The sequence below is a fragment of the Streptomyces sp. NPDC008139 genome, assembly GCF_042957025.1.
Classification (GTDB): domain Bacteria; phylum Actinomycetota; class Actinomycetes; order Streptomycetales; family Streptomycetaceae; genus Actinacidiphila.
Genome location: NZ_JBIBHM010000006.1, coordinates 1 through 57,427, shown reverse-complemented (window position 1 = coordinate 57,427; position 57,427 = coordinate 1). Strand labels below are relative to the sequence as shown.

Here is a 57,427-nt window from a genome sequence, read left to right as displayed (position 1 = left end):
AGGACGACGAAGTCCTCCTCGCCGCCGATCGGCGCGTCGGGGTGGACGAGGTTGCCGAGCTGGAGCAGGAGCCGCTGGGCCTCTTCCGCCGCCTCGTGCTGCTCGGCGTCGGCGGCCTTGACGGCGGCCGACAGCTCGCCGGTCCGCTTGAGCAGCTCGGCCTTCTCCTCGCCCTGCGCCTTCGGGATCAGCTTGCCGAGCTGCTTCTGCTCGGCGCGCAGCTCGTCGAAGCGGGTACTGGACGACCTGCGCCGCTCGTCGGCGGAGAGGAGGGAGTCGACGAGCGCGACGTCCTCTCCACGGGCGCGCTGCGAGGCGCGCACACGGTCGGGGTCCTCACGAAGCAGACGAAGGTCAATCACGCGACCAGGTTACCGGGGAGCGGGCATCGGCCGCGACAACTTACGGACTTTATGGTGTGCTTTGTCCGCTTCGGGGGTAAAGCGAGGAAATTCCGTAAAGGGGAGAAAGGGGTGTCGGTCAACCAAATTCGCCGCGTCCCTCCCCCGGGTCATCGCGCCTGTGGAGAAACGGAGTTGATCATCGCCGCCGGGGCTCCGGCGGGGCCTTCGCGGGCCTGTCGGGGTCGTCCGGCCGAAAGTTATCCACAGGCTGCTGGGGATTTCCATTCTTTGTCCACAGGGTGTGGGGAAGTTCTGTGGAGAAGGAGGGAGATCTTTCGACCGGGCTCAATGCTCGGCCATGGATTCCCCCATCAAACCCGTTCCACACTCACTTTCGAGTGAGAAGTGTTCCCTCGGGAGAGTTGGTCGGGGGAATTGGGGTGACGAGGGGTGACCTGCCCCGCTGTGGACAGCGATGGTGTCTGTGTACAGATTTGTCGACTAGGTCGGGTTGCCGTGTCGACATGTCCCCAGTTACCCACAGGCCGCGCTCGAAGCCTGTGGATAACTTTTCCCCACAGTGGAAGAACACGCCCTGGCCGCCTCAGGCCCGCCCTTCCAACGCCCGCCTCAGGCCCGCCCGTCCAGCGCCCGGTTCAGCCAGTCCGCCGCGTCCGTGAACTCCGCGTCCGTCGTTCCCCGCGCCACCCGCGCCTCGACCTCGTCGGCCCGGGGGTACGAACCGAGGAAGCGGACGTTCAGGCAGCGGCGGCGCAGCCCCATCAGCGTCTCGCCGACCCGGCGGTCCGTGAGGTGACCCTCGGCGTCCACCGAGAAGCAGTACTGACCGAGGCCGCGACCGGTCGGCCGGGACTCGATCCGCATCAGGTTCACCCCGCGGATCGCGAACTCCTGGAGGAGTTCGAGCAGCGCGCCGGGGTGGTCGTCGCGCAGCCAGAACACCGCCGACGTCTTGTCCGCGCCGGTCGGCGCCGCCAGCCGCGCAGGACGCCCGACGAGCACGAAGCGCGTCGTCGCGTTCTGCGCGTCGCGGATGTCGGTGGCCAGCGGTTCGAGACCGTACGTCGGCGCCGCGAACTCGCCCGCGAAGGCGCCGTCGAAGCGGCCCTCCTGCACCAGCCGCGCGCCGTCCGCGTTCGACGCGGCCGACTCCCACACCGCGTCGGGCAGATTGCCCGACAGCCAGTTCCGCACCTGAGACTGCGCGGCCGGGTGCCCGGTCACCGTCTTCACGTCGGACAGCGCGGTGCCCGGCCTGACCAGCAGCGCGAAGGCGATCGGCAGCAGCACCTCGCGGTAGATCATCAGCGGGTCGCCGAATGCCAGCTCGTCGAGCGTGGCGGTGATGCCGCCCTCCACGGAGTTCTCGATCGGGACCAGCGCACCGCCCGCCTCGCCGTTGCGCACCGCGTCGAGCGCCGCGGGCACCGACACCATCGGTACCAGCTCGCGCGTGGCGGCCTCGGGCAGCAGCCGCAGCGCGGCCTCGGTGAACGTGCCTTCGGGACCCAGATAGGTATAACGGCTCGCTGGCGACATACGTTCAGCCTAATGGCCCGCACCGACCCGGAATGCCGGTCTGTTCATCAGCCCGGAACACCGCCATCAGATCGTGCGATCACCCTTCGAGCAGCCGCTGACCCACGTATTCTCCGGGCCCGCAGCCGCCCGGCACCGCGAAGAGGCCGCTCGCCTCGTGCCGCAGGAAGCGCGACAGGCCGTCGCCGCCGTCCAGCTTGCGCTGCACCGGCACGAATCCCTTGAGCGGATCGGCCTGCCAGGCCACGAAGAGCAGCCCGGCGTCCGGAGTCCCGTCCGTCCCGATGCCGTCGTGGTACGAGAACGCCCGCCGCAGCATGGCGGCGCCGCCGTTGGAGGCCGGGGCCGCGACCCGGACGTGCGCGTCGCCCGCGACGGCCAGGGCGCCGTCCGCCCCGACCTTCGCCAGATCGACCGGTGTGGTCTCGGTGCCGCCCGACAGCGGCGCCCCGTCCGACTTGCGGCGGCCGATCACCTTCTCCTGCCGGGCCACCGACAGATGGTCCCAGGAGTCCAGCAGCATCCGGATCCGGCGGACGACGGCGTACGAACCGCCCGCCATCCAGGCCGGGGAGCCGGAGTCGGCTGAGCCGCCCGCCGGTACGAAGATCCGCTGATCGAAATCGGCGTCGGTCGGCTTCGGATTGTTGGTCCCGTCGATCTGGCCCATCAGATTGCGCCCGGTCATCGGGTGCGCGGTCGCGCCCGGCGTCCGGTTGAACCCGTTCATCTGCCAGCGCACCCCGGCGGTGTCCCGCGCCGCCTTCTGGAGCACGCGCAGCGCGTGGAAGGCGACCAGCGCGTCGTCCGCGCCGATCTGCACCCACAGGTCGCCGTTGCTCCGCTTCGGGTCGAGGGCGTCGCCCGCGAAGTCCGGCAGCGGTGCCAGCGCCCCGGGCAACCGCCCGGTCAGCCCCGTACGGCCGAAGAAGCTCCGGCCGAAGCCGAAGGTGACCGTCAGCGAGGACGGCCCGGCGTCGTACGCGATCTGATCGTCGTACGACGAGGGCAGCGCGTCCCGGCCCCCCGGCGAGGTGCCGGTCCGCGTCCCCGGCTGTGTTCCCGGCTGTGTTCCTGGTCGCGTCATCGTCCGTACCGCGTCCGACCAGCGGCGCAGCAGCGCGGCGGCGGCCTTGCGGTCCGCGCCCGGTACCAGGTCGAAGGCGACGAGGTGGCCGACGGCCTGCGCGGGCCCGACGATTCCCGCCTGCCGCGCGCCCTCGAAGGGGACGTACGCGGAACCGACCGTGCTCAGCGCGACCGGCTCGTCCCGCACGGCCCGCGCGACGCCCGCACCGGCACCGCCGCCGACGACCAGTCCCGCCGCGCCCGCGGCCCCGGCCGTACCGAGCAGCCGCCGCCTGCTGAGCCCTGCGGGGGCCGCGTCCTCGCCCCTTACGGACTCCGCGGACTCCACGTGATCCGCCGATTCGGTTGACTTCACGGGTTGACCTGCATGTTCCTCGTCTCCGTCACTTCGTCGATGTCCGAGGTGCGGACGGTGACGGCCACCTGCCAGGCACCCGGCAGCGGCAGTTGGACGCCCGCCGCGGTCCAGTGGCCCACGGTCAGGTGCTGCAAGGGGGCGTCGATGGGGCCGATCTTCTTGGCCGGCAGCGTGAACTGGAGGCGCACCTCCGGCACGTCCACCGAGCTTCCGGCGGGCGTGCTGAGGAAGAGGTGGACCTCGTTGGCGCCCGACCGGGCGGGGGAGACCGTCAGGCCCGCCGTGCCCTTGCCGTGGGGACCGCCGGTGTCGTACGGGATGGACAGGACGACCTCGGTCGGGGCCGTCGCGTTTCCGCCGCCGGTCGCCGCGGGCGGCGCCTTGAGGTCCTTCTGCTCCTCCGCGGCCCGGCCCGGCTGCGAGCCGGTCAGCATCGTGGTGACGGTCAGCAGGACGACGGCGATGCCGACCTCTATCAGGACCGAACGCCGGAGCCGGTTGCGCGCGGGATCCGCGTCGCGCACCTTCTTCGCCTTCGCCGAGTCCCGCGCGTCCTGCTGCCGCCGCAACTGCGCGGCCCGCGCCGGGTCGTCGGAGCCGGACCCCGTACCCGCCGCAGCGGAGTCCGAACCCGAGCCCGAGCCCGAGCCCGAATCCGTATCGGAGCCCTTGCCTCTGGCGGCACCCGTACCGGACGCCGTACCCGACGTCGTACCGGCGGACGCGGCGGCCGGAGCCCCCACCGGGGACGCCACCGCCTCCGTCCGCGCCACCGGCGTCACCGCCAGCTCCCGCGTCCAGCGCCGCGAGAACCAGGCCACGCCGACCAGCGCGCACACCAGCCAGATCTTGATGAAGAGGAGCTGCCCGTAGTGGGTGTCGAAGAAGGCCGCCCAACTGCCCATCTGCCGCCACGCCTGGTACGTGCCGGTGCCGATCAGGGTCGTCACGGCGGTGAGCGCGATGAGGGAGAAGCGGCGCACGGCGTACGGCTCGACCGTACCGGCGGTGGAACGGGTGAACAGCGCGGTCAGCAGGGTGATGAGACCGCCCAGCCAGACCGCCATGGACAGCAGGTGGACGATGTCGACCGGCATCGCGACCTGCCGTTGGATGCCGACGGAGGCGTGCTCGGCCATCGCCCAGGTGGCGGCGATGCCGATCGCGACGACCGTGCCGCCGATGCCCAGACCCCACGCCAGGTCGGCGCGCTCCTCCGGGTCCTCGCGCTTGGCGTAGCTGCCGAAGAGCACGGCGAGGAAGACGGCCGCCGCCGCGAGCAGCAGCAGCCGGGAGACGAGCGCCGCGCCCGGCCGGGTCTCCAGCACCGCGCGCATCACATCGGGGTCGACCGCGTCGCCGAGTCCGGTGCCGTTGGCGTACGGGCCGCGCAGCATCAGCAGCGCGATGGTGGCCGCGACCAGCGTCGCCCAGCCGCCCGCCGCGATCCGCCGCATGGGACGCAGCAGGGCGCCGCGCGGCCAGCACACGGACAGGAACACCGCGCTGCCGACCAGCAGCGCGAAACCGGCGTAGGCGAAGTAGCGGGCGATCCCGTAGAGCGTGGACGCCGCGCCGCCGCCCGCCGCCGCCGCGCCCGACAGGTCGACGCTGGTCTTGGAGGCCGCGCCGACCGAGAAGGTGAACGCCCCGGCCACCGGGTGGCTGTCCTGCGACACCGCCTTCCACGCCACGGTGTACGTGCCGTTGCCGATGCCCGGCCGCAGCCCGACGGTGGCCGTGGACCCGGAGTCCTTGCCGCTGTCGTGCTGCGGCTTGCCGACCGCCACGTCCTTGCCCTGCGGGTCGAGCACCCGCAGCGAGTCCGCCGACAGCAGCACGCCCTCCGAGAAGGTGAGCACCACGCGCTGCGGCGCGCTCTGCACGACCGAGCCGTCGGCCGGGTCGGTACGGATCAGCGCCGCGTGCGCGGACGCGGGCGCCGCGACGCCGAGCAGCAGCGCGAGCAGCCCGCCGAGGCAGGCCGCGAGCGCCGCCAGCCGCCGCACGCCGGTCTGGCGACGTGGTGGCCTCAAACGTGGCAACCGGGCGTTCTTCTTCGCTGCGGGCGCTGTGCGCGCTGGCGTCGCTGGGTTCACTGCGGTCAGCCCTTCGGGTCCGGGCGGTACGTCGTCGCCTCGACGGGCACGGTGACCGTGACCGTGGCGGGCGTGGCGTGGGCGAAGTGGAGTCGCAGGGTGACTGTTTCACCGACCCGCGGCTTGTGAGTGAGGTTCTCCAGCATCATGTGGTCGCCCCCGGTGCCGAGGGTGAGGGTGCCGCCCGCCGGTACGGTCAGGGCCGTCACCTGGCGCATGGTGGTGCCGGTCGTGCTGTGCAGGGTGACGTGCGCGGCCAGCGGTGTGCTGACCGAGGTGAGTTCGGCGTCCCCGCCCCCGGCGTTGGCGACGGTGACGTACGCGGCGGCCTCGTCGGTCAGCAGCGGCTGCGGTATGTACCCGCCGCTCACCGACACCTTGCCGGACCCGCTGCCCGACCCTTTGCCGGATGCCTTGCCGGACGCCTTGCCGGACCCGGCGCCGGACCCGGACGATCCGTCGCTCAGCGCGACGCCCGCGCCGGTCGCCAGCGCCACCGCCGCGACACCGGCGACGGCGCCCAGCAGCGCGCGCCGCCTCACGGCGCCTCGCTCCTGACGATCTTCGGCAGGTCGGCCGCGAACTGCTCGGCCGTCGTCCCCGACATGTAGAGGACGTGCGCCTTGTCGTCCTTGGGCCAGAAGGCCAGCACCTCGGCGCCGTGTGTGACGGTGACGCTGCCGTCCTTCTCCTTGACCGGCGGGTCGATGCCGACGCCGACCGAGCGGGCCGCGGCCTGGATGGTGTCGAATTCACCGGTCAGTCCGATGAAGGACTTGTCCATCGCGCCGAGCCACGCCGTCAGCCGCGCCGGGGTGTCGCGCTCCGGGTCGGTGCTGACGAAGACGACCCGCAGCGCGTCCTGGTCGGCCTTCGGCAGCTTCGCCTTGGCCAGCGCCAGGTCGCTCATGGTCGTCGGGCAGACGTCGGGGCAGTGCGTGTAGCCGAAGAAGAGCAGCGTCGGGTGGCCCGCGGTCTCCTTCACCAGGTCGTACGGTTTGCCCTGGTTGTCGGTCAGCACGAGCGCGGGCTTCGTGAACGGCGTGTCGAGCAGCGTGCCCGCCTTCTGCGGCGCGTCGGCGGACACCGCCGCCACATTGGCGTTCGCCGACGAGTCGCCGGAGCCGCCGCAGCCGGACAGCAGCAGCGCCCCCGCGACGGCGAGCGCGGCGGCGCCGGTCACGGCGGTGGTACGGGTGCGGGTACGGGTCGTGCCGGACGTGCCGGACGTGCGCGGGGAAGCGGTCGTGCGGGTGGAGCGGGTGGTGCGCATGAAGGTGATGCCCCTTCAGTGGACGGGTGGTGCCGGGCGGCCACGGCTCGCGTGGCCGCCCAGTGGGTTGTTCGGGTCGAACGGGACCGCGAGCGGTCCGGTGGATCCGGTGCTTCAGGTGCTTCAGGTGCTTCAGGTGCTTCAGGTGAATCCGGCGATCCGGCCGACACCGGTCGAGCGAGGACCGGGCGTCGGCCGTCAGCCGGACCAGCCGTCAGCCGGACCGGCCGTCAGCCGGACCGGCCGTCAGGCGTCCGGCGTCAAGCCGACGGGTTGCGGCGGCGACCGGCGAAGACGCCGTAGCCGATCCCGATCACGCCGACCACGATTCCGGCCACGCCCAGCGCCCGGGCGGTCCCGTCGCTCGTGTCGGACGAGGCCGCCTGCGTACCGGAGGACGAGCCGCCGGACTTGGCGTCGGCGGCCGGGGTCGCCGTCACGCTCGGCGTGGCCGAGGCGCCGTCGGAGGCCGCCGCCGCCGTCAGCTTCAGGGTCGGCGCCGGGTGCTGCGGCTCGGCCTGGCCCTCCTTCGGCACGTCGATCCAGCGCACGATGTCACCGTTGTCGTACGTCTGGAGCGTCTTGAAGACCAGCGCGTCGGTGGTGGCGGGCAGCGGCCCGAACGACACCGGGAACTGCTGGAACTGGCCCGGCGCGATCTTCCCGCCGCTCCAGGTGATCTTCGTGACCGCCTCGTCGATGGTGCCGTCGTCCGACTTCAGCGGGGTCGCCAGCTTCGACTTCGTCACCTGCGCCGTCCAGCCGGGCACCGGCTGGATCGAGACCGAGGCGACCGGGTGGTCGGTGGGCAGATTGACCTCGATCTTCGTCGTGGACGCGCTGTCCTCCTCGTTCGGCACCTTGAAGGCGACCGTGCTGTAACTGCCCTGGGCCGCGCTGTTCGGCGTCACCGTGACATGCGCGAAGGCGGGCACGGCGGCCAGCAGGACGGTGGCACCGGCGAGGGCGGCGATGGTCGCGGCACGGCCGCGCATACGTGAGCTGCTCATTACGAGGGTGCTCCAGTTCTCCACAGGTCTGTGGGAAGTGGGCTGACGGTGGCATGGGACCGCGGACCACGGCGCGTCAGGCGCCCGCGGTCGGCGGAGGCGTGGGCGGACCCGCGCGCCACCGTCGCCGTACTCCCTGGAAGGCGGCGTAAGTCCTATGGACCTATGCCGTATAAGTCCTATGGACCTACGTAGGACCGATGGACTCATCAGCCCAGTGAGGGCCTCTCAGGCCCGCAAGGACCTGCAAGTCCCCGGGGGCCTACGCCAAGGGGGAGTCGGCGGGGGTGCGTCGCGTCAGACCGCCGCGAGGCCGAACGGCGGCCCGCGCCTGGCCAGCGAGTGCCGCAGCAGCCACACCGTGCGGTGCCTGGCCGCCGTCGCGTCCGCCGTGCAGCGCCGCCGGGGCCGTACGCCCGCGGTCCCGGCCGCCTGCGCCGCGAGCGCGGACAGCAGCGCGTGGGCGCGGCACAGTACGGCGGGCGAGAGCGCGGCCAACTCGGCGGCGCCGCGCACCGACAGCCGTATCAGCCGCCAGAGCGCCGCCTCGCCGCGCCGCAGCACCCAGCCCGCCACCACGGCGGCGAGCAGGTGGCCGAGGAACATCGGCAGAGAGCAGAAGGGCAGCGACATCACGGCGTGCGCGACGCTTCCCGTACCGCCCGCGGCCGTACCGCCGCTCATGTCCATGCCCGGGGTGTGCACGGGCGCGCCCATCGCGGACGGGTCGAGCCCGGCCTGCTGGACGACCCACCGCGCCTTCTGCGGGGTGAGCGGCGTCGCGGCCGTGCTCCCGCAGACCAGCCGGGCCGCGACGGCCAGCAGACCGCCGGAGCCGGACCCCGCGCCGCCGCCGTGCCCGGCGGCCGTCGTACTCGCGCACATCTGCCCGGCGTTGAAGACGCTGTGCAGCGCGAGCTGTCCGACGGCGAGGGCGGCGGCGATGCCGGGCAGGGTGCGTTCGCGCCCCGCGAGCGGCGCCACGACCGCGAAGACCGAGAGCCAGCCGACGACCAGCGCCCACACCGGCACCGTGCGGCCGGACGCCATCGCGTGCCCGACCGCGGCCAGCACGACGCAGACCGCGGTGAACACCGCGGCCCGCAGCAGTCGCATTCCGGCGCCGGCGCGCACGGAGGGGACGGAGCCCCGCGTGGCAGTCATGACGGCGGTCATCTTCTCACCGCGCGCTCCGGGCGGATACGGCGGGTGTCCGGCTCGCGGGGGTGTGCGCGTGAAGTCCCCTTACACCCGTACGCCGGGCATGGGCATCCGCCGAATGAGCGATATCACGTCAACATCGCGCTTACGGGACGCTCTTCGCGGCAATACGTAACCTTATGTCGAGCCGCAGCCAGGAGGCTGGAGCATGAGCATCTGGTGGTCACTCCATTTGCGGCGCGAGGCTGCGAGCGTTCCGCTGGCGAGAAGGCTGCTGATCGGGACCATGGAGACGGCCGGAGTCGATCCGGACATCTCCTTCGACCTGGCGGTGGCCCTCTCGGAAGCGTGTGCCAACGCCGTCGAACACGCCGGATCCGGCACGGAGTACAGCGTCACCGCGCGGATCGACGGCGACCAGTGCCGTATCGAGGTCGCCGACTCCGGTCCCGGATTCCCCCGCGACCGCTTCCGCCACCCGGCCCGGCCGCTGAGCCCCAGGGGTCAGCAGGCCGAGCACGGACGCGGACTCTTCCTCATCGAGGCGCTGGTGGACCACGTCCACTTCCAGAACCGGCCGGGTCACGGCACGGTCGTCTCCTTCGACAAGGTGCTCAAGTGGCGTGACGACGCCCTGCTCAAGGCGTCGTAGCGCCGCTCGACCCCGGTGGGACCGGCTGGGACCGGCGGGACCTGGTGGGGACCGGCCGGGACCGGTGTTCAGCCGCGCAGCCCCGCCATCCACGCCTCGACCTCGTCCGAGCGCCGCGGCAGCGCGTCCGACAGATTGCGGTTGCCGTCGTCCGTCACCAGGATGTCGTCCTCGATCCGGACGCCGATGCCGCGGTATTCCTCGGGCACCGACAGGTCGTCCGCCTGGAAGTACAGGCCGGGCTCGACCGTCAGCACCATGCCTGGCTCCAAGGTGGAGTCCACGTACGCCTCGGTCCGCGCGTGCGCGCAGTCGTGGACGTCCATGCCGAGCATGTGGCCGGTGCCGTGCAGCGTCCAGCGGCGCTGGAGGGCCAGTTCGAGCACCCGGTCGACCGGGCCTTCGAGCAGCCCCCACTCGACCAGCTTCTCGGCCAGCACGCGCTGCGACGCCTCGTGGAAGTCACGGAAGGCCGCGCCCGGCTTCACCGCGTCGATACCGGCCTGCTGGGACTCGTAGACCGCGTCGTAGACCTTGCGCTGGACCGGCGAGAAGCTGCCGCTGATCGGGAGGGTGCGGGTGACGTCCGCGGTGTACAGGTGGTGGGTCTCCACGCCCGCGTCGAGCAGCAGCAGGTCGCCGGAGCGGACCGGGCCGTCGTTGCGCACCCAGTGCAGGGTGGTGGCGTGCGGGCCCGCGGCGCAGATCGAGCCGTAGCCGACGTCGTTGCCCTCGACGCGGGCGCGCAGGAAGAACGTTCCCTCGATGTACCGCTCCGAGGTGGCCTCCGCCTTGTCCAGGACCTTGACGACGTCCTCGAAGCCGCGCGCCGTCGAGTCGCACGCCCGCTGCAACTCGGCGATCTCGAACTCGTCCTTCACCGCACGCAGCGCGGACAGGAATTCGGTCAGCTCGGCGTCGCGCTCGGCCGTCACCTTGTCGGTGAGCGCCGCCTCGATGCCCGCGTCGTGCCCGCGCACCACGCGGACCGGACCGGCCGCCTCGCGCAGCGTCTCCGCGGCCTTGCGGACGTCCCGGCACGGCATCCCGAGCAACTGCTCGGCCTCGGTGAGGCTGTGCCGCCGCCCGACCCACAGCTCGCCCTGGCCGTCCAGCCAGAATTCGCCGTTCTCCCGGTTGGAACGCGGCAGCAGATACGCGGTCGCCGCGTGCCCGCCGCCCTTGCGCGGCTCCAGCACCAGGACGGCGTCCTGCGTCTGGTCACCGGTCAGATAGGCGTACTCGGTGGCCGCCCGGAAGGGGTACTCGGTGTCGTTGGAGCGGGTACGGAGATTGCCCGCCGGTACGACGATCCGCTCGCCGGGAAAGCGCTCGGACAGCGCGGCGCGGCGCGTGGCGGCGTACGCGGCCTGCGGCAGCGGGGCCAGGCCGTGCAGCTCCGTGTCGGCCCAGTCGGCCTTCATCACGGCCGCCAGCTCGTCGGAGACAGCCGGGTAGAGGCGGTTCTTGCGCTGCTTGATCGGCTTGTCGTCGCCGTCCGCCGCGTCCGTGGCCGCCGCATCGCCGTCCGCTGTGGCCGCCGCGTCGGTGGCCGCTTCGACTGCCGCGTCCGTGGCCGCCTCGGCCGCCGTCACGGCCGTCCCCGTCGTCTCAGGAGTCTCGGGCGTCTCCTGTCCGACCCGCTCGACCTGCTCGTCCGGCTGTGCCTGGGCCTCGGCCACGTCCTGTCCTCCTCGCTGTCGTCGCCATAGCTCCCTGGAGGTCCCGTCGGGACCTGCTATGGACCTCTACGCATCGTATGTGCGCGCGGAAGAGGGCGTGCAGGGGGCATAGGTCCTGAATCGATCACGAATCAGGACCGGGCGGACCGAAGCGGACGCGGGTGACCGCGGCCCATCTCTCGCAGCCGCCCGTCTCGCAGCCGCCCGTCTCTCAGTGGCCGGTCTCTCTCGGCCTCAGTCGAAACGGACGGCGAGCAGGACGACGTCCTCCACGCCCTCGGACCGGTCGAGGCCGTCGGGCAGGACGGCGTGCAGGATGTGGTCGACGAGACGGTCGGGGTCGTCGCGGGCCGGGCGCGGTGCGCTCTGCGCGGCGGCGTGCAGCCGGGCGAGCGCCCGGTCGGCGGACTCCCCCGTACGGTGCAGCAGCCCGTCCGTGAACAGCACCAGGGTCTCGCCGGGCCGTGCGTACAGCTCGACACTGGGCGCCTCCCAGCAGCTGAGCATGTTCAGCGGCGCGGACAGCGACGTCTCGACGTACTCGCAGCGGCGGTCGCCGATCACCAGCGGCGGGCAGTGTCCCGCGCCCGCCAGGATCAGCTTGCGGCCGCCCGGGCCGCCGTTCCCCGCCTCCGCCTCCACGTACGCGAACAGCGCCGTCGCGGACCTGGCGGGCTCGGTGAGCCGCATCAGCAGTTCCAGGTCGGACAGGACCGCGACCGGGTCCTCGCCCTCCATCACCGCGTACGCGCGCAGGCTCGCGCGCAGCCGTCCCATCGCGGCCACCGCGCCGGGGCCGCGCCCCGTCACCCCGCCGACGGCCAGGCCGAGCGCGCCCTCGGGCAGCGGCAGCGCGTCGTACCAGTCGCCGCCGCCGCGCGGATTCGTGCGGTGCCTGACCGCCAGCCGTACGCCGGGGACGCGCGGCAGCCGTTCCGGCAGCAGTTCCGCGGCCAGCGCCGCCGTCGTGTCCCGTGCGCGCCGCAGGTCGAGCACGCGTGCGGTGTGCTCGGCGGCGAAGCGCAGATACAGGCCCATCAGGCGGCGCTGCCGGTCGTCGGGTTCCGCGGGTTCGTCGTAGAACCACACGGCCGTGCCCAGCCTGCCGGCCGACTGCGCCGTCAGCCGCAGCGCGTAGCTCGCGCCGAGGCCGAGCTGGACGGCGACCTCGCGGTGCCGCCGGTCGAGGCCGGGTTCGTGCAGCAGGTCGGCGTGGACGCGTTCGCCGTCCGCGTCCCGCGCCGCTGATCCGTCCGCCGCCGCTGATCCGTCCCGCGCCCCTGATCCGTCCCGCGCCGCTGATCCGTCCGCCGCCGCTGATCCGTCCCGCGCCCCTGATCCGCACGCGTCACTCGGGACGCCGGTGTCGGAGGCGGACGTACGGGGTACGGGCACGGTCTCGATCGTGCCGAGGTCGGCGTGGCCGAGGCCGAGGCCGACGGTGCGTTCGGGGCCGAGGCCGTCGGCCGGCTCCAGCGCGACCATGCCGCGCCGGGCGCCGACCAGAGTGGCCCCGGCGCGCAGCACCTCGTGCAGCGCGTCGTCCAGCGCGGTCGTACGGGCCAGCCGCTCGGTCAGCTCGTGCACCAGGGACAGGTCGCACACCCAGGAGGCCAGCCGGTCCTGCACGGCGGGGGAGCCGTACCGGTCACCGGCCGCTTCCTCCGGCGCCCGGGGACGGCCCGCACCGGGTACGGTCACGGGCTTGGCCGCGGGTTCTGTGGCCTGGTCGCTTACGGGCACGGTCGCGGAATCGGTCGCGGAACCGGTCGCGGAACGGATCGTGGAATCGGCCGCCGGTGCCGTCGCTGGTCCCGTCACCGGTTCCGTCCTCGGTCCCGCCGGTTCCGTCGCGGGTGCGGGCGGAGCGGCGGGGGAGACGGCGGGGACCGCGGAGGCGGCCGTGACCTGCGCGGGGCCTCCCGCAGGGGACGCATTTTGCGCCGCCGCGGAAGGAGGTGGCTCGGTTCCGGCCACTTTTTTCATGTGAGCGGCGCTCATGGCCGAGGGCTTCCGGCCAGTCGCCAATGGATGGGGCATTCCGTGCTTTTCGTCCGCAAAGCGCGGAGCATCTGCATCAATAGCATCGCAAACCCCCATGTCGTGGCGCGTCGCTACCAAGGAACCCACTTGTACACGCACAATCGCGGGCATGTCCAGGATTGTCCTGGTAGACGGAGTGGTGTCGGGACGTGACCGGCGTCACGTGCCGTGGTGTGTCGGTGGCCTGGAGTAGCCGTCGCACTGCCACAGGTTGGCCAGAAAGAGCTACCCCCGTCTCATGCGCGCTGTCGACTGATCCCGGCCAACAGCGCGTCATATTTGCGGGTGATGGGTAGGAACCCGGAGTCCGGCTCAAGCGTCGTAGTACGTAAGCAATTGACAGCCGACCCCACCCCGAGTGGCGAGCGGGAGCTGCGCCCAACGGGATCCACGACTAGTGGCTCGCGATCGGGGCAAGTGAGCAAGCGCCATGCGCACGCCGCCCACCGCCACGTTCCACGCTCGGCCGGCGGCGTGATGCGCTGCCTCGTAAACGGTGTGCTCGACAGATACGTGTGCAAGGGCAGATCCCTGGGCGTTAACGGAAAGGAACGAGCGCTGATGCGCGAGATCCTCGGAAGGCGACGCAAGCTCTCACTGCCGCGAAAGGGGCGGACCGCGTTGCGTGACGCGGCGCTCACCTACGCTGAGCAGTGGCAATGGCGTGTGGTGCCCGGTGTCGGATACGACAAACGCGGCACATGGCGGGCGACCGGCGCGCAGCCGTGCGCCTGCGCCCGCCCCAACTGCCCGGTGCCCGGCGCCCATCCGCACGAGCCGGGACTCCTGGCCGCCACCCGTGACCCGCGCATGGTGCGCTGGTGGTGGACGCGCAGGCCGGACGCGCCGGTGGTCCTCGCGACCGGCGACCGGGTGTCCGCGGCGAGCCTGCCCGCGGTGGCCGGCACGCGGGCGCTCGACGCGATCGAACGCCTCGGTGTACGGCTCGGCCCGGTGGTCGCCACCCCCACCCGGTACGTGATCCTCGTCGCGCCCTACTCGCTCGCCGAGCTGGGCGAACTCCTCGACAGCCAGGACTGGGTGCCGACGTCGCTGCGCTACCACGGCGACGGCGGATACGTGGCGCTGCCGCCGTCGAGCAGCAGTGCGGGGCAGCTCCGCTGGGTGCGGCCCCCGGTGCCCGAGGCGACGGGGCCCGACGCGCCGGTCGGGCTCGGCGGCGCCGCGCCGTGGCTGCCGCGGATCGGCGACCTCGTGGACGCCCTCGTCCGCGCGGGCCAGACCGCGCCGGACGGCGACCGGCTCACCTATTGATGCCCTTATCGATGCGCTCATCGATGCGCTCATTGATGCGCCGCGTTGACACCGCGCCTGTTCTGAACGCTGTTCAGGGCGGGCGCGGTGTCGTTCGCCGGGCACTCTGTCACTCGTTCGGGTAGCCGAGGGCCCCGGCCCTGCGCTGAACGGCGCCTGATCCTCCCGAAGTCCCCGGTCCGCGCGCTACGTTCGGCGGACCGCAACCGTCGAGCGCAGGTGGGGTCGTGCCCATGGAGCCGAAGTCACAGTCGCAGTCGCAGCCGCATTCGCAGGCCGTTCAGCAGGTGGCGCAGGACCATGTGTCGGGGCTGCGCATGGTCGCCCTCGCGAGCGTCGCCGCCCTGGCCGTCGTCCTGCCGCTGGCCGCCGCCACGGACGGTCCTTCGGAACACCCGGGCCACGGCGGCCACTCCGGCCACGCGGGCCTCGGCGCCCCCCACGCCAGGACCACGTCCGTGGACGGTTACGGAATGCTTCCGCCGCCGGCCGAAGGCACCTGAACCGCTACCGACCGGTACGACGAAAAGCGTCGCCGTCGTCTCCCTCACATGGCGAAAAGCGCCGTCCGGCGCCCCGCGGGCATGGAAACGCCCGGTCGCTGGCGACGGGGGATGCACCAGCGACCGGGCTGCCCAAACGGTAACAAGACTTCGTCCGTTCGCAAATTCCCCGACGCCGACGGGGCGCCGATTAGCCGCGATTCAACGGGAGTTGTGACCGGAATCACGGCCTCCCCCTCCGGGCAGGTCCCACCCACCAACGGATCGGGCGCACCCCCCTGCGCCGGCGCGGCGCCGTGGCCAGGGCTCGTGCCCCGTAGGCGCGACAAGCCCTCTCCGGCCCGGTGGTCCGGAGACCACCGGATTGCCCCGCCGGGGCGGGTGGTGACGTGCGGGAGCGTCGTGGCTTGTCGCGCAGTTCCTCCCCCAGCCTTCGGCCGGGAGGTGCCCCCAGCGCCCCTGAAAGGCAGGCCCTGCGCCAGCGCGGCGATCGGGCCCGCCCGTCCGGACGAAAGGTGGGTGCGCCCCGTCAGGGGCGCGGGGAACTGCGCGGACAACCCTCCACCGGCGGGTGGTCGGGGGGCGGCCGGATTGTCCCGTTGGGGCGGGTGGTGACCTGCGGGAGCGTTTCGGCTGAGCGCGCCCACGCGGCGGCAGCCGCACATCAAGCACAGCCCCGCGCCCCTTAAAAGATCGGCTCGCCGCCCGGCCGAAAGGCGGTGCGCCCCGTGAGGGGAGCTGGGGGCACCTCCCGGCCGAAGGCCGGGGAGGAACTATGCGGCCCGCCCCCACCGGCCCGGTGGTCCGGGGACAACCGGAATGCCCCGCCGGGGCGGGTGGTGAGGTGCGGGAGCGCTTCGGCCGGGGTGACGTGCGCCCCCCGTACGGCTGCCCCCCGTACGGCTGGAGGCCGTGGAATGGCTCGCCGCGAGGCGGAGGCGGCCGACGTCAGCTCAGGGTGATCTGGCGGTTGGTGAAGCCGCTGCGGGCGCGCCGCTCGTCGGCGGTGAGGGGGCCGGACTTGGCGAGCGTCTCCGCCAGACGCTCGTTGAAGGCGGCGGCGGGCTTCTCCACCTCGTCGGCGCCCATGCCGACCGGCAGGTCCCACACCGGCACCACGAGCCCGTGCGCGCGGAAGGAGCCGACCAGCCGCGTACCGTCACCCAGCGACGACACCCCGGCGGCGTGCAGCCGGGCCAGCGCGTCGAGCAACTCCTCCTCGGGGTGCGGCATGACCCACCGCAGGTGGTTCTTCTCCGGCGTCTCGCACCAGTAGGCGGCGTCCACGCCGGTCAGCCGTACGGTCGGGATCGCCGCCTGGTTGGCGCGCTCCAGTGACGCGGCCACCTCGCCGGTCGCCGCGTCGGCGTCCTCCAGCCAGAACTCGAAGCCGCTGTGCACCTCGGGCGTGAAGGGCGCGTCGAGGTCCAGCACGTCCTGGAGGCGCGGCCCGTCCTGCGGCGGGCGGCGGCCGTCCACCGGATTGCCGGGCGCCGCGGTGAGCGCGCGCAGCAGCGTGTCGGCGAGGTCGCGGCTGACGTCACCGGACGCCGCCTCGTTCTGGAGGCCGAGCAGGACGGCTCCGGTGTCGCGGCGCAGTCCGGGCCAGGCCATCGGCAGCACGGTGCCGAGCGTCACCGAAGGAACGTCGTCGGGCAGCGCGTCCTTGAGGGTGAGCGGGGCGGTCGCCGCCGGGACCAGCTCGCGCAGCGCGACCCAGTCGCACTCGCCGGGCAGCCCCTCGAACGGGCGGCGCACCAGCTCGGTCACCGCGTGCGACGCCTCGCGGCCGTGACACGCCTTGTACCGGCGGCCCGAGCCGCAGGGGCAGGGCTCGCGCGCGCCGACCACCGGGACCTCTCCGCTCGTCGGGACCTTCGTCTTCGTCGCGGTCGCGCGCTTCTTGGCCATGGCTCGGTCTCTCCCGTAACGGCGGTGTTCCGGCCGTGAGCCTAGCGCCCGGCGCGGCCGCCGCCGGACCACGGCGAGGCGTGCGGAGGGGGCGGGGGAGGTCACCGGGGCCGCCCTGCGTGCCGTGCCCCGCGAGGCTCTGTGCGGCCCTACGCGCGGGCCCGCGACCTCAGCCGCGTTCGTCGACCGCGTCGAAAGCCGTGTTCAGCGACCCGAGCCCGTCGAACGCTTCGATCGATTCGGCCAGGTCCATCGACATGCCCATCGGCAGGCCGCCGCCCGCACCGACGATCGGACTGATTCCCGTACCGCCGATTCCGCCGAGGCCGGCCCGCTGGCCGCGCGTGCCGCCCGTACCGCCCGCGATCACCGGGTCGTCGCGGCGCGCGTGCCGGGCGCGTACCGGAAGGACCGCCCAGACCGTCACCTCGCCGGGCGCGTCGTCGCGCACGCCCCAGCGCAGCGACAGGCTCCCGACGATGCCGAGGCCCCGGCCGCCGTGCGCGCTCAGGGAGGGGGTGGAGGGGCGTGGTCTGGTGGGGCCGCCGCCGTCGGTCACCTCGACCGCGAGGAGTCCGTCCGTGCCTATCGCCCACGCGGCGCGTATCCCGCACTCGCCGCAGTCGGTACGGCCGCCGTCCGTACGGCCGCTGTCCGTCCGTGGGCTGTCGTGACGGCCGCCGGTCGTCCAGTCGTCGTTCACCGTACGGGGAGTGTCTCTGGCGGACCGTGCGCCACCGGCGTCACCGCCGCCCCCGGCCTCGTGCGTCTCCAAAGGACGCGCGTGCCGGAAGGAGTTGCTCAGCAGCTCCGACAGGATGAGGACGGCGTCGTCGATCACCGGCTCCGGCACGTCCTGCGCGCACAATTCGTTCCGCAGTTTCCGGCGCGCCACCGCGACGCCGGTCGGACCATGAGGCAGGGCCATGGTCGAGGACGTAGGCACCTCCTGCGCCACCATCAACGACACCCCCAAGACCTCCTTCACGCCCTTGCGCCACGGGATGGATGCCCTCTGCGACTCGGCCGGAAACAAGCCAACCGCGATCTATTGACGTACTCCGTACACATTCACGACGCACAATTGCAGCCCGAACACGATACGAACGCGCCGGGGTACGCCCTGTGACGGCTGTTGCCTGGTGATGTCGGCTGCTCTGTGTTGACTCCTGCTGTGGCCTGCGGACATCTGTGAACTTCAGCGACCCAGTTGGGACAGAACCGCACTCGGGCGGTTGGTGATGATGGAATCCACCCCAAGCCGTACGCACAACTCGACATCGGCGGGTTCGTCCACCGTCCAGACGTGGACGCGGTGCCCCGCCTGGCGCAAACGCGCCACGTATCCCGGGTCGGCGCGCACGATCCGCATGCTCGGCCCCGCGATGCCGACGCCCGCCGGCAGCCACCCGTTCCAGCGCGGGGGAAGCGCGTGGCGCACCAGGAAGACAGTGGGGACCGCGGGCGCGGCCAGCCGTACCCGGCGCAGCGCCCCGGGCCAGAAGCTCATCACCCGCACCTGGGCGGGCTCCCCGCGCGCCGGGCGGTCCATACCGAAGTGCCGCAACAGGTCGAGCAGCCGCCGCTCGACCTGGCCCGACCACCGCGTCGGGTGCTTCGTCTCGATCGCCACCTCCACGCGGCGGTCGGTGTCCGCGACCAGTTCCAGCAGGCGGCGGAGCGTGAGGACGCCGCTGGGTTCGCGTACGGCGTTTTCGTCCTCTTCTTTTACGCGTCCCGCGCGGGCACCTCTTATATGCGCGTCTTTCGTACGGACGTCTCCTGGGTGACGGTCCCGGCTTCCGGCGCCGCCAGGTCCTCCGTGGCCGTCCTGCCACGAGCCGAAGTCCAGCGCGGCGAGGTCGGCCAGGGCGAGGGAGGAGACGGCGCCCCGGCCGTTCGACGTACGGTCCACCCGCCGGTCGTGGACACACACCAGCTCGCCGTCCGCGGTCAGCCGGACGTCGCAGTCCAGGGCGTCGGCCCCGTCCGCGATGGCTTTCCGGTACGCGGCGAGCGTATGTTCTGGTACGTCCGCGGAGGCGCCTCTATGGGCGACGACCTGGACAGGTCGCCCGTCCGGAAACGCCTCCGGGACCGCGCGCGCGTCAGTCACCGTGTCATGGTGCCACCGTCTCCCCGGCGGCCCGGTAACACGGCCGTACGACGGGTACGCGAAGATGCACAGCTACCGCTTACGGCGGTCCGACACGCTGTGGGAAATGCTGTGTTCGGCCCACCACCTTGTTCCGCACCCGGTTCGGAATCCTGTTCAGAACCTGTCCCGACCCTGAGGAGAATCGCTGTGAGCACCGAGAACGAAGCCGGCTCCGGCTCGGCTGCGGAGTCGGCAGCGCCCGCGCCCGACGGTGCCTCGGCGGCCCAGGCCCCCGTACGTCCTGCCGCTCCGCCGCTCGCCCCGCCGACCGCTCCTCCGACGGCCCCTCCGGCCGCCCCGCCCGCGCCCGCCGCTCCCCCGGCGTCCGCGGACGGCGAGTCGCGTACGGAGATCCTGCCGGAGGTACGGGACGCGGCTCCGGTGCCGCCTGCGGATCCGTACCGGGCCCCGGCCGACCCGTACTCGTCGCCTTCCTCTTCCTCTTCGCCCGCGCCTTCGCCCTCGCCCGCGCCCTCGCCCTCGCCTTACGGTCCGCCGAGTGGGCCGCCTTCGCCGTACGGGACGCCGCCTGCCGCGGTGTTCGCAGCGGAGCAGCCGCCCGCGGGGTCGGGCGCGTTCGGTACGTCGGGTACGTCGGCCGCGTCGGGTACGGAGCATGGCGCGGGGTCGGGCCACGGTGGGTCGGGTCATGGCGGGTCCGGCCACGGTGGCGGGCCGCACGACCCGTTCGCCGCGCCGTCGTCCCCCTACGGCGCGGCGAACGCGCCCGGCACCGGCCAGCCCGGCGGCCCCGGCGGTCTGCCGCCGGCCTGGGGCACGCACGTTCCCCCGCCGCCGAACGACGGCCGCAAGCGCCGCGGCGGCATCGGCGGCATGGTCGCCGCCGTCCTGGTGGCCGCGCTGGTCGCGGGCGGCGTCGGCGGAGGCGTCGGCTACGCGATCGCCGACCACAACGACAAGTCGAGCTCCACCTCCTCGACCACCGTCTCCGACTCCGGCAGCCAGAAGGCGTTCAACCGCGCCCCGACCTCGGTGGCGGGCATCGCCAACAAGGCGCTGCCGAGCGTCGTCACCATCAAGGCCAGCGGCAGCCAGGAGAGCGGCACCGGCACCGGTTTCGTCTACGACACCGAGGGCCACATCCTCACCAACAACCACGTGGTCGCCCCGGCGGCCAGCGGCGGCAAGCTCACCGTCACCTTCTCCAACGGCAAGACGTACGACGCGGCCGTCATCGGCCGCGCCCAGGGCTACGACGTGGCCGTCATCAAGCTGAAGAACGCCAGCGGCGTCAAGCTCACCCCGCTGCCGCTCGGCAACTCCGACCAGGCGCAGGTCGGCGACGCCACCATCGCCATCGGCGCCCCCTTCGGCCTCTCCGGCACGGTCACCACCGGCATCGTCAGCGCCGTCCACCGCCCCGTCGCCTCCAGCGACGGCCAGGGCAGCAGCGCCTCCTACATGAGCGCGATCCAGACCGACGCCTCGATCAACCCCGGCAACTCCGGCGGTCCCCTCCTCAACGCCAACGGCGCCGTCATCGGCATCAACTCCGCGATCCAGCCCGCGGGCAACAGCGACCCCGGCACCCAGGGCGGCAGCGTCGGCCTCGGCTTCGCCATCCCCATCAACCAGGCCAAGCGCGTCGCGGACCAACTCATCAAGACCGGCCAGCCCGTCTACCCGGTGATCGGCGTCAGCCTCGACACCCAGTACCAGGGCGACGGCGCCAAGATCTCCACCGACTCCCACACCGCCATCACCTCCGGCGGCCCCGGCGCCAACGCCGGCCTCAAGCCCGGCGACGTCATCACCCGCTTCGACGACACCCTCATCGACAGCGGCCAGACCCTCATCGGCGAGATCTGGCAGCACTCCCCCGGCGACAAGGCCACCATCACCTACACCCGCAACGGCACCTCCCACACCACCACCGTCACCCTCGGCCAGCGCACCGGCGACAGCAACTAGCCCCCCACCCACTAAGCTGTCCCCGCGCCCCGCGCCAGGAGGCTTGCCCGAGCGGCCTAAGGGAACGGTCTTGAAAACCGTCGTGGCAGCGATGTCACCGTGGGTTCAAATCCCACAGCCTCCGCGGTAGGCAGCGAACACACAGGTGGGGCCGGGTCTCGATGCAATCGAGAGCCGGCCCCACCTGTTGTGCGTCTCACTCGTGTGCCACCGATTCCCACCGATGACCAGCGCGTGTGGTCAACCTGTGGTCAGGTTCCGTGGCCATGGCCCGAAGCTACACTCCGCTATCCCTCCTGGTCGGCGAGGGCCTGACTGATCAGCTCGTTGGCCCGGTCCTGAACCCCGCGGAGGATCTTCGCGTAGAACCGGAAGAGGACAGCGACGCTGTGCCCAGCCCGCATGGCCGCCTCCACCGGGTCCACTCCCGCTTTGATCCATAGTGAAATGCCCGCCTGACGCAGGCAGTACGGCACATCGGCAAGCGGCGTCTTCAACTCCTCTGCGGAGAGCACTTCTTCCCGTGCCGCCTGCCACACCTCGGTGTACTCGGTGGAACGGACGCGGCCCCCGCCTACGGCGCGGAAGAGCCGACCGTCGGGCGCGGTGCCGTACGTCCTGATGTGCTCGCGGAGCATGCGGACGAAGACAGGCGGGATGGGCACTGATCTGGTCGCCTTGCGAGCACGGCGTTTGAGCCCCCGCTTCTCGAACGGCTGCCCATCGTCGGTCCAGCCCGACCCGACTTCTGGCCGGGACTCGGACAGGATGAGTTCGCCCCAGGCTTCTTCGTCCTCCTCGTCCGGAAGCACGCACCCTGTTTCGCCGAGTGCGGCAGCCTCGGAAGGCCGCGTAGCGGCGTAATAGATGCAGCCGAAGAACGCCTCCAGGTGCTCGCCCCGGACGCCTTGCAAACGGACGGCCTGGATCAGCGCTCGGGCAAGGCCGGGGTCGGGTACATAACGGAAGTCGACCTCGTCGTCGGTGTCAGGCGGTTCCCAGTCGATGCGCGAAAGGGGATTCGCCGTGAGGAGGTCGCGTTCGACGGCGTATCGGAGCGCGTTGTTGAAGGTGGTCCGCTTGCGGCGGAACGTGTTGTCGGCGGCAGCAGTGCCGTCGAGCTTGAGCGACAGTGCGGTGAGTGCCGCGCGCATCCTCTCCGAAGTGCCCAGCTCCGACATCTTGAGCGAGTTTCTGGCGACCCAAGCCAGAGCCGCCGACTCTTCGTCAGACATCGTCCGGGCGTCCTTACGCGCGACCACGCCGCCCTCGGTTCGCTCCATTTGGAAGGCCCATGTGCGCAACGTCCTTCGGAGCAGCGCTCGATCCGGCTTCGCCTTGCCGGAGGAGACGAGAACGAGCGTCACGGTCGTCAGCGCCTCCGCAATACCCGCGCGGTGCTTGGCTGCGGCTCGCGGCCACTTCATCAGGGCGTACGCGCACGCGTGCTCATACCAACTCGGCGACTTTCGCTCGCGCAGCTCACTCGCGGGCAGTCCCGACTCCGAGTCGAACTGCTCGCCCTTGCGGACCGCGGACATTAACTCGGAGCGCCGTCCATCAGCCAGGGCGAAATTGGCGAAGACGTCGTAGTGGATCTGCGTCCCTACGCGCCAACGCAGTTGGAAGGGTGAACTCTTGCTCGGGCGGCTCCGGACACTCCAGATCCGCACGTCGTAGGTCAGCATGTGACCACCTCCGGGCGAGTGCGCGCCCTGCACAGGGCGCGCACCCGGGATCCGGGATTAGTCGGACAGGTCCTGGCAGTTGCTCGCCCACCACGTGTCGAGGTCGCTTCGGCGTACGCGGATCTGTCCGTTGGGGAGCCGGACGCAGCGCGGCGCCTTGCCACGCGCCCGCATCCGGTAGAAGGCGGATCGGGACATGCCGATCTCGTCCAGAACGTCCGGGAGTTTGAGGCGCGGGTGCCGGGCGGGGGTCCTTGTGCTGCCCGGCCTTCGGCTGCCGCGCTGCGAGGGCGGCGAGCTGTGGGGCATGCTGGGGTTCCTCCTGTGTCGTGTTCGGGATGGGAGGGCCGGGGCAGCGGGTGTTCTTGGCGGATTGGCCGCTGCCCCGGGCGGAGTCAGGTGTCGGTGGGGTCGTCGGTCGGCGTGGCCGGGGCGACCTTGATGCTGGCGATCAGGGAGACGGTGCCTTCGGGGTCGCCCTCGAAGAAGGTCTCCATCCACTCCCAGGCGGTGTCGGCGGTGAGGGGCGCGTAGCCGAGGGCGCGCAGCGCGGCGGTGCGGGCGCTGACGGTGGGGACGCCGTCGCCGACCGGGAACGGGATGTGCGCCCAGCGGGATTCGTCGGGCTCGGCGACGAAGACCTCCCATGCGGCGCCGTCCCAGGAGTGGATCATGTGGGCGTTCAGGGGGCGGGTGTGGGCCACGGTCAGCCCGCCTGGAGGAAGCCGTGGGCGTCCGCGAAGCGGATGAGGTGCTGGAGGGTGCGCTCGGCACGCTCGCCGTAGACGTACGCGGCGTCGGCGAGGTCGGCGGTGAACTCCGCTTCCTCGTCGTCGGGTTCGCACGCGATGAGCCGGGCGCGGAGGTCGGCGAGTTCGGTGCTGCCGGCGTCGCGGGTGAGGGACGGGCTGACGTCGGGGAGGCCGTCGGCGGTCACGGTGTAGTTGCCGTGGCGGTCGCGGGGGAGTTCGACGTGCCGGGGCCGCTCGTTGCGCAGGACGGCGGCGACGGCCGAGGCGGCGCCGTGCGCGTAGCCGAGGGCGGCGTTCTCGTACAGCTCGTGCGTGTGGTGCTCCAGGACCATGTAGAGGTCGCTGAGCTGCCAGAGCGCTTCGTCGTGCGGGCGGACGGGTTCGGCGCCGGGGACGGTGAGCATGCCCACCACGGGGACGATACGGGCGGGGTCAGCGGTCCACGCGGCGTGGCGGGCGTGGCTGTGGGCGGTGCGCAGTTCACGGGCGGCTGCGCCGAGGGCGTACACGCTGTCGGTCAGGCTGAGGTGCCAGTCCGGGGCGATGTCGGGCATGGGGTTCCTCCGTTGGGCGGGCCGGGCGGGCTGTCCGGTCCTCCGCGCGAGCCCAACCTCCGTCTATGGATGGGGGGTTGGGCTCGCACGGGGGACCGTCAGGCCGTCAGGTCAGGTGCGGGAGGACCGGGGCGCCGACGGACGCAGCCTGGAGGACCGTGCGCAGGTCGCCGCCGACGGCCGCGAGCCGCTGCTCGATGGCCTGCCAGGACTCGGGGTCGATGGCCATGAGTCCGGCGACCGCGGTGGGGCCCTGGCCGAGTTCGAGGGCGGTGAGGACGTCGCGGAGTTCGCTGATGGCCATGAGGGAGATGCGCGGCTGGGATGCCGCGAGTGCGGGCGTGCACATGAAGTTGCCTCCTTACGAGGTCACTTGACGGCTACTTGCCGGAGTTGGGGATCGCGTCCCTGAGCGCGGACATGATCTGGTCGATCGAGGGCGCGGCGCTGCTGCGTGCGAGATAGAAGCCGAAGAGCAGGGCGACGACGGCGGCCCCGGCGCCGACCGCGCGGTAGCGCATGAGCAGGGCCAGCAGGACGCCGAACAGCGCGAGGGCGGAAATACTGAAGGCCATCAGCGGACCCCCTCGCGGTGCAGGCGAGTGGCCACGTTGTAGAGGTGACGTCCTACACGGATCCGTTGGCCGTATCCGCGGCAGCGACGGCACTCCCGTCCGCGCACGATCCGGCCGCGCCGATTCTGCTTGACCTTGAAGCCGAACCCGCGGCACTTACGGCAACTGCCGAGCGGGCTCGCGGCGCACAACGCGGCGTAGCAGAGAACCGCGATGACGATGAGCGCTATAGCGCTGACGAGCGAAGGCATGGAAACCCCTTCCAGGGCGGAATCAGGGCATGCGGAGAGTGGGCTGCTAGCGGCTAGATGCCAGGTCAGAAGACCTGTGGGGCGCTAGCGGGGGTACTAGATCTAGCGGGGTGCGGTGCTAGCCAGGCCCGGGAGGATTACCGGGCGCGAGATGCTGGCTGCCGCGTAGGATCGCGCGGGCGATCAGGGGGAACGATGGGCACTTCGAGCGATGCGGCGGGAGCGCGGTACGCGCTGACAAGCGACGAAGAACCGGACGACTTCTGGGGTTACGTCCAGGACGCGACCGGGCTGTTCGTACCGCTGGACGACGAAGGGCGACGGCGGGTGGAGCTGCTGGGCTGTGACCCGCGAGGCGCTCTGCTGAGGGCAGTTGACCGCGTCGGCACCAAGCGCGCGCAAGCGGGCAACGCCGATCTCGCTTTCCTGGACGAGCGCTCGGGCCGACGGCTGGGCTCGTACTTCGTCAACTGGCTGACGGTCGAGGACCGCAGGCCCTCGGTCCGCTACGGAAGCGACCGCTGTGACCTGACGGTGAGCCTGTGGTGCGAAGCGCTTCTCGCACAGGCCGAGTGGCCCTGGCATCTGGTCCGGACCGGTGTTCTGACCCGTACGGGCATGTGGCACGACCTCGACCGCGACGGCCGTCACGCCTGGATGTCCGTGGCGCTCAAGCGGTCGGTCCGCCCGGATATCGACCGCCCGGCCGGGACCGTCTACGAACTCGACGGCAGCCACGTCACGGACGAGTACAGCTTCTACTGCGCTCTGGGCGAGGCAGTGAACGGTCCTGGTGGCTACTTCGGTTGGAATCTCAGCGCCATCGACGACTGTCTCCGTGGCCGTTGGGGCGCGAGCACGCCCTTCACCCTCGTATGGAACGACAGCGCCACGTCCGTATCAGCGCTTCAACGGATCGTTCCCGTCGGCTACATCGGATGGTTCGACGTACTCCTGGAGATCTTCGAGGTCCAGGACGTGGACATACGTTTTCGCTGAACGCGCGTGCCGCTCACGCCGCTTTCCTGCCGTCACGTCGGTCAAGTGCGGTAACCACGTCGACTCGGCGCAGGCCGCGCCGGTTGGCGCCCTTGCCGTCCTCCGTCGTCCCCCACACCTGTACGGTGCGGATGCCGTACGGCTTTACGGCGGAGGCCAGTTGCTCAGGGCTCCACTCGCTGTAGACGTCGGGCCGGAGTTCGGCGAGGCGGGCGATGATGTCCTCGCTCCACGTCTTCGACGTCCCGGCCGGGATGGCCGTGAGTAGATCGGCGAGCAGGTCGTACGAGGGGGAAGCTCCGCCCTCGGGTTCCTCGCCGAGGGCGTGCCCGGTGAGGCGCCCCGCCGCCTTGCGCAGTTCGTACAGGCGCAGCGCGAGCGCGTCAGCCGTGGGCGCGTCGAGATAGACGGAGCGCACAATCCGTGCGTCCGAGCCCTCGCCGACGAACCACGCGATGCCCTTGTCGGCCCAGGCCAGCAGATTCGCGCGGATGCCGCGCTTGTACGAGCCAGTGCCGAGCACCATGTCGTTCTCGATCTGGCCCATGACCTTCAGGCACCAACGCAGCGTGGCGTTCGCGGAGATGCCGGTCGGCAGTGACTTGGAGTCGGGCCGCTGTGTGGCGAGCAGCAACGTCATCCCGAGTGCGGGGCCGCGCTTGACGAGGTCGGTGCATTGCTCCTCGAACTCAGCTCCGTACGTGGGGTGTTCGAACCACTTCTGGCACTCGTCGACGCCCACGACGATCGGGCGCAGGCCGAGCTTCCTCATGTCCGCCAGCGTGGACGTGACCTTGGACTCGGGACAGAGATCCTTGGGCAGTTCGCGAAGGACCTTCGCCCGTCGCCTCAACTCGGCGCGCAGCTCGCGGAGATCGGCGAGTGCGTACGCGATGTCCTCGTCCTCCTCGCCCGCCCGGTAGCGGTGGGCTACGCGACCGACGGTCGACAGATCGCCTGTCCCCTTGAGGTCGTACGCGTGGATCTCCGCGCGCAGGTCCATGCACGCGATCAGGAGCAAGAGCCGTAGTAGGAAGGTCTTGCCCATCCTGGGCACGGCGCCGACGATCCCGGAGACGTACATCAACGACGTCAGCACCCACCGCCCGCGCTGATCGGTGGCGAACGGCTGCGCTTTGAAGAGGTCGAGCGGCTTGAGGTCAAGCAGTGGCCACTTCGGCTGCTTCGTCTGCGACATGTCCTGATCGCCGACCCACAATCGCAACCGCCCGGTGTGCTCGTCCGGCACCGCTTCCGGCCATACGCAGCCGAGCGGGCGCCGTAGCCCGGAGGCCAGCCGCTCGCGGCGGTCGATGACGTCGGTGACGGTGACGCCGTACGGGAGGTCGCCCTCGGCGAGCCAGCCGGAGCCGTCGCGGGTGATGGGCGCGGTGAAGAAGAACCCCGGACCGCCCTTGGCCTGCGCCTGGTTGATCGCGGGAATGCCGAGCGCTCCGAGGGCCCGCAGCACGATGTCACTCGTCAGCTTCGTGGCCTTGGGAATCTCCACAGCCCTGTGGATAACAGGATCATCTGCCGGTTGGCCGAGCCGCCCCAGAGCCGCGGTGGCCACCCCACATGACATCGCGACCAGCCAGCCCGGTGCCAGGACGTACGACCCGAGGGCGACGACCGGCCCGACGACCGAAGCGACGATGCCGACAACCGCACGCCACCGCACACGCCGGTCACGCTGCCGCGAGAGCTTCAGGTACTCCTCGACGTCCCCGCGCGTGGCCGCTGCCTGCCGCAGCGGCTCGCCCTCGGCGTCGACCAGCCACCGCAGTGATCCGCCGACGAAACGGGCGGCGCCCCGAGGCGCGCGGAGTGTAAGACGCAGCGCGTACCAAGGCGTACGAACCGCGTGATACGCGCTGACGTGTCCGGCGTACACGGCGACGCCGTGCGCCGCCGACTCGAACTCACGTCGCGACCGCGCCCACGCCGGGACGACCGGCCGTCGCCTCGCTCCGCGTACGCGATCGATCAGCCCAGGGCCACTCGGGCCGCGGGGCTTGTCGACTTCGATCGACCCATCAGGATCTGCCGTCTCTTCCGGGGCAAGCGGTAACGGCGCCCGCCCCGGGTCTTGCTTGTCGTGGTTCACTGGCGATTCCTTTCCTGGTTGGGAGGGAATGCCGGGGCCTGGCCCTACCCGCCAAAGCAGCGGCCGGGCCCCGGTGTTGGGATTGAGCGGCGAGCCGTCAAGGCTGCTTCGCCGTACGCGCTGATCCGGCCGGGCCGTTCACTGGACGGGGACCGCGTTCTGCGTCGAGCCGTACGAACACTCCGTGTACGTAGCTCGGCGCCCGTGTCGCCCGCCGCGCCGTTTCGCGGACGCTGAGACCGTCGGCCCAACCGCGCTCGATGGCCGCCATGGCCTCGGCGGTGCCGAGCTTGGCGGGCGTGCGTTCAGGTGATCGGCCGCCGTCGTTCGCGTTGTCCATCGGCGGAAGGTCGGTGAACAGCGTGCGCGGGTAACGCCGGATGCTCGCGGTGGCCCGAGCCATCTGGGCGCGGGTGTGTGCGGCGAGGGCGGACGCTGCGGGGTCGGGTGAACGTTCATCCCACGGCGACGGCAGCGCGATGGTAGCCAGCGCCGTAGCGTTCCGCCGCGCGGCGAGCTGGTCGAGCAGTACGCGGCGCTGCTCGCGGTCGTTGCCGACCGAGGACTTGGCGACCGCGACGGAGAGCCGACGTGCGATCCGCCGCCCGCGCCGCTTGCCCCGCCGGGCGGGGTTCATTTCCGCGAGACGGGCCGCAAGAGCGACAGCTCGTACGGTGGCCCGGTCGCGGGTGATCTGCGCCGCGTCCCGCTGCCCCTCGGCGATGCCGAGACGAGAGAGGAGTCGTTCGCGCAACTCCCTTGCGATCAGGGCGCCGAAGCCGTTGGACGATGCCTCGGGCTTGCGGTGCCGTAGCTCGATCCCCATGGCGAGGTGCCAGAGCATCGCGGCCATCACCGGGCCGACGAAGGCGCGTACGGTCCCGCCGACCAGGCCGGATTCGGCGTATGCCGGGATGATCTGCACCCCGGTGATGACCCACACCAGGACTCCGGGAACGCCCGGCGCCGCGTTCGGCCCGTTGAGGTTCTGCCGGGCCATCAACGCGGTGGCGAACAGAGCGAGTTCGGCGGCGCCGAACATCGAGGCGCGCTCGACCGTACCCGCGATGTCGAGGTAGTCGGCGGCGAAGCGCCAGGATGTATCGGCGCTGTACGCGGTGCAGCCGATCGCCGCGAGGGCGGCGACCCGGACGGCGGGAGTACCCCGGCTGCGTTTCTGTCCGATGAGCCATACGAGGGCGACGGCGACCAGTGTGGCGCAGACATACGCCGCGTCGAGCGTGCTGGCAACGGGTCGAGGCAGGGCCGCGATCACGCCGCTTCCCCCACCCGACTCGGCCGCACGGTGTGGCGACTGCTCCTCAGCAGCGCGACGCCGCCGAGCCACAGTGCGCAGAGCGCGTCCTCCCTGGCGATGTGGTCGGACGCGCCCTCTTCGAGCAGTTCCGCGAGCACTTCGCGGGCCGCCTCCACACGGGCGGCGCGTTGTTCGTCCGACTCGTCCGGGGGACCGAGGAACAGTTCCCGGAAGTGGTCAGGGGCGTCCGCTAACTCGCATTCGTCGCCGACGACGTCGCCGCGACCTCCGTACGTACACATGGCTCTCCTGAGGCTGAGGGTTGGGAGAGCCGACGGCGGTGTCTGCGACCTGACGACGGCTGTTGCTGCCACCGGCTCTGGGAGCGAGTGGTCATGACCTCCGGCACCGCGGCTCAGGGCCGCTGTGCCGGGATCAAAAGCACTCGTTCGTTCAGGCGCTCTGTGGAGTTTTCAAGGAGCCGGCGCTGCCTTCGGACCCGTGTCGCGGGGCCCTCCGGGCGTCCTTCTCACGCTCTCCTCAAGAGAACCTGACCTCAAGTCCTCTTTAGGAGTACGAATGAATATGAGGCATGAATCACTCACTCGTCAAGACCTCTTGATGACTTGTATCCTGGGGCTGCTAACGGATCAGGACGGTGAGGCCCCATGGCCAAGGCATACGAGCGGATCGCTGACGATCTCCGTCAGCTCATCCGCGCAGGTGAGCTAGCTCCTGGCGACCAACTGCCCTCCGAGACCAAGCTCGTCGAGCGCTACGAAAAGAGCCTTCCGACCCTTCGGCAGGCTCTCGGCCTGCTTCAGGCCGAGGGCCTGATCGAGAAGGTGCACGGTCGCGGCAACTTCGTCCGCCGCCCCCGCACCCTCGTTCAGCGCACCAACGGCCGCCACCAATGGGAGAAGGACCGGGCCCGTGAGGCCGAGCCCCTGCGGGCACAGACCGGTTCGACCGAGCGCGACACCGGTCTCGAACTGAACGACCTCGTCTTCTACGCCGCGTACCGCGAGATCAAGGCGGAGGAGGAGATCGCCGAAGCGTTCGGTGTCCCGGTCGGGACCGCGCTCCTGGAGCGCACGTACCGCACTCGGTATCGGGCGGAGAGCGCGCCGTTCAATCTCGTACGGTCCTACCTTGTCCGCGACGTGATCGCGGAGAACCCCGATCTCCTGGACGACACCAAGGAGCCGTGGCCCGGGGGCACACAGAACCAGCTTTTCACCGTCGGGATCGAGCTGGGCCGGATCGAAGAGCGCGTCACCGCACGCCCGCCGACCGCTGAGGAAGCGGAGGAGCTGGGGTTGCCACCGGGGACTTCCGTCCTCGTCCTCCGCAAGACCTCGTACGACATCGACGGCCGCCCGGTCGAAATCTCCGATGTGACGCTGCCCGGTGACCGCACGGAAATGCTCTTCACCACCCACTTGGAAAGGTGGTGAACGCCGTGACCCGGCGCACCATCGACGTCATCACCGCCGTCCACGAACCGGCCGCGCCGTATCTCGCGGACGCGTACAAGTCCCTCGTCGCCCAGGAACTCCCCGACGGCTGGGACTGGCACTGGATCATCCAGGAGGACGGCAAGGGCGACACGGTCGCCCCGTTCGTACCTGACGACCCGCGCGTGACTTTCGGCCAGGGGCGCCCTGGCGGTCCCGGCGTCGCGCGCATGATGGCGATGGCCCACGCGGGCGGCGACTACGTCAAAGTCCTCGACGCTGACGACCAGTTGACGCCCGGCGCCCTCGCCCGCGACCTGGCCCTCCTCGAAGCCGACGCCACCCTTGGCTGGACCACCTCCCGCGTCCTGGACCTCCTCCCCGACGGCTCCACCGCCGGCTTCGACCAGGACCCCGCCGACGGCCCCATCGAACGCGGCGCCGTCTTCGACCACTGGAAAGCCCACAACTTCCGCGCGCAGGTCCACCCCGCGACCCTCTTCGTCCGCCGCGACCTCCTCTTGGCCCTAGGCGGCTGGATGGCCCTCCCCGCCTCCGAGGACACGGGCCTCCTCCTCGCCCTGAACGTCGTGAGCCGCGGCTACTTCACCCGCGAATACGGCCTGCTCTACCGCAAGTGGCCCGGCCAAGCGACGGCCCAGTCCACCCACACCGACGAGGCAGAGCGCGAAGCCCGCATGGCAGTCGTAGAGGCACGGACGCAGGCGCTCGTACGCTTCCCATGCCATATCGCGGCAAAAAGTTACCACTGCTAACGCAACGCGGCGGGCCGTCGGTGGTGGCGCTCCTAGCGTTCTAGACCAGGTCAGGAGTCTGTCATCCAACAGCCGACGGTTGATGGTGACGACTGCGAGCAGTATGCGATGTCCCGCAACTGCTGTTCGCTGTAAGCCGGTAGCGCTGGCCCGCCTCAGCCGAAGAGGAGATCGATGTCCTTTTCGATGCAGAGCTGTAGGACGACCGCCAGCTGGCGGGCATCGTCGATGTGCCGTTGAAGGAGAGGGTCGGTGCCGTCCTGTTGCGGTCGGTCGGCGATCTCCTGCAAGCGGGGCAGGAGTGCGGCGCACTGAGTCGGCGAGAGGTCGGGGCCGTCGTCGTCGGGATGGTTGAGGAGCGGTGCGAGGGCGGTGGAGACGTCGTTCCAGGGTCGACTGCCACCAAAGCCGTGCATCTCATCCAGTGCGAAACCTTCGGTCTGCGCTAACCACTGCCGGAACACATCGAAGCCGGTGTAGGACCAAGACACGTCGGGGCTGCTGGTGTCGTCGTCTCCTGGGAACAGAGCGATTCCCACGTGTCCTCCCCATGCATGGTCCGGACCCACAGGATCGGCTTGAGGAGAGGGCTGCTGCAACTGAAATGATCTCGTCGTGGCTGGTGTGATCACGGCGGTGGAGTCGTCTTGGACAGGCCCGTTTGGCCGGGCTGAGCCCGCGCCTGTTCGGGATGTTGGTGACGGTCCTGCGGCGTGCGGGCGCGCATGCGGCCCGCAGGGGCCGGACGTGAGGTCTACCGCTGGAAAACCGGGCCTTGCTCGTCGCCGTCTACTGGCGCACGAACCTGACCGCGCGCCAACTGGGCCCGTTGTTCGGGGCGTCCAAGTCGGAGGCGGGCCGGATCATCGAGCACCTTGGTCCGTTGCTCGCCCTCCAGCCTCGCAAGCGGTTCGCCAGGGGCACCGACCTGGTCGTGGACGGCACCCTGGTCCCCGCTCGCGACCACGCTGTCCCCGGGCAGTCGAAGAACTACCGGTACTCCACCAACCACCAGGCCGTCATGGACGCCGACACCCACCTTGTGGTCGTGGTTGGCCAGCCCCTGCCCGGCAACCGCAACGACTGCAAGGCGTGGGAAGAGTCCGACGCAAAGGGCCGCCATCGGCACGACCACGACGATCGCCGACGGTGGATATCCAGGCACCGGACTCGTCATACGCCACCGGCGCCGCAAGGCGAGGAGTTACCAGCACGGAAGCAGGCCCACAACAAGTCCCACAAGCAGGTCCGCGCCCGCGTCGAGCACGTCTTCGCCCGGATGAAGACCTGGAAGATCCTCCGCGACTGCCGCCTCAAAGGCGACGGCGTCCACCACGCCGTGCTCGGCATCGCCCGCCTGCACAACCTGGCCATCGCCGGACAGACCACCCGGCTGCACAGCAGTCCACCATGCCCGAGCCCGCTCCAGGATCGCTTACGGGAAACGCTTAGAGCTCGTAACAGGATCTAGTTGAGATCTGCTGGTCGGGCGTGACCGGTTGGGCGATTCGGCCGTTCGTGGAGTGGAGTGTGAGTACTCGGCCGTGGATCGTGGACGACGACTTGTGGACACTGATCGCGCCGCTGCTGCCGCCCTGGCCCGGGCGGTCGCCGGGCCCGCAGCCGGTGCCGGACCGGTTGTGCCTGCAGAGCATCCTGTTCGTGCTCCACAACGACATAGCCTGGCAACTGCTGCCGCCGGAGCTGGGATTCGGCTCAGGACAGACCTGCTGGCGGCGCCTGGACCGCTGGCAGCAGGCCGGAGTCTTCGACCAGCTGCACCGCATCCTTCTCGCCGAACTCAACGCGGCCGGCGAACTCGACTGGTCCCGGGCCTGCGTGGTCGGCTCCCACATCCGCGCGAAAAAAGGGGAGCCCACACCGGCCCGTCGCCGGTGGACCGGCGGAAAACGGGCAGCAAGCACCACCTGATCTGCGACGGACGCGGCACCCCCCCTCAAAGTCATCACGACAGCGGCCAACGTCAACGGCGTCACCCAGACCCTCGCCCTGGTCGACGGCATCCCACCCGTCGCCGGCCGTCCCGGACGTCCACGCCGCCGCCCTGAAGCCCTGCTCGGCGACAAGGGCTACGACTCCAACCCGAACCGCGACGAGCTCCGTCGCCGACGGATCCTGCCCGTAATCTCCCGCAAGGGATCACTCGACATCAAGGGCATCGGCAAGCTCCGCTACGTCGTCGAGCAGACCTTCGCCCTGCTCCACCAGTTCAAGCGCCTTGCCGTCCGCTGGGAACGCCGCACCGAACTCCACGATGCCTTCGTCTCCCTCGCCTGCAGCCTCATCTGCTGGAGGCGCCTCAAGAAGGCCCGCTCATGATCGTGTTACGAGCTCTTAGGCATGAGGCCGCACCAGTTTGTCGCGCCGAACCTGTCCTTGCAGACCGGCCGTTGACATGCATCAGTAGACGATGTTTTGAGGACATCTCGTGGTGCCGGCCAACTGCTCCCAGCGCAGGCGTAGCCGCCGGAAGCCGTGCCGCTAGGGCGAAGGTCTGCTGACCACGCACCGGTAAGTACCGAGCCCAGTGTCGTGGCGGGCGCCACGGTGGGCCCGTTGCCACGATCGTGGATCTCGTCGCGGTCTATGTCCTTGTCGTAGTCGCGATCTGGGGGGTTGGGCTTGCGACGCGCACGACCCACCCGGACGCTGACCGACACGATCGCATCGAGGAGCGGTATCAACTGGGCGACATCGTTACGCCTGGCACCGGTCAGCAGAATCGCGAGCGGCATGGCATATTCGTCAGTGCTCAAGTGATGGTCCGGCCCTGATCATGATTGACCGGCGACGGAACTGGATCGGGCCCCATGAATTTACCTTTATCGCGGCGTCTCGGATTTCATCCGGATAGGTACTCCAGTACTGCGGTAGTAGCCACGTTCATCATCTGGCGAGACCGTACGGGCCCCACCCATTTTGCTTGCTGAAAATCCTTTTCGGACGCAGCAAGGATTTTCCCTACGGTGTTGAACCCAAGGTCCCTAAGTCGTCCTTTAGCGAATGCGGTGAGATCCAAATCATCCACTGATCTGTTTAGTTGCGACTTTAGGAGGACCTTCCTTCCTTCATCCATCCTCTCCACGTTAAGTCGAGCAATGCTCTCGTACAAATCGTGGTTGGCCCCGAATTCAACCATCCTTTTAATTGAAATGGACTTCCGTAGCCAGGTAGTACTGGATACTGGGTCAGCCTCAGGGCCAGTTCTGGTGCCTATATTTAGCATGTAGCGTGTACCGGTAAGCCCACGTGTAGCCACCAGTCCGCTGCCCGCTTCGTGCAAGATGCCGCTGTAACACAGTAGGCGAAGGGCTTCCTTTACTGCAGCGGGTGCGTCGCGGTGGATCCAGATGAAGATCCGCTTGTCGCTATCTCTATCCTGATTTCGAGGCTTACGGAGTGCCGGTATGACATGTGACTGAACGAAACTTCGACCCCAGTCTATTACTTCGCGATGGCCGATATACCGGTCACCCAATGAGGAGTGTTCAGCCCAAATTATTTCTCTGTAATATTCTCGCATTACGCGCTGAACGTTGGCGTTGTTAAATGGTGCCGCTGCGGACACCGTCTTGAGTAGAACGCGAGGGTTTCCGCTTGCTGCGAAGGCGAGCGAGTCGAATGCTTCTCCGTACCTGTTGATCTGGGCTTCCAGGCCGGGATCCTGCCTGGTTACGATATCCCGCATCGAGCCCAGGTAGTTCACGCCGAGGATATCTCGATTTACATTAATCATTTCTGCGTCGTGGCTGAGTTGAAATGAATCTCCGAAGTAAGTCACTCCAGGGTAGACGGCAGCCTTAATGGAGAGGTACGGGCTCCGAAGATCGCGCATTAGAGTAAAGAACTGCCGCTGTTGCTCAGGTATGAAGACATGAGCAGCCTCATCAACAAGTAGTATTATACGGCGTACCTGCGCCTGCTCACACAAATCTTCCACGGCATCTTTAATCATCTCGGGGTCGATTTTTGAGTCGACAGAGGGCGTTGTTTCCGTAGTCTTCCAAGCGTCTTCGAGTTCATGTTCTAGTTTCTGCAGCCTGATCTCGGTCGCTTCGTCATTTCCATCGCGTGAAAGCGTAGAGAAGATTGAACTACTTGGGCGGATTGCGCCCTTCTTGCGGGCCTCGCGTATTATGCGATTACAAATCTTCGCAAGCATCCAATGTTTGAATCGATCAGCTTCTGAGGTCTGGAGAAGGCTGGCCTTGTTGAAAGTGACGTAGACAGCCAGGATGCGATTTCTATCGAATTCATCATCGGCTTCTTTCTGGGCGACTTTAAATAGGAATGATTTACCAACGCCTCGGGCACCCTGCAGTACTACCGTCTTCTTGCTCTTGAGTGTATTGATAACTTGGCGATCGAATGGAGTTTCAACGAAGTAGTTATCGACCTCTTCAAGCGTCAGATCTTCCGTGCGGAAGCTAAGCTCATTAGTGCTCATTTTGATTCCTCTATGGGGAGCTGGAGAAGCGTCCTAACGGATTCGAGGTGTGCGAAGTGCTCTTCCAGGCAGCCCTCGACAATTTGTCGCTGATCATCTCGGAAGTCTTTGTAGTATCGAACCGTGAAGCAGTGTATTACTGATATCAGTGTGGATTTTGCGACAGTGATCCATTCCTTGAGTACCTCATCTCTGTATGCGATTTCCGTGGGCAGCAGAAGTGACGTGGAGACGTTTCCGTGGACGTATTCAGAGCACCGCCTGTAAGATCTCTTCAGATCGGCAACGCACTGCTCTCGCTCAAGTTGGGCTTCTGGGCAGAACTCTCTCAGAAATGCTACTGAGTATATTCCTTCATCGATTGAAGTAATCGACGTCCAGCTTATGTCCAGCTTTCCGCTCACCCACTGTCGCCGTTTGAACTCCAGCGAACTCAAGTATACGGCACCACAAGTTACTTCGAGAAAAGAACGCAAACTAGCGAAAGACTGACGGTAGAGGCCGCTCATCGCACTGTAGAATGCTAGACCGAAATCTTGGTGCGCTGAACGCAGTTGTTGAGCCTCGGGTTGGTTTTCTAGTGCGGTCAACCAACTCGTAATATCTGCCTCAAGGTGAAGGATTTCTCTTATCTCGACCTCTGCTGCGGATGTTGCTTCTTTGATGTGCGCCATGCAGAATTCGTGCAGGCGGAGCATTGTTTCCTCAGCGCTATGGGCGCTAGCTACGCTTCTGTCCGTCATGATGGAAAAATTTACCATCGCAGGCAGAGTTTGTCCTGAGTTCGCTATTTCGCGCGTGGGTCGCCGGGCCGGGGCGCAGGGCTCGTCGGTGGACCTGCGGCAAACATCTTCTGACCTGGGACAATTTGCACTGGCCAGACGCACACGGGTAGTGCGATGCGTTGTAGGACACGGTCGGCTTGTCTGTCAGCGGACATATTGGTCCGCATCAAGGACAGACTGGAACCTCGTAGACGATCTCGCACAAGGCTGCGGGCACCACGATGTCCGCCGTCTCCACCGGCTGGCCTTCGTCGCTGTAGTACGTCCTGCGGATGTGCGTCACCAGGGAGCCGCGTTGGATGCCGAGGAGGGTGGCTTCCTCGGTGGTGGCGACGCGGGGCTCGGGCCTCTCCACGGCGTGGCTGACCGTGATGCCGATTTCTGCCATGCGGGTCACGACGCCGGCGCCGGCGTGCGGGCCGCCCTCCGGGAGTACGACCAGCGTGCCGGCCGTCAGGGCGTAAGGCTCCCAACTGGTCGAGAGCTGGACGGGTTTGCTGTCTGCCAGGAACTCGTAGGCGGTGCGCACGGCCAGGTCCCCCTCGGCGATGCCGAGGCGGGCGGCGATATCTGCGGGCACCGGCACCTTGGCCTCGGTGCGGCTCTCCCAGGTCCCCCGCTTGCCGAGCGCGGACATGTCCGCTCGGAACGGTGAGCCGCCAGCCTGCTCGCGGTAGGTCGCCCGCACTATGCGGACGCGTTCGCGCGGCTCGGCCACGTACGTCCCTGATCCCGCGCGCCCTTCGAGGATGCCGCGCGAGATCAGCAGCTCCTGAGCGCGCCGGATGACGTTCTCGCCGACGCCGTGCTCCTGGGCCAGCTCGCCGCGGGACGGCAGGCGGTCTCCAGGTGTCCACTCCTGGCTTTCGACGCGCTCGCGGAGCACGTCGGCGATGCGGAGATAGGGCGGCTGCTCAGGCATGTGGACAATCTAGTCCACTAGCTCTAATCTAGTTAACTAGCTTCACTGAGAGTGCTTCCGAGGTGACGGAGATGCGTTGTGCCCGAACCCGAAGCCCGCACCGAAGACATCCGCGCGGGCCTCGCCGCTGTAGGACTCAACCCGGCCGTGAAGGAGTACCGGGACCACACGCGGATTGAGGCGGCGCTGCCCGCCGCGTTCCCCACCGAAGCGTGGGGCGAGGTGCTGGCGCTGCTCGCCACGGCGGACTGGTTCGGCCTCGCCGACAGCGGCGCACGCGGCCGTTCGTTATGGGCCGCCGTCACCAAGAACACCCCCACGTCTCCCGACGCCACCTGACGCCGAGGGGCACCACCATCAGCCGTAGGAGCTGACCAGCGTGTTCAACCACATTCGCCGCGCTGCTACTTGGATAGCGCGGCAGTTCGCCCCCGCTCCGGGACACCATCGACAACGTCTTCCCGCGCAGAGCCCGTTCGCGACGCACGTGAGCCCGCCGACATGGCCGGTCTTACGTCACCCTCAGCGCGCACCGGCCGCGGAGATCTGGCTCGCCGACGACATCCCGCTCGTCCGCCCGTACGTCCTGAGCCCTGAGGAACGGGCCTGGCGGCGTAGCCCATCGCTGGCCGGGGAGGTGCTTGCCTCCCCATGACGTCCCGACATCAGCATGTCGCCGACGACCTCCGCCGCCTCATCACTTCGGGTGCGCTCGCGGTCGGAGAGCGGCTGGCGCCGGAGACCCGGCTCGCCGCCCGCTATCACGTCAGTACGCCGACCCTCCGCGACGCCCTCGAACTGCTCCGTACGGAGGGGCTGATCGAGAAGTTCCAGGGGCGCGGCAACTTCGTCCGCCGACCGCCCCAACGCCTCACCTACCCGGGTGCAGCCGTCGACGGTGATGACGGTCTCCAAGTGATCGTCAGCTCAGCGGACATCGCCGCGACCGGCGACCTGGCCGCCCGGCTCCGCACACTGCCGGACGCGCCGATCACCCAATACGTCTGCCTGAGCCATCGCGACGAGTCCCCGCAGGGGCTCGCGCACCTCTACGTTCCCCGCGCCGTCACCCGTGCGGCCAGCGATGTCATGAACCCCCTTGTCAGCGCGTCTCCTTGGGCTGACGACATCGTCCGCAGCCTCACCACCGCGGCGGGCGAGCCCGTGGCGAACAGCACCGACCTGGTCACCGCCCGATTCCCCACCGGGGCGGAAGCACAGTCGTTGCGGATCGCCACCCGTACACCCGTCCTCTCGATCGAGCGCACCATCACCGCCGACGACGGCCAGGTGTTGGCGTACGTCCTTCTCGTACTCCCCGGCGATCGTGCGGAGGTCGCCTTCGTCACTCCGATCGACAAGAAGACCGACAAGAAGACCGACAAGAAAGCGGAGACGCGATGAGCGCACTGCCCTGTCCCGAGAGCGCCACGCTGGTCTGGGTGCGTCGGTGGTCTCGCAGCCCCCGGCGCGTCCAACAGGCGCGGCGCGAGCTGCGAGATGTGCTGAATGCCTGGGGACTGGGCGAGTTGGCTGATTCAGCCGAACTCGTCCTGTCCGAACTCCTCACCAACGCGGTTTGCCACGCGCGCCCTCCGTACGGTCGTGAGATCGAGACGCGATGCGAGCCCGAGGGTGGCGGAGTGCGGATCGAGGTACATGACGCCAGCGAGAAGCGGCCGGTGCTGCGGAAGGTACCGACGGACGCGGAGGAAGGGCGTGGCCTGGCGCTGGTCGACGCGATCACAGGCGCACAGTGGGGAGTGAGCAAGCGCGAAGGAGTCGGCAAGCTTGTGTGGGCGGTTGTCAGCGTCGACGGCATCGCCGAGTAGAGGGGGTCACGCCGTGAGTAGCAGCAACGCAGCGGATTCCCGTACGCGTGATGGGTCGGTGCCCGCGCTCGGGCCGGAGAAGAAGCCGGTCGAGGCCGCCGAAGCGGGAGACCGTACCTGGCGCATCACCACCACCTGTGGCTGCACCGCCTCGGGCTACCTGCCCGAGTGGGCCGAGGCCGACCCGAGCGAGACGGGTGTGCTCCTTGAGGAACTACCCACGCTCCTCGCCGACATGAACCACTGGGCTCGCTTCCTCGGCCAGCGCCTACCGGTCGCCTGCGATGGCGAAGAGGGGCAGGAGACTGAGGTCTTCCGAACGAGTATCGATTGCAATCCGTATGTCGGCGGCCCGCTGCCGAGGATGCCAGTGGTCAACATCAAGATCGTCGGCAACTACTGGATGCACGCCCTTTCCCCGCCCGCTCTTGCCGAGGTCGCGGCCAAGTTACGGGCCCACGCGGCGCTGTTGGACGCCGAGGTACGGCCACGGCTCATCGCCGCTCGCGAGGACTGGCTCGCCCATCACACGACGTGATCCCGGGAACCCGAAAGGCACAGGCCCGGTGCTCCAAGTCCTGGAGCACCGGGCCTTGTCGGCGCTACGGCAGCGTCTCGGCGTCCACCTTGGAGAAAATGAGGTCGCTCTCGTCGGTGACAGGCCCCCGCCAGCGGACGGGTACGGCCGACGGGCCGCGTAGCGCTGAGGGGTACGTCGCCGCTGCGTATTCGTTGGCGAGCCGGTAGACGTGGAAGCCGTGCTCCCGCATCGAGTCCAGCAACTCCTCTACGGAGTCGCCGAGTTGGGTCATGCGCTCCGGGGTCACCTCGACCGTGATCTCCGCGTCCGGACGGAGTTGGTCGAGCAGCGGCACCATGCCGCGTACGACGCTGCCTTCCGCGCCCTCGACGTCGATCTTGATGACACGCGCCTTGGTGATCTCCTCCGCCTCAAGCACCTCGGGCAGCGGGAACGCCTCGATCTCGAAGGTGGACTCGGCGGGACCGTCCCACGGCACGATGCTGTTCGCCCCCATGTTGGCCGAGCTGGCCAGTATGAAGGTGAGCGTCTGCTGCTTGTCGGAGACGGCGGTGTGGACGGAACGGATGTTGGTAAGGCCGTTGAGCCGGGCGTTCTGCTCCAACCGGTCGTTGAACGCCTGAGACGCTTCGATCGCCACGACCCGCCCCTCGGCGCCGACGAGTTGCGCGGCGAGCACGCTGAAGTAGCCGACGTTGGCGCCGACATCGACGTACGTGTCCCCAGGCCGGAGCCGCCGCTGGAGCCACTGCGTCATTCGCGGCTCCCACACCCCGAACAGGTAGAGGTAGCGCTGGATCAGGTCTTGGGTGTCGACGGCGAAACGGGCTCCGGTCGTGGACTCGATGACGCGCCGCCGCGGCACGTCCCGTAGCCGCGGATTGAGGTACCGACCCGCCAGCGGCGCCTTCCCGAAGGTTCCGGGCGCGTTGCGTACGTACCAGCGTCCGAGGGTGACCAGCGTCTCTGACGTGGGGTTGCTCATCGGATCACCTCTCCCAGGGGCCAACGGGAACCGTAGCACTGCGGGTCGGCCGTCTCTCAGAGCTTCACCGTGGGAGACGCGGCCCTCAGGCGTCGGCGGCCTTACGGTCTCGGTCGAACGGCAGGCTCAGCATCCGGATGGCGTTGCCGCGCAGCAGCTTGTACGTGACCTCGTCGGACAGCCCCGCCATGTGGTCGGCGGCGACCTGTTTGGTGTGGGGCCAGGTCGAGTCGACGTGGGGGTAGTCGGTCTCGAACATCGCGTTGTCCTCGCCGATGGTGTCCAGCGAGGCGACACCGTGCATGTCGCGGAAGAAGCAGCAGTAGATCTGCCTGCGGTAGTACGTGGACGGCGGCTCGGGTATCAGGTCCTTGACCCCGCCCCAGGCCCGGTGCTCGCGCCACACGTCGTCCGCGCGCTCCAGCGCGTAGGGCACCCACCCCATCTGGCCCTCGCTGTAGGCCAGCGTCAGGCGCGGGAACTTCACCAGCACCCCGGAGAACAGGAAGTCCATCATCGACGCCATCGCGTTGTTGAAACTCAGACTCGCCTGCACCGCCGGAGGCGCGTCCGGTGACGCGGCGGGCATCTGCGACGACGACCCGATGTGCATGTTCACCACCGTCCCGGTCTCCTCGCACACCGCGAAGAACGGGTCCCAGTACCCCGAGTGGATCGACGGCAGCCCCAGATACGTCGGGATCTCACTGAAGGTGACCGCCCTAACCCCCCGCGCGGCGTTCCTGCGGATCTCCGCCACCGCCAACTCCACGTCCCACAAAGGAATCAGGCACAACGGGATCAGCCGGCCCCCGCTGTCACCGCACCACTCCTCCACCATCCAGTCGTTGTAGGCCCGCACACACGCCAGAGCCACCTCCTTGTCCTGCGCCTCCGCGAACGTCTGCCCGCAGAAACGAGGGAAGGTGGGGAAGCAGAGGGATCCCTCGACGTGGTTGAGATCCATGTCCTTCAACCGCTCGACAGGATCCCAGCACCCCCGCCGCATCTCCTCCCGCGTGATCCCGTCCAGCGTCATCTCGTCCCGCGAGAACCCCACCGCCGCGATGATCCGCTTGTACGGGAAGAACTCGCCCTCGTACTGCCACCAGTCAGTGAGCTGACCCTCGGGATCAGTGGTGAACCGGTACTTCCCCCCGACGTACTCCAGCTCACCGATCCCCGCCGTCAGCGGCTGCGGCCCCCGCTCGCGGAACCTCTCCGGCAGCCAGGTCGAGAAGAGATGCGCGGGCTCGATGACATGGTCGTCGACGCTGATGATCCTGGGCAGATCTGTGGATCCGGCGCCATCGGTGGTCATCTCGGCTGCCTCCCGCACTCGCCATCTGATGATCCGTCAGATTTACGGTAGGTGCAGTCGGGGTCAGCGGCAAGAGCCGCAGTGTGCCGGTCGGTGGGTGGTCACGCCGTATGCCCACCAAGCGGCGCGATCCCCTCCTAAAATCCTCAAGACGTCTTTACGACTCACGCGTGGGGGATGGGACAGCTTGGGGACCTCCGAGCAACTGCTGACGATCGCCGCCGTCCTCCTGGGCGCGCTGATGACGTACGTCACCAACTACTGGACCGAGCGGCAACGAATCCGTCGTGAACAGCTCACCCGCTGGGACAACAAGAAGCTCGACGCCTACGAGAACTACGTCGACACCGTCCGCGCCAGCGTCTTCCTCGCCGTCGAGCTGTACGAACACCGCGAGGGAATTCGCCGCAGCGATGACCCCGAGTCCCAGATGCTCGCCGACGTGGCCGCCGCCTCCCGCTCCCGGGGTCGCGCTTTCGAACGCATCATGCTGCTCGGCGGAGACGACGTGGTCGAGGCCGCCCACGACCTCAACGCCGCCGCCCTCGCCGTCGACTGGCAGGCCACCGGCAAGACCCCCGACACCCTCGCCGCCTGGCGCGACCGCAACCGCGCCGTGTTCCGCGCCATCAACGCCTTTCACGAAACAGCCCGCGTGGACCTCGGTGTGAGCGGCACCGTCACGGGCGACACCCACCCCGACCGTGACCTCCTGCTTCCGCCAGCCCGCCGTGACAACAACGCCAGCACCTGAGCGTGGTGCGCGGCCTTCCGTCCTTGCACCCCCTTGGCCGTTCGTGGCCCCAGGGCGGCAACGGATGCTAAGGATGTTGTGAGCCGTACCTCCAGCCTGCACATTGGCAGACTATTGCGATAAGGAAGGTATGTCCGAATCTCGTCAAGTGAGTAAAATCGGCCGCCGAACCGAGTAAAGCCCCAGGTCATTTACTCTGCTCCCCGCGCCCGCGGGGCTGTTCCCCGGGCCCGCGGCTACGCCGGAACCGGCGACCTCTGCTCCCCGCGCCCGCGGGGCTGTTCCCCATACGACGCGGGCCAGGTCGGGCTTGATGAGCTGCTCCCCGCGCCCGCGGGGCTGTTCCCTGCACCTCGTAGGTGATCTGCTTCATGCCGTTCTGCTCCCCGCGCCCGCGGGGCTGTTCCAACCTGCCCCACATGTGGCTGTCGGGCGCTCGGGCTGCTCCCCGCGCCCGCGGGGCTGTTCCCCCGGACAGTAGGACGACGGGGGCCACCGCGAACTGCTCCCCGCGCCCGCGGGGCTGTTCCCATGGGCTTGGGGAAGCCGAAGGCGCCGCGGATCTGCTCCCCGCGCCCGCGGGGCTGTTCCCGGGCGCGACCGTGACGGAAGCGTCCCACCGGGCTGCTCCCCGCGCCCGCGGGGCTGTTCCCTCCACCGCTACGCCTGCCGCGTCTGCGAAGACCTGCTCCCCGCGCCCGCGGGGCTGTTCCCTTCCGTCCGTCGTCCATGTCCACCAGGAACCGCTGCTCCCCGCGCCCGCGGGGCTGTTCCCAGCAGGGCAGCCGGGGCGGCGGCGGTGGCATGCTGCTCCCCGCGCCCGCGGGGCTGTTCCCGCGGCCACTTCGGCGGCAGTCACGTCTCCCGACTGCTCCCCGCGCCCGCGGGGCTGTTCCCCGGGCGCCGCCGGGGCATGGGCCGCAGCCCTGCTGCTCCCCGCGCCCGCGGGGCTGTTCCGACCCGGCGTCGCCGCCCGTGCCGGGCGACGTCCTGCTCCCCGCGCCCGCGGGGCTGTTCCAACGCAGCTTCTCCGGCGCCGCCCGCTGTCGACCTGCTCCCCGCGCCCGCGGGGCTGTTCCCCTGCTGGGCCCGATCAACGGGTACGACCTGTACTGCTCCCCGCGCCCGCGGGGCTGTTCCCTTCGCCCTCAACATCAAGTTCCCGCTCGGCAACTGCTCCCCGCGCCCGCGGGGCTGTTCCAGATGCCGCGCATGTAGCCGTAGGCCGGAACGTCTGCTCCCCGCGCCCGCGGGGCTGTTCCCGTCAAAGGCGCAGTGCCCTCCGCAGCGAAGGCCTGCTCCCCGCGCCCGCGGGGCTGTTCCCCCTCAGGAGCGGAATCCTCGTCAGGTCCGTGACTGCTCCCCGCGCCCGCGGGGCTGTTCCCTGAAGACGAGATACGACTCCGGCGCCACCATCCTGCTCCCCGCGCCCGCGGGGCTGTTCCCTCGGCAACGCGGGTGATGTCCAGGACTTCCGGCTGCTCCCCGCGCCCGCGGGGCTGTTCCCCGGTACCGGGAGGCCGCCGTGTCGTGCGACTACTGCTCCCCGCGCCCGCGGGGCTGTTCCCTGGTCGAACGCCTCGCCGCCCTGGTGAGCGAGCTGCTCCCCGCGCCCGCGGGGCTGTTCCCGACTTGAAGATCGAGGCAGTCTTGAGCGAGTCCTGCTCCCCGCGCCCGCGGGGCTGTTCCCTCGGGGTAGCCCGGAGTCGTGAGCGAGGTCCACTGCTCCCCGCGCCCGCGGGGCTGTTCCCAGATCGAGCTGCTCCGCCGGACGGGGCATCCCCTGCTCCCCGCGCCCGCGGGGCTGTTCCCATGATGCAGTGGGCAATGACCCCTGCTGATTCCTGCTCCCCGCGCCCGCGGGGCTGTTCCCCGGCTGGACCGCGAGCTGCGGCAGGAGCGGATCTGCTCCCCGCGCCCGCGGGGCTGTTCCCCGCAACAAGATCACTCAGGCGTATGGATTCGCCTGCTCCCCGCGCCCGCGGGGCTGTTCCCCGTAATACGTCGCTCTTCGAGCGGTACTACCACTGCTCCCCGCGCCCGCGGGGCTGTTCCCTTCTTCCGGGCCTCTTCGACGGGCAGGCTCTCCTGCTCCCCGCGCCCGCGGGGCTGTTCCCTGCACCAGCGCAGTCAGCGGACTGAGCTGAGGCTGCTCCCCGCGCCCGCGGGGCTGTTCCCTGGCCGACCTGCTGGGCCGGGCCCTGGCACGTCTGCTCCCCGCGCCCGCGGGGCTGTTCCCGGATGGCTGCTCCTGGGGGCTCCACAGAAGCACTGCTCCCCGCGCCCGCGGGGCTGTTCCCTCGCCGAACACAACTTCGTGGTCCTCGGTCGTCTGCTCCCCGCGCCCGCGGGGCTGTTCCCTCGTTCCGGAACGCGTCGATGAGGGCGATGTCCTGCTCCCCGCGCCCGCGGGGCTGTTCCCACGAGAACGCGACGCCGTACCGCTGGTTCCGGCTGTTCCGCGCCCACCCCCGTCCAGCACGCAGCCCGCGGCGAACTGCTTCCCGCGCCCGCGGCGCTGTTCCCGGCGCGTACACCGTGGTCGGCAAGACGCTGTCGTACTCCCCGTGTCTGTGAGGCTGCCCTCTCGTTGACTACTGACGAAGTGGCCGCGCACGCCTGGCCTGCTGAGAGGTAGCTCTGCCTGAACGGTTGTCGAAGCCTGAACAGTGGCGGGTTTCGTTGTGGCTCATAGGTGCAACCGGACGTAGCACGCGAGGCCTAACTGGCAGCAGGGACGCGATGAAGGTAGGAGGAGAGTCCCTGCCTCGATCGATTTGGCTCGCCGGTAATGCTCTCCGCGACAGGAGATGACCCCTGGACACAGGGACACCTTGAGCGAAGGTGGCTAGTGCTCCCCGCGCCTGCGGGGTGCTGCAATTCTGTTACCGCGATCACCGTTCGATCGGGACACGGCAGACTTCGATCAATTATGGTCATGTATGAGCTTTTGGTTTTTCGTACGTACCCCCTGTGGTCGAGTGCTGCCATGAGCGGCGAGTCACCCGCAGGGCGGGGGGTGTTCGAAGGGATTTCGGGGGCCGCGCGGAGTGCGTGGGGGAAGCACGATCGGGACACCGATGGGTGGCTGCCGTTGTGGCGGCACATGGCGGACAGCGGGGCTGTGGCCGGCCGGTTGTGGGATGCGTGGCTGCCGGGGAATGTGAAGGCGCTGGTGGGGGAGGCGCTGCCCGGAGGGGTGGAGGACGGGCGGCGGTTGGTGGGGTGGCTGGCCGGGGTGCATGACATCGGGAAGGCCACGCCGGCCTTCGCGTGCCAGGTCGATCCGCTCGCGCAGGTCATGCGGGACCACGGTCTCGACATGCCGTCGTTCGAACGGCTCAGGGAGGACCGCAAGTTGGCCCCCCACGGGCTGGCCGGTCAGCTCTTGTTGAGTGAGTGGCTCAATGAGAGGCACGGGTGGTCCAACCGGGTCAGCGGACAGTTCGCCGTGGTGATCGGCGGCCACCATGGTGTGCCGCCAGGGCACCAGCGCATTCACGATCTCGCGCTGCATCCTGAGCTGATACGTACGCGGGGGAAGAACGAATCGCGCTGGAAGGCCGTGCAGTTCGAGCTGATGGCCGCCTGCGCGGAAGTGGCGGGCATCCGTGAGGACGACTTCAGCGCGTGGAAGTCGGTGAAGCTCTCCCAGCCGGTCCAGGTCACGCTGACCGCGATCGTGATTCTCGCGGACTGGATCGCCAGCTCGGCAGACCTGTTTCCGTACATCACGGCGGAGGGGACGCGGCGGTCGCAGTCGGAACGGTTGGAGGCGGCCTGGCTGGGCCTCGACCTTCCCGGCCCCTGGGAGCCGGACGAACCGGCGGGTACAGCAGCCGACTTGTTCGCCGCGCGCTTCGACCTACCGCAGGGCGCGTCCGTCCGCCCCGTGCAGGAACAGGCGGTCGGCATCGCGCGGGAAATGGACCCGCACGGCCTGTTGATCATCGAAGCACCCATGGGTGAGGGCAAGACGGAGGCGGCTCTCGCGGCGGCAGAAATCCTGGCCGCGCGCACCGGGGCGGGCGGTTGCATGATCGCACTGCCCACGCGGGCGACCGGCGACGCGATGTTCGCCCGGCTGATCGACTGGCTCGGCCGACTGCCGTCCGACGGGCCGCAGTCCGTCTTTCTCGCCCATGCCAAGTCCGCTCTCAACGACACCTGGGCGGGCCTCGCCAGCCGCAGTGCCCGCACGGTCGCTGCGGTCGATCTCGACGGCGGGGACGAGTTCGACGGCCCCAACACCCAGGAACGACGTCGTCCTTCCGGACTCCAGGCCCACCAGTGGCTACGCGGACGCAAGAAGGGTCTGCTCGCGTCCTTCGCGGTGGGGACGATCGACCAGGTGTTGTTCGGCTCGTTGAAGAGTCGCCACCTGGCCCTGCGGCACCTCGCGCTGGCGGGCAAGGTCGTCGTGATCGACGAAGTCCACGCCTATGACGCCTACATGAGCACGTACCTGGAACGCGTGCTGGAATGGCTGGCCGCATACCGGGTTCCGGTCGTGCTGCTGTCGGCGACCTTGCCCGCCGGCCGCCGCCGGGCGCTCGCCGAAGCGTATGCCGGTCACCCTGTGCCCGAGGCCGACCGGTCCGGCGACACGGCCGCCGAAGCGTCCGCAGGGACGTATCCGCTGCTGACCGCGGTCTCGCCCGGCGGCCCCACCGTGGTCCGGCAGCCTCCCGCCGCCTCCGGCCGCCGCACCGACGTCCATGTTCAGCCGCTCGACGACGACGTGACCATCCTGGTCGACCGCTTGGAGGACGAACTCAGCCAAGGCGGTTGCGCACTGGTGGTACGTAACACCGTCGACCGCGCGCAGGAAGCGGCGGGGCGGCTGCGGGAGCGCTTCGGTGAGGAGCGGGTCACGGTCGCCCACTCGCGCTTCGTCGCTGCCGACCGGGCCCGCAAAGATGTTGAGCTGCTCGACCGCTTCGGCCCCAGGAGCAGACGCCCCGAAGGCGCGCACATCGTCGTGGCGACCCAGGTTGTCGAGCAGTCCCTCGACCTCGACTTCGATCTCTTGGTCACCGACCTTGCCCCGGTCGACCTGATATTGCAGCGGATGGGTCGGCTCCACCGGCACGACCGACCGCGCCCACCTCGCCTCCGGGACGCGCGCTGCCTGATCAGCGGCGTAGCCGACTGGGCACAGGATCCGCCGGAGATCGCCCCGGGCTCTGTCAAGGTCTACGACGGAGAACACCTGCTGCTGCGCTCGCTTGCAGTCCTCCGGCCGCACCTGGAAGGGCGCCCCTTGCGCCTGCCCGAGGACATCAGCCCACTCGTACAGGCGGCGTATGGCGATGATCCGCTCGGCCCGGGCGGTTGGGCCGCGAAGATGGCGAAGGCCAGGATCGCCTACCGCGCGCTCCTGGCCGAAAAGGCTGACCGGGCCGAGGCGTTCCGGATCGGTCCGGTACGCCGCGAGGGCCGACCAATCATCGGTTGGATCGACGCCGGAGTCGGCGACGCCGACGACACCGCGGCAGGACGGGCCCAGGTGCGCGACACCGACGACACGCTCGAAGTTCTCGTGATCCAGAGGCGAAGCGACGGAAGACTGACCACTTTGCCGTGGCTGGACAAGGCAAGGGGCGGACTCGACCTGCCCGAGCACGCCGTACCGCAGGGGAGAGCGGCCCGCGCCGCCGCCGCGAGTGCGCTGAACCTCCCTTGGCACTTCTCCAAGCCCTGGGTGATCGACCGGACGATCCGCGAGCTGGAGGAATTCTGTCCTGCGGCCTGGCAGGTGAAGGAAAGCCCTTGGCTGGCGGGGGAGTTGTTCCTGGTCCTCGACGAGGACCGCCGAGCCCGGCTGGCCGGTGCCGAGGTCCGCTACAGCCCGTCCGACGGGCTTCTCGTGGTGCCGGAAGGTGCCCACGACGTAAGGGTGGTAGACGGAGTGCCCTCATTCGACCTGGTGTCCCGGCCCTGGATTCCCGTACAGCGCCTGAACGGGACGACGGACGAGATGTCCCTGCGCGACGTCTTCGCCGAGGCTGCCGGGCTGCGGCGGATCGTCGGCGACGTACCGACGCAGGAGTTCGCGCTTCTCCGACTGCTGCTCGCCGTTCTGCACGACGCCGTGGACGGTCCGCGAGAAATCGAGGACTGGGGTGAACTGTGGGAGTCCGCCGAGCCCTTCACCGCCGTACCGGAGTATCTCGACCGGTATCGCGACCGATTCGATCTGCTCCATCCTCAGCAGCCGTTCCTCCAAGTCGCCGGTCTGCACACGGAGAAGAACGACATCGGTCCACTGAGCAGAATCGTCGCCGACGTTCCCAACGGCGATCCCTTCTTCAGCATGCGTCAACCCGGTCCCGATCGGCTCGGATTCGCCGAGGCGGCGCGCTGGCTCGTGCACACTCACGCTTTCGACACGTCTGGGATCAAGTCGGGAGCCGTTGACGATCCGAGGGCGAAAGGCGGCAAGGGCTACCCGTCAGGTGCTCTGGGCGTCGGTTGGGCCGGGAACCTCGGCGGCGTCTTCGCCGAAGGCGACACCCTCAAGGAAACCCTGCTGCTCAATCTGATCTCTGCGGACAACGACTTCCTCCAGGTCCACGCGGACGACAGGCCCGTATGGCGCCGACCTCCCCTCGGCCCGCAGCCGATCGCGGCGGACCCCGACGACCCCCGCCCGTCCGGCCCTCGTGACCTCTACACCTGGCAGAGCCGACGCATCCGTCTGCACCACGGCGACGGCGAGGTGACGGGTGTCGTCCTCTGCTACGGCGACCCCTTCGCCGTGCGCAACCGGCATCGGCGCGAACCCATGACCGCCTGGCGCGACAGTCCGACTCAGGCGAAGAAGTGGGGCGAGCCTCAAGTCTTCATGCCGAGCCAGCACGACCCGAGCCGCGCGGCGTGGCGCGGTCTCGCCGCTCTTCTCGGTGACAAGGGCCGGGGGAGGGAAGGCGCCGAGCAGCGGCAGAGAGCAGAGCGCACTCTGCCGCCCGGAGTCGTCCAGTGGCTTGCCCGGCTCACGTACGAGGAGTATCTGCCGCGACTCGGCCTGCTGCGCACCCGGATCGTCGGGGCCAAGTACGGCACACAGCAGTCGGTCATCGACGAGATCACGGACGACGAGATCCTGCTCCCGGTCGTCGCGCTTCACGCGGAGCGACCCCTCTACGGGAAAGTCGCAGTCGCTGCCGTCGCCGACGCCGATGACGCGGTGAGGGCGCTGGGCCACCTCGCGGGCAACCTCGCCCAGGCAGCCGGTTCCGACCTGGGACCGGCCACGGCCACAGCCCGTGACCTCGGCTTCGCCGCGCTGGACAGCCCGTACCGGGCGTGGCTCAGCGGCCTGCGGAACATCTCCGACCCTGAGGAGTACCGCGGTCAGTGGCAGCGGACGGTCGGTACGACGATCCGCGCCCTGGGGCGAGAACTCCTCAACGACGCGGGGCCGGCGGCGGCCGAGGGACGGTACGTGGACCTGCCGGACGGCAACGGCCGACGCTGGCTGAATGACGCACAGGCCGAACTGTGGTTCCTGGTGAAGCTGAGGAAAGTCCTGCCGTTGGCGCCGAGTCCGTCTGTCGCGCCCACCGGCGCCGCGATCGGCTCGGGCGGTGCGGAGTCCGGTGAGGAAACAGTGCTCGTCGCTCACTACGCGGCCGGCACACAAGACGCAGCAACGGAGCCCGCGTGATGACCACAACCGTCCCCAACCCGTCCGGCGCCCGCGGATACGACCTCATTGGCACAGCGACCGACCGCTGCATCCGCAGGCTCCAAGGCGGCTACCGAAACGACCGGCCGGCCGCGGTCGCGACCGTGGCCAGGCTGCGGCGCGGCGTCGGCCGTCCCGCCTACGACGTACAGGACCTATGGGGACTGACCGGCACGGAGGAACTCGCTCTCGTCATCGCCGAATCCGCGACCGGCACCGTACAACGGCCGGACGAGGAGCGAGCGGACGAGGCGCTGAACATGGCGGTCACCTTGTGGGCCCTGCACCAGCAGTCCCACCGCGACACCGACACACACGTCCCCGGTTACGGGCTCGGCCGGTCCGTGCGCCTGCTGATGGTGCCCGCGGCCGTCAGGACAGTGGGCGGTCCGGCCCCGGCATCACCGGTCCCTGTGCCTTCCGAACCGGAGATCGACGAGGTGATCCGCCGACGGTTCGTGCGGGTCGGCACCGCCACCACCCTCGATGTCCTCGCCCAGCGCCTGCGGGAGATCGTCCTGCTGCTTCGGAAGAACTCCATTCCGCTCGACTACGCGCTCCTGGCCGATCAGCTCTACCGCTGGCAGCGGCCCTCGGCCCAAGCCGACGTCCGCAGGACATGGGGCCGGGACTTCCACACGGCGGGTGTGGTGCCCGGCCGCCGAACGCCAAAGGACTGAAAGCGCGCACGCCGAGCAACGCCAAACGCACTGCTGGCTTCTGACGTTCCCTCAGACACTCATCCGCACTTCCATGCGACAGGACTCAGGACCGTGACCCGAACCATCATCGACGTGCACATTCTTCAGACCGTTCCGCCGAGCAACATCAACCGCGACGACACCGGATCGCCCAAGACCGCGGTCTACGGAGGTGTCCGTCGGGCCCGGGTCTCCAGCCAGGCCTGGAAGCGGGCCACACGAAAGGCGTTCGACGACCTCGTCGACCCTACGGAACTGGGCGTGCGAACCAAGAAGGTCGCCGAAGCGGTCGCGGAGCGGATCCTCGCGCACGAGCCGGCCCTCGACCGTACGGCCGCACTCGCGCTGTCCGCCGAGACGCTGCGTACCGCCACCGGTTCGAAGATCGATCCGCCCAAGCGCAAGGCCAAGGAGGGCGAGCCCGAACCAGCGCCGGAAGCGTCGTACCTGATGTTCCTCAGCGCCCGCCAGCTCGACGCGCTCGCGGAACTCGCCCTCAAGGGCAGCGACGGCAAGGGCGATGTCGCGGTCCTCAAGGACTTCTTCAAGAACAAGGACAACAAGGTTCTCGCCAAGCACCTGGTGGACACTCGCCACTCGGTCGACATCGCACTCTTCGGCCGAATGGTCGCCGACGATCCCGGACTCAACGTCGAGGCGGCCACCCAGGTCGCCCATGCCCTGAGCGTGCATGCCGTCGACAACGAATCGGACTACTACACAGCCGTGGACGACCGGAACACCGGCGCGGAACCCGGCGCGGGCATGATCGGCGTCATCGACTTCAACTCCGCCACGCTCTACCGGTATGCAGCTCTGGATGTCGACCGCCTGCATGCCAACCTCGGCGCGGGACTGCGCGAGGAAGAGCACGCGGCGGCCCCGACCCGCCGCGCCGTCGAGGCGTTCCTGGAGGGCTTCATCACGTCTCTGCCCACCGGCAAGGTCAACACTTTCGGCAATCACACGCTGCCGAGCGTCGTCCTCGTCAAACTCCGTTCGAAACGGCCCGTCAGCTTTGTGGCGGCCTTCGAGCGAGCCGTCGCCCCGAAGCGCCGTGAGGACGGCTTCGTCGAGGAGGCGTGCCGCCGACTGGCCGCCCACGTACCGGAGTTGGAAGCGGCGTACGGCATCGCGGGCGACGAAGGAACCTGGCTTGTACGGGTGGGCGAGGAAACCGGGCCGCTCGCCGCCCTTGGCGAGAGCATCAGCATTCCCGCACTGGTTTCGTCGATCGGCGAGTCGGTGGCTGACCGGTTGATCCAGAGCCCGGCGGAAATCGCAGGGCGGGAGTCCGGCGCGTGAGCGTGCTCCTGCTGCGCCTGGCCGGTCCATTGCAGGCATGGGGCTCAGCCGCGCGATTCGCCCGCCGCACCACCGAGAACGCCCCCACCAAGAGCGGCGTACTCGGCTTGCTGGCCGCTGCCGAGGGAAGGGAACGCGATGCCGACCTCAGCGATCTGACGGAGCTGCGCTACGGCGTCCGCGTCGATCAACCCGGCACGCGTATCAGGGACTTCCAGACCGCCCACCACTTCGACTCGGACAAGGCGATGCCGTTGTCGGAACGCTTCTACCTGGCCGACGCCGTATTCGTGGCGGCGGTCGAGGGGGACCCCGCGCTGATCGGGCGCTTGGACGAGGCCGTTCGCGCACCGGTGTGGCTGCCGTATCTGGGCCGTCGCTCGTGCCCACCGTCCCAGCCGCTCGACCTCGGGGTGCACGACGACGCGGACATCGTGACGGCGCTGGGGGCAGTCCCTTGGCAGGCATCGGACTGGTACCGCCATCGTCATGGCACGTCGCCCGAGCTTGCGCTCCTGCTCGACTGCCCGTCCGGCGCGTCCCCCGATCAGAGCTTCCGCGACGCGCCGATCAGTTTCGATCCACGACACCGGCGTTACGGGCTGCGCGGCGTGGTGGCGGACCGCGTTCCGAACCCGTCTGTCGAGCCCGCCTCCGTTCACGATCCGACGTCGGCCCTGGGAGCCGTGTGATGTATATGACCCGGTTTCGCCTCAACACCGCCCGTCGTGACGGCCGCGCGCTGCTCGGTTCGCCGCACCGGATGCACGCCGCTGTCGCGATGGCGTTCCCCGAACTGCCCACGCGAGACGGTTCCGGACCGCGTGTGCTGTGGCGCGTCGACCGCAACTCGGCCGCCGAAGTGGTGCTGTTCGTCGTCAGCCCCACCCGTCCTGACCTGACGCACCTGGTGGAACAGGCCGGCTGGCCCGCCGCCTCGGACACACCGGGCTGGCAGACGTACGACTACGGGGCCTTCCTCGACCGACTGTCCGTCGGGAGTACGTGGACCTTCCGCCTCACCGCCAACCCCGTGCACTCCATCCGTCGCACCGACGACGAGCCGCGGAAACGCACCGCGCACCTCACCGCCCGCTATCAGAAGGCTTGGCTGTTGGAGCGGCAGGCGTCATCGGGCTTCGCGGTCGTCGAAAAGGCTCCCGTGGCAAGGCTGTTGGAGTACGGCGACGAACTCCAACTCGTCCTCCGTGACAAGCGGGACCTGCGGTTCGCAAAAGCGGCCGAGCGCCGCACCGTCTCCCTCACCTCGGTCACGTACGACGGCCGGCTCACGGTGACCGACCCGGACGCGCTGCGCCGCACCCTCACCCAGGGGCTGGGCAAGGCGAAGGCGTACGGGTGCGGGTTGATGACTCTCGCTCCGGTGGGCTGACCGATGAGCACGGTCGGCAGGCGCGGCGCCGCGACGCCTCGCGAACTCACTCGTATCGGGGACCGGTTGTCCTTCATCTACCTGGAACGGTGCGTCGTGCACCGCGACGACAACGCCATCACGGCCGAGGATGCCGACGGCGTGACACACATCCCGTCCGCCACGATCGGCACGCTGTTGCTCGGTCCCGGTACGCGTATCACTCACCAGGCGATGAGCGTCCTCGGCGACTGCGGGGCGGGCGTCGTCTGGGTCGGGGAGCACGGAGTCCGCTTCTACGCGGGCGGGCGCGCTCTGACCCGCTCCTCCGGGCTGGTCGAGACCCAGGCACTTGCCTGGGCGAACCCGCGGCGACGGCTGGACGTCGCCCGTGCGATGTACCGGCTGCGGTTCCCCGACGAGGACCCGGCGGGCAAGACCCGCCAGGAACTCCTCGGCATGGAGGGACGCCGCCTGCGCCAGTGCTACCGAGCCGAATCCGAGCGCACCGGCGTCCCGTGGCGCCGCCGTGAGTACCACCGCGACGACTTCGCGGCTGGCGACCCGCCCAACCAGGGTGTCACCGCCGCCGCTCAGTGCATGTACGGCATCGCGCACGCCGTCGTCGCCGCCCTCGGCTGCTCGCCGGGCCTGGGATTCGTGCACTCGGGCCACGAACGCTCCTTCGTCCTCGACATCGCCGACCTCTACAAGACCTCGGTGGGCATTCCCGCGGCCTTCGACGCGGCGGCGGAAGGACCGGAAGACGTGGCGTCGCGAACGCGGCGGGCCGTCCGGGACCGCGTCAACAAAGCGCGGCTGCTGGAGCGTTGCGTCCAGGACATCAAGGATCTACTGGGCTACGACGCTGCGCGGGAGGCGTCGGACACCGCGGCGGGCGACCGTGTGAGGCTCCAGTCCGACCGCGGCGTCGATGTCGAGAGCGGCCGCAACTACGACTCCGAGATTGTCTGGTGAGGGCGTCCCTGTGACCGTCATCATCCTCACCAACTGCCCGGCCGGCCTGCGCGGCTTCCTCACCCGCTGGCTCCTGGAGATCTCCCCGGGCGTCTTCCTCGGCACTCCGTCCGCCCGTCTCCGCGACGTCCTCTGGGCCGAGGTCCGCCAATACGCCAACCAGGGCCGTGCCCTCCTCGCCTACCAAACCGACACCGAGCAGGGCTACACCTTCGAGACCCACGACCACGCCTGGAACCCGATCGACCACGAGGGCCTCACCCTCATCCACCGCCCCCACCCCGGCCGCCGTTCCGACTCCTCCCGCTCCCCCTCCTCCCCACCCGCCAACGGTTGGAGCAAGGCAGCGAAGCGCCGCCGCTTCGGCGGAGGGCGCTGAGGGTGCGCGATGCGGCGTGGCAAGGCCCGCGCCATGCCGTGCGCGGCGCGGGAATGCATGGGGGACATCGAGGCGATATGTCCGAATCTCTCAATCTAAGTAAAATCCGGTGCTGGCCGTTCTAAAGCACCAGTTCAAGCACTGTGCTCCCCGCGCCCGCGGGGCTGTTCCCGTCCGCACCACCAGCCTCGCGGAGATCGTCACGTGCTCCCCGCGCCCGCGGGGCTGTTCCCATCGCTGCTCTGGCTGCCATCCCGGCAATCCCGTGCTCCCCGCGCCCGCGGGGCTGTTCCCTACTCCGTGCACGGCCTGATCCTCGCCGAGCCGTGCTCCCCGCGCCCGCGGGGCTGTTCCCCCCGTGCCCCGCGTGCGAGCAGCCCGCCATGGGTGCTCCCCGCGCCCGCGGGGCTGTTCCCGAGCTGGACTGGCAGACGCAGCAGCAGCTCAAGTGCTCCCCGCGCCCGCGGGGCTGTTCCCTTGAAGCGGACCGCGACCGGATTCTTGCCGACGTGCTCCCCGCGCCCGCGGGGCTGTTCCCGTCCGTATTCGCGTCGACACGGCAACAGCCCGGTGCTCCCCGCGCCCGCGGGGCTGTTCCCGTCGATCCGTCCGGGGAAGCCCTCGGAGCGTTGTGCTCCCCGCGCCCGCGGGGCTGTTCCCCGGTTGAACAACCTGCTGTTCGACCTGGGCATGTGCTCCCCGCGCCCGCGGGGCTGTTCCCATCGGCGTCGGCCCGTGTACGTCAACCGGTTGGTGCTCCCCGCGCCCGCGGGGCTGTTCCCTCGCCACCGACCTCACGCCAACACAGACCGCCGTGCTCCCCGCGCCCGCGGGGCTGTTCCCGCCGCGCGGGTCGTACTGCACGGACCGGGGGAGTGCTCCCCGCGCCCGCGGGGCTGTTCCCCATACGACGCGGGCCAGGTCGGGCTTGATGAGGTGCTCCCCGCGCCCGCGGGGTTGTTCCCCCGAGGCCAGATCGGGCTGCTCCACGTAAGACGTGCTCCCCGCGCCCGCGGGGTTGTTCCCCCGCTCCGGGTTCAGCGGCCTGTCCACCCGGGGTGCTCCCCGCGCCCGCGGGGTTGTTCCCTCGCCGGAGTTGGGGCCCTGTTGACGTTCTGTGTGCTCCCCGCGCCCGCGGGGTTGTTCCCCGGAGTGCCCGGCGTGCAGGGATCCTCGACCAGTGCTCCCCGCGCCCGCGGGGTTGTTCCCGACTGCGGACGCGGCAGGGTACTGACTGACATGTGCTCCCCGCGCCCGCGGGGTTGTTCCCCGGCCCTGGTCATCGGCGTGATCAGCGGCGCCGTGCTCCCCGCGCCCGCGGGGTTGTTCCCGCTCGTCGGCCCGGACGAGACCCTGGTCGGGGGTGCTCCCCGCGCCCGCGGGGTTGTTCCCGGTACCGGTCGGGTCCGACACGCCGCCGAGGAGTGCTCCCCGCGCCCGCGGGGTTGTTCCCATGTGCGTCGCCTGGCTGTACGCCCACAGCGGGTGCTCCCCGCGCCCGCGGGGTTGTTCCCGCCTTCTGTACGGCGGTGATCCAGGTCTGCGCGTGCTCCCCGCGCCCGCGGGGTTGTTCCCCGGCGGGGCTCGCAGCCACAGTCAGCGTGAATCTGCTCCCCGCGCCCGCGGGGCTGTTCCCGAACTGTTCTTGATCGGCAGGGCGATGACCGCCTGCTCCCCGCGCCCGCGGGGTTGTTGCTCGGAGTGGGAGGGCGTTGGTTCTGCGCCCGTGCCGCAGTCATGCGTGGGGTCAACCTGTGGTCAGGGCGTCGCCTTCTTGAGAGGAAGGCCAGCCTTTGGGCAGGTCTAAAGCGGCGCGAGTCTGTATGGCCGAGCGGTCTTGAAAACCGTCGTGGCAGCGATGTCACCGTGGGTTCAAATCCCACAGCCTCCGCGGTAGGCAGCGAACACACAGGTGGGGCCGGGTCTC

General features: G+C 69.5%; 48 protein-coding genes, 2 tRNA genes, 1 pseudogene and 2 CRISPR repeat arrays (1 of these 53 cut by a window edge). Of the genes and pseudogenes, 23 read left to right on the top strand and 28 right to left on the bottom strand.

All coding sequences use genetic code 11. From position 1 onward, the window contains the following. From serS to ACFZBB_RS13805, 8 genes are all read right to left on the bottom strand, one after another. Positions 1-362 carry the 5' end (the start) of a serine--tRNA ligase gene (gene serS / locus ACFZBB_RS13840; RefSeq protein ID WP_391121284.1) on the bottom strand. 925 nt of this gene lie to the left of the window's left edge, so 362 of the gene's 1,287 nt are visible here — the first part of the coding sequence; the start codon lies at positions 360-362; the stop codon falls past the left edge of the window. Positions 363-974: 612 nt separating this feature from the next. Then, positions 975-1,904 carry a prephenate dehydratase gene (pheA, locus tag ACFZBB_RS13835; RefSeq protein WP_188281539.1) on the bottom strand — a complete coding sequence of 310 codons (930 nt, stop codon included), beginning with the start codon at positions 1,902-1,904 and terminating at the stop codon, positions 975-977. A gap of 79 nt (positions 1,905-1,983) precedes the next feature. After that, entirely contained in the window at positions 1,984-3,321 is a 1,338-nt protein-coding gene (gene efeB, locus ACFZBB_RS13830; RefSeq protein WP_391122220.1) for an iron uptake transporter deferrochelatase/peroxidase subunit, read from the bottom strand. Between the two features lie 23 nt (positions 3,322-3,344). Further along, positions 3,345-5,387 (bottom strand): copper resistance protein CopC, encoded by a 2,043-nt coding sequence (locus ACFZBB_RS13825; protein ID WP_391121280.1) that lies wholly within the window; start codon positions 5,385-5,387, stop codon positions 3,345-3,347. A 68-nt stretch (positions 5,388-5,455) separates the two neighbouring features. Continuing rightward, a complete protein-coding gene (locus tag ACFZBB_RS13820; RefSeq protein WP_391121277.1) occupies positions 5,456-5,992 on the bottom strand; it encodes a copper chaperone PCu(A)C in 537 nt (178 codons plus the stop codon). Then, positions 5,989-6,723 carry an SCO family protein gene (locus ACFZBB_RS13815; RefSeq protein WP_391121274.1) on the bottom strand — a complete coding sequence of 245 codons (735 nt, stop codon included), beginning with the start codon at positions 6,721-6,723 and terminating at the stop codon, positions 5,989-5,991. Before ACFZBB_RS13815 ends, ACFZBB_RS13820 begins: the two co-directional genes overlap by 4 nt. A gap of 260 nt (positions 6,724-6,983) precedes the next feature. Beyond that, positions 6,984-7,733, bottom strand: coding sequence for a DUF1775 domain-containing protein (locus ACFZBB_RS13810; protein ID WP_391121271.1), 750 nt, complete (start codon positions 7,731-7,733; stop codon positions 6,984-6,986). A gap of 297 nt (positions 7,734-8,030) precedes the next feature. Beyond that, positions 8,031-8,897: a hypothetical protein gene (locus ACFZBB_RS13805; RefSeq protein WP_391121268.1), complete on the bottom strand. Its 867-nt coding sequence runs from the start codon at positions 8,895-8,897 to the stop codon at positions 8,031-8,033. Positions 8,898-9,102: 205 nt separating this feature from the next. Between ACFZBB_RS13805 and ACFZBB_RS13800 the strand changes: the two genes are divergently transcribed. Further along, entirely contained in the window at positions 9,103-9,546 is a 444-nt protein-coding gene (locus ACFZBB_RS13800; protein WP_391042124.1) for an ATP-binding protein, read from the top strand. 68 nt (positions 9,547-9,614) lie between these two features. Here the strand turns inward: ACFZBB_RS13800 and ACFZBB_RS13795 are convergent, their stop codons facing one another. Together ACFZBB_RS13795 and ACFZBB_RS13790 are read right to left on the bottom strand one after the other, a co-directional pair. Beyond that, a complete protein-coding gene (locus tag ACFZBB_RS13795) occupies positions 9,615-11,027 on the bottom strand; it encodes an aminopeptidase P N-terminal domain-containing protein (protein ID WP_391122217.1) in 1,413 nt (470 codons plus the stop codon). A gap of 435 nt (positions 11,028-11,462) precedes the next feature. Continuing rightward, a complete protein-coding gene (locus ACFZBB_RS13790; RefSeq protein ID WP_391121265.1) occupies positions 11,463-13,229 on the bottom strand; it encodes a SpoIIE family protein phosphatase in 1,767 nt (588 codons plus the stop codon). A gap of 603 nt (positions 13,230-13,832) precedes the next feature. Here ACFZBB_RS13790 and ACFZBB_RS13785 point away from each other — a divergent pair. Together ACFZBB_RS13785 and ACFZBB_RS13780 are read left to right on the top strand one after the other, a co-directional pair. Further along, on the top strand, positions 13,833-14,546 hold the full coding sequence (locus ACFZBB_RS13785; RefSeq protein WP_391121262.1) for a bifunctional DNA primase/polymerase: 714 nt from the start codon (positions 13,833-13,835) through the stop codon (positions 14,544-14,546). Between the two features lie 233 nt (positions 14,547-14,779). Further along, positions 14,780-15,049 (top strand): hypothetical protein, encoded by a 270-nt coding sequence (locus ACFZBB_RS13780; protein WP_391121259.1) that lies wholly within the window; start codon positions 14,780-14,782, stop codon positions 15,047-15,049. A 948-nt stretch (positions 15,050-15,997) separates the two neighbouring features. Here the strand turns inward: ACFZBB_RS13780 and ACFZBB_RS13775 are convergent. The 3 genes from ACFZBB_RS13775 to ACFZBB_RS13765 all read right to left on the bottom strand — a co-directional run bounded on the left by ACFZBB_RS13775 (position 15,998) and on the right by ACFZBB_RS13765 (position 19,076). Next, complete coding sequence (locus tag ACFZBB_RS13775; protein ID WP_391121256.1) at positions 15,998-16,960, bottom strand: DUF5926 family protein; 963 nt, start codon at positions 16,958-16,960, stop codon at positions 15,998-16,000. A 169-nt stretch (positions 16,961-17,129) separates the two neighbouring features. After that, positions 17,130-17,930, bottom strand: coding sequence for an ATP-binding protein (locus ACFZBB_RS13770; protein ID WP_391121253.1), 801 nt, complete (start codon positions 17,928-17,930; stop codon positions 17,130-17,132). Positions 17,931-18,158: 228 nt separating this feature from the next. Continuing rightward, positions 18,159-19,076, bottom strand: a complete 918-nt coding sequence (locus tag ACFZBB_RS13765; RefSeq protein ID WP_391121250.1) for a glycerophosphodiester phosphodiesterase family protein — start codon at positions 19,074-19,076, stop codon at positions 18,159-18,161. 579 nt (positions 19,077-19,655) lie between these two features. Between ACFZBB_RS13765 and ACFZBB_RS13760 the strand changes: the two genes are divergently transcribed. Both ACFZBB_RS13760 and ACFZBB_RS13755 read left to right on the top strand, forming a co-directional pair. Then, the gene (locus ACFZBB_RS13760; RefSeq protein WP_391121247.1) at positions 19,656-21,050 is read left to right on the top strand and encodes a trypsin-like peptidase domain-containing protein; all 1,395 of its coding nucleotides are present in this window, start codon (positions 19,656-19,658) and stop codon (positions 21,048-21,050) included. A gap of 37 nt (positions 21,051-21,087) precedes the next feature. Beyond that, a tRNA-Ser gene (locus tag ACFZBB_RS13755) sits at positions 21,088-21,174 on the top strand. Positions 21,175-21,337: 163 nt separating this feature from the next. Here ACFZBB_RS13755 and ACFZBB_RS13750 read toward each other — a convergent pair. The 6 genes from ACFZBB_RS13750 to ACFZBB_RS13725 all read right to left on the bottom strand — a co-directional run bounded on the left by ACFZBB_RS13750 (position 21,338) and on the right by ACFZBB_RS13725 (position 24,619). Beyond that, positions 21,338-22,738, bottom strand: a complete 1,401-nt coding sequence (locus tag ACFZBB_RS13750) for a site-specific integrase (protein ID WP_391121244.1) — start codon at positions 22,736-22,738, stop codon at positions 21,338-21,340. 57 nt (positions 22,739-22,795) lie between these two features. Further along, the gene (locus ACFZBB_RS13745) at positions 22,796-22,951 is read right to left on the bottom strand and encodes a helix-turn-helix domain-containing protein (RefSeq protein ID WP_391122213.1); all 156 of its coding nucleotides are present in this window, start codon (positions 22,949-22,951) and stop codon (positions 22,796-22,798) included. A gap of 182 nt (positions 22,952-23,133) precedes the next feature. Next, the gene (locus ACFZBB_RS13740) at positions 23,134-23,442 is read right to left on the bottom strand and encodes a DUF6303 family protein (RefSeq protein ID WP_391121241.1); all 309 of its coding nucleotides are present in this window, start codon (positions 23,440-23,442) and stop codon (positions 23,134-23,136) included. Between the two features lie 2 nt (positions 23,443-23,444). Continuing rightward, the gene (locus tag ACFZBB_RS13735; RefSeq protein ID WP_391121238.1) at positions 23,445-24,044 is read right to left on the bottom strand and encodes a hypothetical protein; all 600 of its coding nucleotides are present in this window, start codon (positions 24,042-24,044) and stop codon (positions 23,445-23,447) included. A 106-nt stretch (positions 24,045-24,150) separates the two neighbouring features. Next, positions 24,151-24,393, bottom strand: a complete 243-nt coding sequence (locus ACFZBB_RS13730; protein WP_391121235.1) for a hypothetical protein — start codon at positions 24,391-24,393, stop codon at positions 24,151-24,153. Between the two features lie 31 nt (positions 24,394-24,424). Then, positions 24,425-24,619 (bottom strand): hypothetical protein, encoded by a 195-nt coding sequence (locus ACFZBB_RS13725; RefSeq protein ID WP_391121232.1) that lies wholly within the window; start codon positions 24,617-24,619, stop codon positions 24,425-24,427. 446 nt (positions 24,620-25,065) lie between these two features. Between ACFZBB_RS13725 and ACFZBB_RS13720 the strand changes: the two genes are divergently transcribed. Beyond that, positions 25,066-25,869, top strand: coding sequence for a barstar family protein (locus ACFZBB_RS13720; protein ID WP_391121230.1), 804 nt, complete (start codon positions 25,066-25,068; stop codon positions 25,867-25,869). 13 nt (positions 25,870-25,882) lie between these two features. Here the strand turns inward: ACFZBB_RS13720 and ACFZBB_RS13715 are convergent, their stop codons facing one another. From ACFZBB_RS13715 to ACFZBB_RS13705, 3 genes are all read right to left on the bottom strand, one after another. Continuing rightward, complete coding sequence (locus tag ACFZBB_RS13715) at positions 25,883-27,976, bottom strand: cell division protein FtsK (RefSeq protein ID WP_391121227.1); 2,094 nt, start codon at positions 27,974-27,976, stop codon at positions 25,883-25,885. Positions 27,977-28,073: 97 nt separating this feature from the next. Next, complete coding sequence (locus ACFZBB_RS13710; RefSeq protein ID WP_391121224.1) at positions 28,074-29,252, bottom strand: hypothetical protein; 1,179 nt, start codon at positions 29,250-29,252, stop codon at positions 28,074-28,076. Then, positions 29,249-29,536, bottom strand: a complete 288-nt coding sequence (locus ACFZBB_RS13705) for a hypothetical protein (protein WP_391121221.1) — start codon at positions 29,534-29,536, stop codon at positions 29,249-29,251. The genes ACFZBB_RS13710 and ACFZBB_RS13705 overlap by 4 nt, the downstream gene beginning before the upstream one ends. Positions 29,537-29,902: 366 nt before the next feature. Here ACFZBB_RS13705 and ACFZBB_RS13700 point away from each other — a divergent pair, with 366 nt between their 5' ends. After that, positions 29,903-30,691 (top strand): GntR family transcriptional regulator, encoded by a 789-nt coding sequence (locus ACFZBB_RS13700; protein ID WP_391121218.1) that lies wholly within the window; start codon positions 29,903-29,905, stop codon positions 30,689-30,691. Further along, positions 30,688-31,467, top strand: coding sequence for a glycosyltransferase (locus tag ACFZBB_RS13695; RefSeq protein WP_391121215.1), 780 nt, complete (start codon positions 30,688-30,690; stop codon positions 31,465-31,467). Before ACFZBB_RS13700 ends, ACFZBB_RS13695 begins: the two co-directional genes overlap by 4 nt. Positions 31,468-31,622: 155 nt before the next feature. On the opposite strand, the gene ACFZBB_RS13690 is transcribed toward ACFZBB_RS13695, so the two are convergent. After that, on the bottom strand, positions 31,623-32,006 hold the full coding sequence (locus ACFZBB_RS13690) for a hypothetical protein (protein WP_391121212.1): 384 nt from the start codon (positions 32,004-32,006) through the stop codon (positions 31,623-31,625). Positions 32,007-32,242: 236 nt separating this feature from the next. Here ACFZBB_RS13690 and ACFZBB_RS13685 point away from each other — a divergent pair, with 236 nt between their 5' ends. Beyond that, positions 32,243-32,938 carry a transposase gene (locus ACFZBB_RS13685; protein ID WP_391121209.1) on the top strand — a complete coding sequence of 232 codons (696 nt, stop codon included), beginning with the start codon at positions 32,243-32,245 and terminating at the stop codon, positions 32,936-32,938. Between the two features lie 59 nt (positions 32,939-32,997). Beyond that, a pseudogene (locus tag ACFZBB_RS13680) lies at positions 32,998-33,807 on the top strand (IS5 family transposase). A 523-nt stretch (positions 33,808-34,330) separates the two neighbouring features. Here the strand turns inward: ACFZBB_RS13680 and ACFZBB_RS13675 are convergent. The 3 genes from ACFZBB_RS13675 to ACFZBB_RS13665 form a co-directional block, all read right to left on the bottom strand. Further along, positions 34,331-35,935: a hypothetical protein gene (locus ACFZBB_RS13675; RefSeq protein ID WP_391121206.1), complete on the bottom strand. Its 1,605-nt coding sequence runs from the start codon at positions 35,933-35,935 to the stop codon at positions 34,331-34,333. Next, positions 35,932-36,678, bottom strand: coding sequence for a hypothetical protein (locus tag ACFZBB_RS13670; protein WP_391121203.1), 747 nt, complete (start codon positions 36,676-36,678; stop codon positions 35,932-35,934). Before ACFZBB_RS13670 ends, ACFZBB_RS13675 begins: the two co-directional genes overlap by 4 nt. 208 nt (positions 36,679-36,886) lie before the next feature. Continuing rightward, positions 36,887-37,642, bottom strand: coding sequence for a UTRA domain-containing protein (locus ACFZBB_RS13665; RefSeq protein WP_391121200.1), 756 nt, complete (start codon positions 37,640-37,642; stop codon positions 36,887-36,889). A gap of 78 nt (positions 37,643-37,720) precedes the next feature. On the opposite strand from ACFZBB_RS13665, the gene ACFZBB_RS13660 reads away from it, so the two are divergent. The 4 genes from ACFZBB_RS13660 (at position 37,721) to ACFZBB_RS13645 (ending at position 40,012) form a co-directional block, all read left to right on the top strand. Then, entirely contained in the window at positions 37,721-37,981 is a 261-nt protein-coding gene (locus ACFZBB_RS13660; RefSeq protein ID WP_391121197.1) for a hypothetical protein, read from the top strand. Between the two features lie 312 nt (positions 37,982-38,293). Next, positions 38,294-39,046, top strand: a complete 753-nt coding sequence (locus tag ACFZBB_RS13655) for a GntR family transcriptional regulator (protein WP_391121194.1) — start codon at positions 38,294-38,296, stop codon at positions 39,044-39,046. Further along, complete coding sequence (locus tag ACFZBB_RS13650) at positions 39,043-39,474, top strand: ATP-binding protein (RefSeq protein WP_391121191.1); 432 nt, start codon at positions 39,043-39,045, stop codon at positions 39,472-39,474. The genes ACFZBB_RS13655 and ACFZBB_RS13650 overlap by 4 nt, the downstream gene beginning before the upstream one ends. Before the next feature lie 13 nt (positions 39,475-39,487). After that, the gene (locus ACFZBB_RS13645; protein ID WP_391121188.1) at positions 39,488-40,012 is read left to right on the top strand and encodes a DUF6907 domain-containing protein; all 525 of its coding nucleotides are present in this window, start codon (positions 39,488-39,490) and stop codon (positions 40,010-40,012) included. A 64-nt stretch (positions 40,013-40,076) separates the two neighbouring features. Here ACFZBB_RS13645 and ACFZBB_RS13640 read toward each other — a convergent pair whose 3' ends face one another. Both ACFZBB_RS13640 and ACFZBB_RS13635 read right to left on the bottom strand, forming a co-directional pair. Continuing rightward, positions 40,077-41,000 carry an FkbM family methyltransferase gene (locus ACFZBB_RS13640; protein ID WP_391121184.1) on the bottom strand — a complete coding sequence of 308 codons (924 nt, stop codon included), beginning with the start codon at positions 40,998-41,000 and terminating at the stop codon, positions 40,077-40,079. 85 nt (positions 41,001-41,085) lie between these two features. Then, positions 41,086-42,321 carry an amidohydrolase family protein gene (locus tag ACFZBB_RS13635; protein WP_391121181.1) on the bottom strand — a complete coding sequence of 412 codons (1,236 nt, stop codon included), beginning with the start codon at positions 42,319-42,321 and terminating at the stop codon, positions 41,086-41,088. 187 nt (positions 42,322-42,508) lie between these two features. On the opposite strand from ACFZBB_RS13635, the gene ACFZBB_RS13630 reads away from it, so the two are divergent. The 9 genes from ACFZBB_RS13630 to ACFZBB_RS13590 all read left to right on the top strand — a co-directional run bounded on the left by ACFZBB_RS13630 (position 42,509) and on the right by ACFZBB_RS13590 (position 57,391). After that, positions 42,509-43,075: a hypothetical protein gene (locus ACFZBB_RS13630; protein WP_391121178.1), complete on the top strand. Its 567-nt coding sequence runs from the start codon at positions 42,509-42,511 to the stop codon at positions 43,073-43,075. 196 nt (positions 43,076-43,271) lie between these two features. Next, positions 43,272-45,497: a CRISPR direct-repeat array (repeat unit 28 nt; unit sequence CTGCTCCCCGCGCCCGCGGGGCTGTTCC). A gap of 567 nt (positions 45,498-46,064) precedes the next feature. Further along, positions 46,065-50,744, top strand: a complete 4,680-nt coding sequence (gene casA, locus ACFZBB_RS13625; protein ID WP_391121175.1) for a type I-E CRISPR-associated protein Cse1/CasA — start codon at positions 46,065-46,067, stop codon at positions 50,742-50,744. Beyond that, a complete protein-coding gene (gene casB / locus ACFZBB_RS13620; RefSeq protein WP_391121172.1) occupies positions 50,744-51,445 on the top strand; it encodes a type I-E CRISPR-associated protein Cse2/CasB in 702 nt (233 codons plus the stop codon). The genes casA and casB overlap by 1 nt, the downstream gene beginning before the upstream one ends. 93 nt (positions 51,446-51,538) lie before the next feature. After that, complete coding sequence (gene cas7e, locus ACFZBB_RS13615) at positions 51,539-52,771, top strand: type I-E CRISPR-associated protein Cas7/Cse4/CasC (protein WP_391121169.1); 1,233 nt, start codon at positions 51,539-51,541, stop codon at positions 52,769-52,771. Further along, entirely contained in the window at positions 52,768-53,463 is a 696-nt protein-coding gene (gene cas5e, locus ACFZBB_RS13610) for a type I-E CRISPR-associated protein Cas5/CasD (protein WP_391121166.1), read from the top strand. The genes cas7e and cas5e overlap by 4 nt, the downstream gene beginning before the upstream one ends. Beyond that, positions 53,463-54,164: a type I-E CRISPR-associated protein Cas6/Cse3/CasE gene (gene cas6e, locus ACFZBB_RS13605; RefSeq protein ID WP_391121163.1), complete on the top strand. Its 702-nt coding sequence runs from the start codon at positions 53,463-53,465 to the stop codon at positions 54,162-54,164. Before cas5e ends, cas6e begins: the two co-directional genes overlap by 1 nt. A 3-nt stretch (positions 54,165-54,167) precedes the next feature. Next, positions 54,168-55,121, top strand: coding sequence for a type I-E CRISPR-associated endonuclease Cas1e (gene cas1e, locus ACFZBB_RS13600; RefSeq protein ID WP_391121160.1), 954 nt, complete (start codon positions 54,168-54,170; stop codon positions 55,119-55,121). A gap of 10 nt (positions 55,122-55,131) precedes the next feature. Then, positions 55,132-55,500, top strand: a complete 369-nt coding sequence (cas2e, locus tag ACFZBB_RS13595) for a type I-E CRISPR-associated endoribonuclease Cas2e (protein WP_391121157.1) — start codon at positions 55,132-55,134, stop codon at positions 55,498-55,500. A 143-nt stretch (positions 55,501-55,643) separates the two neighbouring features. Continuing rightward, a CRISPR array of direct repeats spans positions 55,644-57,189; the repeat unit is 21 nt; unit sequence GTGCTCCCCGCGCCCGCGGGG. 91 nt (positions 57,190-57,280) lie between these two features. After that, a tRNA-Ser gene (locus ACFZBB_RS13590) sits at positions 57,281-57,391 on the top strand. Positions 57,392-57,427 lie beyond the last annotated feature (36 nt).

Coding starts and splice junctions, on each gene's coding strand:
- pheA (WP_188281539.1), bottom strand. CDS start 1,904: ATGTCGCCAGCGAGCCGTTATACCTATCTGGGTCCCGAAGGCACGTTC.
- ACFZBB_RS13815 (WP_391121274.1), bottom strand. CDS start 6,723: ATGCGCACCACCCGCTCCACCCGCACGACCGCTTCCCCGCGCACGTCC.
- ACFZBB_RS13810 (WP_391121271.1), bottom strand. CDS start 7,733: ATGAGCAGCTCACGTATGCGCGGCCGTGCCGCGACCATCGCCGCCCTC.
- ACFZBB_RS13805 (WP_391121268.1), bottom strand. CDS start 8,897: ATGACTGCCACGCGGGGCTCCGTCCCCTCCGTGCGCGCCGGCGCCGGA.
- ACFZBB_RS13800 (WP_391042124.1), top strand. CDS start 9,103: ATGAGCATCTGGTGGTCACTCCATTTGCGGCGCGAGGCTGCGAGCGTT.
- ACFZBB_RS13790 (WP_391121265.1), bottom strand. CDS start 13,229: ATGAGCGCCGCTCACATGAAAAAAGTGGCCGGAACCGAGCCACCTCCT.
- ACFZBB_RS13785 (WP_391121262.1), top strand. CDS start 13,833: ATGCGCGAGATCCTCGGAAGGCGACGCAAGCTCTCACTGCCGCGAAAG.
- ACFZBB_RS13780 (WP_391121259.1), top strand. CDS start 14,780: ATGGAGCCGAAGTCACAGTCGCAGTCGCAGCCGCATTCGCAGGCCGTT.
- ACFZBB_RS13775 (WP_391121256.1), bottom strand. CDS start 16,960: ATGGCCAAGAAGCGCGCGACCGCGACGAAGACGAAGGTCCCGACGAGC.
- ACFZBB_RS13750 (WP_391121244.1), bottom strand. CDS start 22,738: ATGCTGACCTACGACGTGCGGATCTGGAGTGTCCGGAGCCGCCCGAGC.
- ACFZBB_RS13735 (WP_391121238.1), bottom strand. CDS start 24,044: ATGCCCGACATCGCCCCGGACTGGCACCTCAGCCTGACCGACAGCGTG.
- ACFZBB_RS13730 (WP_391121235.1), bottom strand. CDS start 24,393: ATGTGCACGCCCGCACTCGCGGCATCCCAGCCGCGCATCTCCCTCATG.
- ACFZBB_RS13725 (WP_391121232.1), bottom strand. CDS start 24,619: ATGGCCTTCAGTATTTCCGCCCTCGCGCTGTTCGGCGTCCTGCTGGCC.
- ACFZBB_RS13720 (WP_391121230.1), top strand. CDS start 25,066: ATGGGCACTTCGAGCGATGCGGCGGGAGCGCGGTACGCGCTGACAAGC.
- ACFZBB_RS13705 (WP_391121221.1), bottom strand. CDS start 29,536: ATGTGTACGTACGGAGGTCGCGGCGACGTCGTCGGCGACGAATGCGAG.
- ACFZBB_RS13700 (WP_391121218.1), top strand. CDS start 29,903: ATGGCCAAGGCATACGAGCGGATCGCTGACGATCTCCGTCAGCTCATC.
- ACFZBB_RS13675 (WP_391121206.1), bottom strand. CDS start 35,935: ATGAGCACTAATGAGCTTAGCTTCCGCACGGAAGATCTGACGCTTGAA.
- ACFZBB_RS13670 (WP_391121203.1), bottom strand. CDS start 36,678: ATGACGGACAGAAGCGTAGCTAGCGCCCATAGCGCTGAGGAAACAATG.
- ACFZBB_RS13665 (WP_391121200.1), bottom strand. CDS start 37,642: ATGCCTGAGCAGCCGCCCTATCTCCGCATCGCCGACGTGCTCCGCGAG.
- ACFZBB_RS13655 (WP_391121194.1), top strand. CDS start 38,294: ATGACGTCCCGACATCAGCATGTCGCCGACGACCTCCGCCGCCTCATC.
- ACFZBB_RS13650 (WP_391121191.1), top strand. CDS start 39,043: ATGAGCGCACTGCCCTGTCCCGAGAGCGCCACGCTGGTCTGGGTGCGT.
- ACFZBB_RS13640 (WP_391121184.1), bottom strand. CDS start 41,000: ATGAGCAACCCCACGTCAGAGACGCTGGTCACCCTCGGACGCTGGTAC.
- ACFZBB_RS13635 (WP_391121181.1), bottom strand. CDS start 42,321: ATGACCACCGATGGCGCCGGATCCACAGATCTGCCCAGGATCATCAGC.
- casA (WP_391121175.1), top strand. CDS start 46,065: ATGAGCGGCGAGTCACCCGCAGGGCGGGGGGTGTTCGAAGGGATTTCG.
- casB (WP_391121172.1), top strand. CDS start 50,744: ATGACCACAACCGTCCCCAACCCGTCCGGCGCCCGCGGATACGACCTC.
- cas6e (WP_391121163.1), top strand. CDS start 53,463: ATGTATATGACCCGGTTTCGCCTCAACACCGCCCGTCGTGACGGCCGC.
- cas1e (WP_391121160.1), top strand. CDS start 54,168: ATGAGCACGGTCGGCAGGCGCGGCGCCGCGACGCCTCGCGAACTCACT.